This is a genomic window from Streptomyces sp. NPDC048671 (assembly GCF_055587045.1).
On sequence record NZ_JBVJHB010000015.1, the window covers coordinates 110,576 to 168,246 of the forward strand.

General features: G+C 73.9%; 12 protein-coding genes (2 of these 12 running past the window's edge). 7 read left to right on the forward strand and 5 right to left on the reverse strand.

All coding sequences use genetic code 11. The features are described 5' to 3' along the window. The 5 genes in view from ACZ6S6_RS28555 to ACZ6S6_RS28575 are tightly spaced (at most 56 nt apart) and all read right to left on the reverse strand, a layout consistent with a single transcriptional unit that may run on beyond the window. Positions 1-6,520, reverse strand: partial view of an SDR family NAD(P)-dependent oxidoreductase gene (locus ACZ6S6_RS28555; protein ID WP_469707451.1) — the 5' portion only. 590 nt of this gene lie to the left of the window's left edge; 6,520 of the gene's 7,110 nt are visible here — the first part of the coding sequence; it begins with the start codon at positions 6,518-6,520; its stop codon lies off the left edge, out of view. Then, positions 6,517-26,253, reverse strand: a complete 19,737-nt coding sequence (locus ACZ6S6_RS28560) for an L-histidine N(alpha)-methyltransferase (RefSeq protein ID WP_469707453.1) — start codon at positions 26,251-26,253, stop codon at positions 6,517-6,519. Before ACZ6S6_RS28560 ends, ACZ6S6_RS28555 begins: the two co-directional genes overlap by 4 nt. After that, complete coding sequence (locus tag ACZ6S6_RS28565) at positions 26,253-31,001, reverse strand: amino acid adenylation domain-containing protein (RefSeq protein ID WP_469707455.1); 4,749 nt, start codon at positions 30,999-31,001, stop codon at positions 26,253-26,255. Before ACZ6S6_RS28565 ends, ACZ6S6_RS28560 begins: the two co-directional genes overlap by 1 nt. Continuing rightward, on the reverse strand, positions 30,998-44,743 hold the full coding sequence (locus ACZ6S6_RS28570; protein WP_469707456.1) for an SDR family NAD(P)-dependent oxidoreductase: 13,746 nt from the start codon (positions 44,741-44,743) through the stop codon (positions 30,998-31,000). Before ACZ6S6_RS28570 ends, ACZ6S6_RS28565 begins: the two co-directional genes overlap by 4 nt. A gap of 56 nt (positions 44,744-44,799) precedes the next feature. Further along, positions 44,800-51,063, reverse strand: coding sequence for a beta-ketoacyl synthase N-terminal-like domain-containing protein (locus ACZ6S6_RS28575; protein ID WP_469707458.1), 6,264 nt, complete (start codon positions 51,061-51,063; stop codon positions 44,800-44,802). Between the two features lie 260 nt (positions 51,064-51,323). Here ACZ6S6_RS28575 and ACZ6S6_RS28580 point away from each other — a divergent pair, with 260 nt between their 5' ends. From ACZ6S6_RS28580 to ACZ6S6_RS28610, 7 genes are all read left to right on the forward strand, one after another. Continuing rightward, on the forward strand, positions 51,324-52,094 hold the full coding sequence (locus ACZ6S6_RS28580) for a 4'-phosphopantetheinyl transferase family protein (RefSeq protein ID WP_362961037.1): 771 nt from the start codon (positions 51,324-51,326) through the stop codon (positions 52,092-52,094). Positions 52,095-52,320: 226 nt separating this feature from the next. After that, positions 52,321-53,100 (forward strand): HipA family kinase, encoded by a 780-nt coding sequence (locus ACZ6S6_RS28585; protein WP_362961040.1) that lies wholly within the window; start codon positions 52,321-52,323, stop codon positions 53,098-53,100. Beyond that, entirely contained in the window at positions 53,097-53,519 is a 423-nt protein-coding gene (locus ACZ6S6_RS28590) for a DUF3037 domain-containing protein (RefSeq protein WP_469707462.1), read from the forward strand. Before ACZ6S6_RS28585 ends, ACZ6S6_RS28590 begins: the two co-directional genes overlap by 4 nt. Positions 53,520-53,584: 65 nt before the next feature. Next, entirely contained in the window at positions 53,585-54,937 is a 1,353-nt protein-coding gene (ccrA, locus tag ACZ6S6_RS28595; protein ID WP_469707464.1) for a crotonyl-CoA carboxylase/reductase, read from the forward strand. Positions 54,938-55,062: 125 nt separating this feature from the next. Beyond that, positions 55,063-55,866 (forward strand): TetR/AcrR family transcriptional regulator, encoded by an 804-nt coding sequence (locus ACZ6S6_RS28600; protein ID WP_469707466.1) that lies wholly within the window; start codon positions 55,063-55,065, stop codon positions 55,864-55,866. Beyond that, positions 55,863-57,539: an MFS transporter gene (locus ACZ6S6_RS28605; RefSeq protein ID WP_362961051.1), complete on the forward strand. Its 1,677-nt coding sequence runs from the start codon at positions 55,863-55,865 to the stop codon at positions 57,537-57,539. The genes ACZ6S6_RS28600 and ACZ6S6_RS28605 overlap by 4 nt, the downstream gene beginning before the upstream one ends. A 59-nt stretch (positions 57,540-57,598) precedes the next feature. Continuing rightward, positions 57,599-57,671: the beginning of a DUF6204 family protein gene (locus tag ACZ6S6_RS28610; protein WP_469707468.1), read on the forward strand. It continues 263 nt past the right edge of the window; 73 of the gene's 336 nt are visible here — the first part of the coding sequence; it begins with the start codon at positions 57,599-57,601; its stop codon lies beyond the right edge, outside the window.

Here is a 57,671-nt window from a genome sequence, read left to right on the forward strand (position 1 = left end):
CCGCCGTTCCCCGCGCGAGCCGCAGGGCGGTGACCGCCGGGTGCGGTCCGGCGAGCGCCGCGTCGAACAGGGCGAGGGCCGCGTCGGACGGGAGCGGCTCGATGCCGCCGCGCGCCAGGCGGTCGCGGTCGGCGGCCATGCCCTCGTCGGCCGACCACGGCCCCCAGGCCACGGAGACGGCCCGCCCGCCGGATGCGACGCGCTGGTGGGCGAGCGCGTCGAGGAAGGCGTTGGCGGCGGCGTAGTTGCCCTGGCCCGGACCACCCAGCACGCCGGCCACCGAGGAGAACAGCACCAACCGGGCCTCGGGCAACAGCTCGTGGAGGTTGGCCGCGCCCTCGGTCTTGGGCCGCAGCACCCGCTCCAGGCGCTCCGTGTCGAGGGCCGTGACGACCCCGTCGTCGAGTACGCCCGCCGCGTGCACCGCCATGGTCACCGGCCGGCCGGCCAGCAGGGCCGCCAGGGCGGCGCGGTCGGTCACGTCGCAGGCGGCCGTCTCGATGCGGGCGTCCAGCCCGTCCAGGCCGGCCGGGCCCCTGCCGCTGCGGCTGACCAGCAGCAGGTCGCGTACGCCGTGCCGTTCCACGAGGTGGCGGACCACCGGCCCCGCGAGGGCGCCGCTCGCGCCCGTGACCAGGACCGTACCGGGCCGTTGGGGCTCGGCGACGGGCGCCGCGGCCGGTATCCGGAGCAGCCGGGCGCCCAGCACCCGGCCGTCGCGCAGGAGCAGGTGCGGCTCGTCGGAGCCCAGCGCCCGGTGCAGCTGCGTGAGGTCCCCGGCGTCCACCAGGCCGAGGCGCCCGGGGTGTTCGGACTGTGCGGAGCGCACCAGCCCCCAGGCGGTGGCCGTGGCCAGGTCCGGGGCGGCGGCGACGAGCACCAGCCGCGCGGAGGCGAACCGCTGGTCGGCGAGCCACGTCTGGAGCCGGTCGAGCACCTCGGCGGTGAGCGACCGGACGTCCGAGGGCCGGCCGTCGGACGCGACGGGCAGCACGACCACCGGCGGCACGACCGTCAGCGCGTCCAGGTCGTCGGCCCGCACCAGCCGCGCCCCGGAAGCGGCGAGGGCGGCGCCGATCCCGTCCGGGTCGGGACCCACGACCGCGTAGCGGGCCGACGGGTCCGGCTCGGGAGTCTCGACGGGCTGCCACTCCACGTGCAGGAGCGGCTCGGCGGTGGCGCCCGCCCGGCGCAGGACCACCGAGTCGACGGACGCCACGGGCGCGCCCGCGTGGTCCGTGAGCCGGAGCTCGACCGCGTCGGCCCGGTGGTGGACGACCGTCACCCGGGCGGCGGTCGCGCCGGGGGCGTGCACCCGTACGCCGGACCAGGCGAACGGCAGGTAGGGGCTGTCGCCGTCGAGCGCCGAGGTGAGGGCCACCGTGTGCAGGGCGGCGTCGAGGAGCACCGGGTGCAGGGCGTGCGCACCGGGATCGCCGTCGGGTACGACGACCTCGGCGTGCACCGCGTCAGTGGTTCGCCAGGCGCGGCGCAGGCCCCGGAAGGCGGGCCCGTACCCGGTGAGGGTCTCGTAGAGCCGGGTGACGTCGAGTTCCTCGGCGTCCTCGGGCAGCGGCGGTGCGGTCGGGGCCTCCTCGGGAGCGGGGGCGAGGACCCCGGCGACGTGTTCCGTCCAGCCTTCGGCGTCCTGCGTACGGGCGTGGATCCGGAAGGCCCGCGTCCCGTCGGGTCCTGCGAGGTCCACGACGAGCCGCAGGTCGGCCTCGCCGGCGGCCAGCGGTGTGTGGGTGACGAGTTCGGCGATCCGGGGGCAGCCGGTCCCGGCTCCCGCCTGGAGGGCCAGGTCGACGAAGTACGTACCGGGGACGAGGACGGCGCCGTCGACGGTGTGGTCGGCCAGCCAGGGCCGCTCCGCCGTGGAGATCCGCGCGCTGAACACGTACCCGTCCGGCAGTTCGACAGCTTCGGCCGCGCTCGCGGACGGCGCCGGAGCGGTCTCGACCCAGTGGCGCTCGCGGGCGAAGGGGTAGCCGGGCAGCGAGAGCCGGCGTGGACGTCCGGGCACCGGCAGGGTGACCGCCGCGCCCTCGACCCAGGCCCGCGCGAGTTCGCGCAGGTCGTCACCTTCGGCGGGTGCGGCGGAGCGCCGCCTGCGGCCTCGGAAGCAGTCCGTGCCGGTACGCAGCGCCTGCGCGAACTCGGCCGTCGTCGTGGCGACGACAGCGAGCCGCTCGTCGAGGTGGTCGCGTCCTGACCAGAGGGTGAAGGCGAGCGCGGCGGGATCCACGGCGGTGACGGTGCCGGTTCCTGTCCCCGTTCCGGTTCCGGTTCCGGTTCCGGTTCCGGTTCCGGTTCCGGTTCCGGCGAGGCGGGCCGTCAGCTCGGCCGGGGTCGTTCCCCCGTCGATCCGGAGGCGGACGCCGAACTCCTCCTCGATGCGCAGGGCGAGCCCGGACAGGCGCGGGTAGTCGAGGCCGAGTTCCGCGAAGCGTTCGCCGGGGTCGACGGGGAAACCCACGACCTCGGTGAGGATCTGCTCCAGGGCGTCGGCGCTGTCGTCCCGGGCCGCCCCGTCCAGGTGGGAGAGCAGCGCCGTGACGGTCTCGTCGAGGCGGGCGGCGTCCTTCGCCGAGAGCACGAAGAGCCGGGGACCGTCCTCCTCTGGCGTGTGCGGGGCCTCCGGGGCCGGGTGTGCGGCCAGCACCACGTGGGCGTTGGCACCGCCCGCGCCGAAGGAGCTGATCGCCGCGGTCAGCGGGGCGCCCGTACGCGGTGTCCACGGTTCCAGGGCGCGCTGGACGCGGAACCGCGAACCGGCCCAGTCCACCGCGGGGTTGAGCGGCTCGGCGTGCAGGGACGGCACCAGTTCCCGGTGGCGCATCTGGAGGACGACCTTGGTGAGTGCGGCGATGCCCGCCGCCGACTCCAGGTGGCCGATGTTCGACTTGACGGAGCCGATGGGCCAGGGGCCGCGGCCGGCGCCGACGGCGTCGAAGGCCCGTTCCAGGGCGGTGACCTCGATCGGGTCGCCGAGGCTGGTACCGGTGCCGTGGGCCTCCAGGTAGCCGAGGTCGGCCGGGTCCACGTTCGCGCCGGTGAGCGAATCGCGGACGATGGCGGCCTGCGAGGCGGGGCCGGGCACGGAGAACCCGCCGGTGTGGCCGCCGTGGTTGAGTGCCGTACCGCGGATCACGGCGTGGATGTGGTCGCCGTCGCGCAGCGCGTCGCGCAGGGGCCGCAGCAGCACCACGCCGACGCCCTCGCCGGGCACGTAACCGTCACCGCCCTCGCCGAAGGCACGGCAGCGGCCGTCCGTGGAGAGGAACGACGACTGGCTGAGCAGCAGGTACTTGTTGGGGTGGACGTGCAGGTTGACGCCCCCCGCGAGCGCGGCCTCGCACTCGCCCCTCCGGATCGCCTCGACGGCCAGGTGCAGTGCCGTGAGCGAGGAGGAACACATGGTGTCGAGCGCGATGCTCGGCCCCTTGAGGTCGAGGAAGTACGAGACGCGGTTGGCGATCGACGCGCTGAACGAGGAGGGCACGAGGCCCGGTTCCGGGCGGACGCCGTGCAGTTGGTACTGGTTGTACATCACTCCCGCGAACACGCCGACGGGTCGTCCGCGCCAGGCGGAGGGGGCGTGTCCCGCCTCCTCGAAGGCGTGCCACGCCTCCTGGAGGAACAGCCGCTCCTGGGGGTCGAGCACGGCGGCCTCGTTGGGCGAGATGTGGAAGAACACGGCGTCGAACTCGTCGATGCCGTCGACGAATCCGCCCCAGCGGCCGTAGGAGCGTCCTGGGACGCCCTTGGTGTCGCTGTGGATCGCCCGGTGGTCCCAGCGGCCGGCGGGCACCTCGGTGATGCCGTCGCGGCCGGACCGAAGGTTCTCCCAGAACTCGTCGAGGGTACGGGCGCCCGGGTAGCGGCCGCTGATACCCACGATGGCGACGGCGTCGTCGTCGCCGAGCCCGGATGCCTCCTGCACGGAGAGCGCGAGGGTGTCCTTCGGGGCGGAAGCGAGGGGAGTTGCAGAAGTGACGGAAGTGACGGAAGTGCTGGGGGTGTTGGGGGTCTGGGGAGTGGTCGGGGTCTCCGGGGTGAACCGGGCCGTGATCTCGGCCGCCGAGCCCACGAGCGCCACCAGGTGCGGCCGTCCGCTGCCGATGGCCCGCAGCATGATGTCCACGGCGGTCGGAGTGTCCATGGGCCGCAGTCCCATCCGCCGCAGGGCGGAACCGTCGGGCCGCATACCGCCGTCCGCCCAGCCCGGCCAGCCGATCGAGACGACCCCCGGACGGCCCTCCGCGAAACCGTCGAGGAAGGCGTTGGCGCAGGCGTAGTCGGCCTGGCCCTGGTTCCCCCAGGCGGCGGCCGTGGACGAGCAGAGCACCAGGAAGTCCAGCCCGAGGTCCCGGGTGGCCCCGTACAGCAGGCGGGTTCCTGTGACCTTGGCCGCCAGTACGGCGCGTACGTCCGCCGCGCTCTTGCCGGCGATCAGCCCGTCGCGCAGCACACCGGCGGCATGGACCACCCCGTGCAGCGTGCCGAACCGGGACAGCGCGTGGTCGACCGCGGCGCGCACGTCCGCGGCATCGGTGACGTCCGCGCCGACGACGGCGACCTCGGCCCCGAGGGCGGTCAGTTCGGCGGTCAGTTCGGCGGCGGCCCGCGAGTCGGCGGCCGTGCGTCCGCAGAGCACGAGCCTGGCCCGTACGGTCCGCGCCAGGTGACGGGCCAGGGCCAGGCCCACGCCGCCGAGCCCGCCCGTGATCAGGTACACGCCCCGCTCGCGCAGTCGGGCCGGCCGGTCCGGGGCGGGCGTCGGCAGGATCTCGCGCACCAGGCGCCGCCCCGCTTCGTACCGCACGTCCACGTCGGGTACGCCCGCGGCGAGTTCGGCCAGGGCGTCGGCCCGGTCCGGTGAGTGGACCACGGCGGCGTGCACGCCGGGCTGCTCCCTGCGGAGCGTGCGCAGCAGTCCCGCGACGGCCGAGGCCGCGGCGCCGGGAGGCAGGTGACAGACGAGCCGAACGGGGCTGCGCCGGGTTCGCAGCAGGGCCGCGGCGAAGGCGGTCAGGGCGACCGCCTCGCCCTCGATGTCCTGCGGATCGGCGGGGATCCAGAGCACGTCCGAGGCGTCCCGCTCGGTGAGCAGGGCGTCCCAGTCGCGGTCGCGGGGGGTCTTCGCGTCGACGGTCAGGGCGGACTCGGGTGCCGGTGCTGGTGCTGATGCCGACGCCGGTGCCGGTGCCGGTGCCGGAGTCGACGGCAGCGGTGTGTCACGCCAGTGGGGCTCGAACCAGACGACTTCGGCGGGCATCTCCTCGCCCGCTGTCTCCCCGCCCGCCGTCTCCTCCCCCTGCGTCGCATCGGTCTGCGGTGCCTCGAAAGTCCCGCTGTTCGCGCCCTCGGGCAGTTCGTACGCGCCCAGGTGCTCGACCAGCGTGGTGAGGGAGCTGTGCTCGAACAGCAGGGTGGGCGAGAAGTCGGTTCCGTACGCCTTCTCCAGATCGGCGGCGATGCCCAGCAACGCCGTCGAGTCCAGGCCCAGTTCGTAGAAGCCCGCCTCGTCGTCGAACTCGGCCCGGCCGAGGCGTTCGGTGAGCAGGCCGCGCACCACCTGCTCGGCGGTCTCCTGCGCGGATGCCCCGGCCTCCGGCGCGGGTGTCCGGTCGTCCGGCGTGCTATCGGACGGGCCGGCCGTGCGCGGGGAGCCGTCCAGCCGGGTGATGGCGTCCTCCTGCCTGACCCGCTTCGAGGTGAGGCCACCGAGCCGGAGCAGCACGCCCCCCGCGGGGTCGAGGAAGCGGAGGTCGCAGGTGGTCAGATCGCCGGACGGCCCTGCGGCGCGGGGCGGGGTGGCGTGCACCAGGGTGCGCGCCCCGACCGGTCCCCGGGCCTGGAAGGAGTCGATGAGCATCGGGATGTAGGGCCGGACCGACCCGCCGGACCCGGCCGTGGCGAACTGCGTGGGCAGCAGTGTCGAGGAGTCCAGCGCGGCCGGGTGGAGGTGGAAGTAGTCCGCGTACGCCGCGGCGTCCGGGCTCAGCGAAAGGTCCGCGAGCAGTTCGTCGTCGCCGACGTACAGGGTGCCGCGGGCCCGCATGAACTCCCCGTGCTCGATGCCGGTACTGCGAACGAGCCGGTACAGGTCCGCCATGTCGGCCGTACGGGACGGGCCCGCGCGCAGGGCGGACAGGTCGACCGTCTCGGCCGGGAAGGGCACGTCCAGCTGGAGCCGGCAGGCGAGCACCGGTTCGGTCTCGCCCGTGGGGCGGCGGATTCCCGTGACGGACACCAGATAGCCGTCACCGTCGGCGGCGAATTCCACCCGCAGTTCGGTCTCGAAATCCGGTCCGGCGGCGACGGGGTTACGGAACAGCACACGGCGCAGCTCCACCCGGGAGGTGTCCACACCACGGGCCCGCAGGATCCGGTAGATCATGTCGAGGAACGACACTCCGGGCAGGATGCGCGTGCCGTGCACCCGGTGGTCACGCAGCACCGGGTCGGTCGCGCGCACCACCACGGTGCAGGCCAAGCCGTCCAACGCGTTCATTTCTTTCCTTCCGGCACGGTGGAGAACTCAAGCTCGAAGAACGGTGCGGGCCCCTGTTCGGAAGCCGGTACGGGTGCCGGTACGGGTGCCTGGGCCGGTGACTGGGCGGCCGGCGGGCCGAACCAGAACCGCCGCCGCCGGTAGCGCGGCGGGTCGAGCGGGGCGCGCGCGGGCACGGAGGCCTCAGGTGCCTGGCGCACCACCAGGTGCGCGTTGGTGCCGCCGAAGCCGAAGGAGCTGACTGCGGCCCGGCGCGTACCGTCGCGACCGGCGAAACCGCGCAACTCCCGTACGGGGAACAGCGGGGAGTCCTCGAACCGGAAACGGCGGTTGAGGGTCGCGCAGTGCAGCGTCGGCGGCAGCTGCGCGTGGTGGACGGAGAGCACGACCTTGATCAGCCCGGCCATGCCGGCCGCACTGAGGGTGTGCCCGATGTTGGTCTTCACGCTGCCGACCCCGCAGAAGCCGATCTCGTCGGTACGGGCGCGGAAGGCCTCGGTGAGCGCCTTCAGTTCCATCGGGTCACCGATCATGGTGCCGGTGCCGTGGGCCTCCACGTAGCCCAGCTGGGCCGGGGAGACGCCCGCGTCGGCCAGCGCCGTCTCGATCACCTCCCGCTGTGCGCGCGGGTTCGGCGTCGTGATGCCCATGGTGCGGCCGTCGTTGTTGACGGCGCTGCCCTCGATCACCGCGTAGACGCGGTCGCCGTCGCGCACGGCGTCGGACAGCCGCTTGAGCAGCAGCGTGCCGGCCCCCTCGCCGAGGACGATTCCGTCGGCCCGCTCGTCGAAGGTGTGGCAGCGGCCGGTGGGCGACAGCGCACCGGCCCCGCTCATCCCGACGAAGGGCACCTCGTCGAGGAGGATGTCGACGCCGGTCGCGAAGGCCAGATCGCACTCTCCGGACCGCAGGCTGCCGGCCGCCAGGTGCACGGCGACGAGCGCGCTGGAGCAGGCGCTGTCAACGACCACGGCCGGGCCGCGCAGGTCGAGGTGGTGGGAGAGCTGCGCGGCGATGAAGTTCTGCGCCATTCCGCTGATCGCGTGCGGGCCCGCGGCGGCGACGTGCGCGCCGAAGTTCGCCGTACGGGCGCCGGCGAAGACGCCCACCCGCAGGCCGGCGAGCTGCCCTGGGGTGAGACCTGCGTCGGCCAGGCACTCCACACCGGTCTCCAGGACCTGCCGGACCAGGGGGTCGACGTGCGCGGCCCCGGCCGGGTCGATCCGGAAGTACTCCGGGTCGAAGTCCTCGATGCCGTCGAGGAAGCCGCCCCACTTGCTGACGGTGGTGCCGGGCCGCGGGTCGGGCCGCCAGAAGCGGTCCGGGTCCCAGCGGGAGGACGGCACCTCCCTCACCGAGTCCGTTCCTGACACCAGGTTCCGCCAGAAGGTCCCGTGGTCGGGGGCGCCGGGGAAGTGCGCGGCGATGCCGATGACGGCGAGGTCCTCGCGGGGCGCGGGCGCTCCGGCGCGGGAAGCGCCGTTTCCGGCGGCAGCGGCCGGGGCGGTGGCCTCAGCAGGGGCCGACAGGACGGCGGCCGGGGCCGCCGACGGGACTGCCGGCGAGGCAGCGGCCGGGACCACGGGCGGGTCGGCCGGGGCCGCGTCGGCCTCCGAAGAGGCTTCGGCGTCCGGCACCTGCTCCCGCAGCGCCTCGGCGAGGAGCGCCACGGTCGGGTTCTCCAGGATGGTCGAGGGCTCCGCGACGACGCCGAGCTCCCGCTCCAGCGCGGCGAGGATCTGGGCGATCATGATCGAGTCCACCCCCAGGTCGGCGAAGTCCTCGTCCCCGCCGATCTGTTCGGGGTCCAGCCGGAGCGTCGAGGCGAGCACCCCGGTCACACGGCGGACGAGGCCGTCCGCGTCGGCCGGGACCTCGCGCGGGGCCACCGGGGGAACCCGTACGGGTACTGCCTCCGCCGGGCGGCCCGGTGCGGGCACCGCCAGCAGCCGGGCGGCGTCGAAGCGTCCGGCGTCCACCACGCAGGGCAGCACGACCGGGTCGGGGCCGCTCATGACACGGTCCAGCAGGTCGAGTCCCGCCTCCGGCTCCACGGTGCGCAGGCCAAGCTCCCGGTAGGCCGGGGTGTCGACCTCCGGCATACCGGCCGCACGCCAGCTGGGCCACTGCAGGGACCGGACGACAGGAGCCAAGGCGCCGCCGGTGGCGGTGCGGTACTCGGCGACGCGGTCCAGCACCGAGTTGGCCAGCGCGTAGTCGCTCATGCCCACGGCCAGCGCGGGCACCGCGCCCGCGACGGACGAGTACAGCACGACAAACCGCAGCGGGTCCCCGGCGCAGCCCTCCAGGACTGCTTGAAGCCCTGCCGTCTTCGGTTCCAGCACGCGCTGTACGTCCTCGATCCGCTTGCCGATGAAGGCCGGGTCGCGCATGACGCCGAGTCCGGCGCAGTGCACGATCCCGACGATCGGGCCCATCTCGCGCCGGGCGCGGTCGAGCACCTCGGCGATCCCCACGGCGGACGGGACGGCCTCGACGGCCACCCGGACCCCCGGGCGTCCGAGGGCCGCGATGTCGCGCAGCTTGGCCGCGAGGGCCGGATCGGTGCCGGGGTCCGCGAGGAGCGCGGGCCACTCGGACCTGGCGGGCAGCGGGGTGCGCCCGAGGAGCACGAGCCGGTCGGCGCCGCGCTCGACGAGCCGGGCGGCGAGCAGCCGGCCCAGCGCGCCGGTGCCTCCGGTGATGACCACGGTCCGGCCCGCCAGGTCCGCGGACCAGTCGGCGGTGACCGGCGCCGGGTCGGCGGGGCGCAGCACCGGACGGTGGCGTACGCCCGCCCGTACGCAGGCCTCGGTGACCGGGTCGGTCGCGGCGAGTTCGGCGGCGGCCGCCTCGCGAATCGCGGCCGGTTCCAGGGTGTCGAGGTCGAGGGTGCGGGCGGCCAGTCCGCGGTACTCGGCCGTGAGCATCCGTACGAGGCCCGCGTGGGCGGCGCCGCGCAGGGTCGGCTCCCCTGCCCGGAAGGTGGTGAGCCCCCGGGTCAGATGGAGGTAGGCGAAGCCGCCGGTGCGGTGGGCGCTGACCAGTTCGCGCAGCAGCACGATCCGGGACCAGTCCGGCTGCGGCGCGGTGGTGCGTACGGCGGACACGTCGGCCAGGTCGATGACCGCCGTGGCCCGGCCCGCCGCTTCCGCGATGCGCGCGACGGCGGCCTCGTCGGCTTCGGCGGCGTCGCCTTCGCCCACGCGGAGCACGGTGGCGGCGGGGCCGAAGGCCTGTACGGCGAGGGACTCGTTCTCCGCGCGGGCCAGCACCAGGAGTCGGGCGGGCAGCGCGGCGGAGGGCAGCGGCGCCGCCTCCCAGTCCTTGACCAGCAGCAGCGAGGGATCCTGCGCCGGGCCCTGCGGGGCGGGCCCGGCCGGCTGCTGCGGGGCGGGTGTTGTCGTGAGCCAGTGCCGTTCGCGGGCGAACGGGTAGGTCGGCATGGAGGTCAGCCGCGCCCTGTCGGTGCGCAGCGCGGCCCAGTCGATGTCAGCGCCGTCCTGCCAGAGCCGTGCGAGCCGGTCGAGCCGTCCCTCACGGACCAGGCGGGCCAGGTAGTCGACGCCCTCGGGCTCGGACAGCCACGAGTGATCGCCGTCCGTACCGCCACCGCCGGGTGTGTCCCCGGCCGCGAGGTGGCCGGCCAACTGCTCGCGCAGGTCACGGGTGGAGGAGGCGACCACCGCGAGCCGGGCGGCCATGGGGACGCGGGCCACCTGGGAGGTGTACGCGAGTGCGGCCAGTGTCGGGGCCGGTCCGCCGGCTCCGACGTCCGTGGCGTGGGCCGCGTCGAGGAAGTCCACCATCGCGGCGGCGTACCGGCGCAGCGCGGCCCGGTCCCTGCCCGACAGCAGGAACACCTCGCGGTCCTCGGCCCGCGGCGGAACCGGGGGCGTGGTGGCGGGCGCCTCCTCCAGAACCACGTGCGCGTTGACGCCGCCGAAGCCGAAGGAGCTGACGCCCGCGCGCAGCGGCAGGGGCGCCCCCTCGGCGTCCTCCGGTGCCCACGGCATGGTCTCCCGTACCGGCCGGAAGGGGGTGCCGGTGAGCTCGATCAGCGGGTTGAGGGTCTGCAGGTGCAGGGTCCTCGGCAGGGTCCGGTGCCGCATCGCCAGCACCACCTTGATGACTCCGGCGACCCCGGCGGCGGGCTCCAGGTGCCCGATGTTGCTCTTGACGGTGCCGATGCCGCAGGCGGTGGCGGGCCCGTCGGCCAGGATCCGGTGGGCCCGGACGAGACCGTCGGTCTCCACCGGGTCGCCCAGGGCCGTGCCGGTGCCGTGGAGTTCGGTGTAGGAGACCGTCCCGACGGGCACCCCCGCGTCCTGGTAGGCCTCGACGAGCAGGTCGGCCTGGGCGAGCGGATTGGGTGCGGTCAGCGAGGAGGCGTGCCCGCCGTGACCGACCGCGCTGCCGCGGATGACCGCGTGCACCCGGTCGCCGTCGGCGAGGGCGCGGGAGAGCGGCTTGAGGACCAGTACGCCGACGCCCTCCCCCTTCACGTATCCGTCGGCCCGCTCGTCCAAGGCCTTGCAGCGACCGTCCGGGGAGAGCACCCCGAGCTGGTTGCCGGCCACGACGGTCTGTGGCGAGAGCACCAGGCTCACGCCGCCCGCGACGGCCAGCTCGCTCTCTCCGGCACGCAGGGCGCGGACGGCGCGGTGCAGCGCGACCAGGGAGCTGGAGCAGGCGGTGTCGATGCTCTCGCTCTGGCCCCTGAGGTCCAGCAGGTAGGAGATGCGGTTGGCGAGGATGGTCCGCGCGAGCCCGGTGCCCGCGTGCGGGTTGATCTGCTCGCCGTTCAGGACCATCGACTCGTAGTCGTTGAACTGGACGCCGGCGAACACGCTGACGCGGCGTCCGGCGAGCCGGTCGGCCCGGCAGCCCGCGTCCTCCAGCGCCGACCAGGTGTGTTCGAGGAACAGCCGGTGCTGCGGGTCCATGACCTCCGCCTCGGCGGGCGAGATCTTGAAGAACCGCGCGTCGAAGCGGTCGACGTCGCTCAGGAATCCGCCCCAGCGGGCGGTGCCGCCGAAACGCCGCGACACCTCCTGCCAGTCCCAGCGGTCGGCGGGGGTCTCGGTGATCAGGTCCCGTCCGTCCTTGAGGTGCTGCCAGAACTCGTCGAGGTCCGCCGAGCCGGGGAAACGTCCGGAAAGGCCGACGATGGCGACGGCGTCCTCCCCGGTGGACACGGGCAGAGCGGCGACGGGTGCGGGTGCGGGTGCGGTGATGGTTACGGAGGGCACGAAGGCGGGCTCCGCACTCCCCGCGGCGGCGGTCGCCGGGGGCGGTTCCGCCAGTCCGGGGTGTTCCGTGAGGAGGTGCCGGGCGAGCTTCTCGACGGTGTTCTCGCCGAACAGGGTCGTCGTCGGCACCGAGACTCCGTACTGCTCCTCCAGCGCCGCGGAGAGGGACTGGAGCCCGAAGGAGTCCAGTCCGTACTCGCCGAAACCGGCCTCCGGGTCGAGTGCCTTCGGCGCCAGGCCCAGCAGCCCGGCGACGAGGTCACGCAACCGGTCGGTCAGTTCGCCCGCGTTCGCGGGGGCACTGGTGGTGGCGGCGGTGGAAACCGGAACGGTGACAGGAGCGGTGACGCCGGCGGTCGTGGCCGCTGGTGCCTGGGCGGCCGGACGGGCGCGGTGCCCGTGCTCCCGGATCCGCATCGACTCGACCCGCTCGCGCATCCGCGCGGGCTCTCCGGGCAGGACGGCGACCTGCGGGCGTCCCAGCCGCAGGGCGACGTCGAGCAGTCGCTCTCCCTCCTCGGCCTCCAGGTACCGGAATCCGGTGTCGGCGAGGTAGCGGCGCTCGTCCTCGGCGTCCACGTGCATGCCTCCGGCACGCCACATGGGCCAGTCGATCGAGACCGTGTGCCCGCTGCGGCGGCCCGCCGCACGCAGTGTCCCGCGCTCCTCGGCGAACCCGTCGAGGAAGCGGGCTCCGACCGCGTAGTCGACCAGGCCGTAGTCGCCGAGCTGGCCGGCCAGGGAGGAGTACAGGACGAACAGGTCCAGCGGCTCGTCCCGGGTCACCTCGTCGAGGACACGGGCGCCCTCGATCCTGGCCCGCAGGTGGGAGCGGAACTCCGCGAGGCCCTTGCCGGGCAGCGGCGTGCGCGAAGCGGTCGCGGCCAGGTGGAAGACCCCGTTCAGCGCACCCCACTTCTCCTTGACCTCCGCCACGACCCGGGCCATGGCGGCCGGATCGTCCACGGACGCCTGGAAGTACGCGACGTCGCCGAGGGCGCGCAGCGCGGCGAGATCCCGGTCCCGGTCCGCCGCGGGGGAACGGCCGGTGAGGGCCACCCGGCCGCCGCGGGACAGGAGGGTACGGGCGAGCAGCAGCCCGAGGCCGCCTGCGCCGCCGGTGACCAGGTGGACGCCGTTCGGGCGCAGCGGGGACTCCGTGACGGGGCTCGCGTCCGTCTCCGTGAGCACGCGCACGGTGCGGCCGGTGGCGGTGAGGCGGACCGAGGCCGACGAGAGCCGTCCGCCGGCCACCTCGGCGAGCAGGGCGGCCGGTTCGGCCCGGCCCACGACACGTACGACACCGAAGGCCGTGCCGGGCAGCGCGGCGCGCAGCGAGGTGTCGAACCCGCTCCACGCCTCCGCCATGGCGTCGTCGGGCACCAGTACCTGGATCCGCGCGGGGGCGCGGGTGGCGCTCATGGCGCGGACGAGCAGGAAGACGGACTCGATGCCCAGTTCGGGGTGTTCGGGGCTGAGCAGCGGCCACTGGTGCACGATCCGGTCGGCTCCGGTGGCGAGGAGACGTACGTAGTCCTCGGCCTCGGCGGGACGGATGGTGATGCTGGATCCCTCGTCGGCGTACGCGGTTCCCGCCCGTACGGTGACGGCGCCCGGAACCGGCAGGTCGCCGAAGACCAGCACCCGGCCCGGGTGCGGTGCGGCGGGCGGCACGGGCTCGGCCACCCAGGCGGCCGTGAACAGACTGACGGGTGCCGGGGCGTCGGAGGCGTCCTCCTTCGCGGTCACGGTGTCCGCTGTGTGCGTCGCGGAATTCGTCGCAGTCGCAGTCGCCTGCCCTGCGGCCGCAGGGGCCCCGTCGGTGAACCAGTGGCGTTCCGCCGCGAAGGGGTACGGCGGCAGCGAGCGCAGCCGCGGCTTGCGGTGCCATCGGGCGGACCAGTCGACCACCGCGCCGCGCACCCACGCGGCGGCGGTCTCCTCGTCGCCGCGTCCGTCGAACGGCGTCCGGCCGGCGTGCCGTTCGACGCGTCCCAGATGGATGCCTGCGCGGTCCCCGGCGAGGAAGCGGCGGAGCGTGTCCACCGCGTGTTCGCCCGAGTGCGCGACGAACGCCAGGCGTTCGGCGTGTTCGGCGCGGCCCGCCTGGAGGGTGTGGGCGGTTCCCGCGAGGTCGTGCGCCCAGGTGGCCCGGGTGTCGACGAGGGACCGGGCGGTGGCGTCCAGCCGCTCCGGATCGCGGGCCGAGAGGACGAACACGGCCGCCTCCGGGGAGACCGGCGGCTCGTCGGCCGGGTACTCCTCCAGTACGACGTGGGCGTTGACCCCGCCGTAGCCGAAGGAGCTGACCCCGGCGCGGAGCGGGATGCCGGGCGCGGCCGGCTTCCAGTCACGGGCCTCGGTCGCGATCTCGCAGGCCGTACCCTCCAGCCCCAGGTGGGCGTTGAGTTCCGGCCCGTGCGGGTCGCCGGTGATCCGCCCGTGGCGCATCGACAGCAGTACCCGCAGCACGGCGGCGATGCCCGCGGCCGGTTCGAGGTGGCCGATGGTGTTCTTCAGGGCTCCCAGCGCGCAGTGCGGGGCGACCGGGTCCGGGTGGCCCCAGTCGCGGTAGAGCTCGGCGAAGGCCTGGCGCAGACCATTGGTCTCGGCGGGGTCACCGATGACGGTGCCGGTTCCGTGGGTCTCGACGTACCCGATGGTCGCCGGGTCGACGCCCGCCTCGCGGTGGGCGCGCACGATGACTTCGGCCTGGCCGCGCGGGTTCGGCGCGGTCAGCGAGTTGGAGCGGCCGCCGTGGTTCACGGCAGTGCCGCGCAGGACGGCGAGCACCGGGTTGCCGTCGGCGCGGGCGCGGCCGAGCCGCTTGAGCACGACGGCCCCGACGCCCTCGCCGCGTACGTACCCGGCGGCGTCCTTGTCGAAGGCCCGGCCCACTCCGTCGGGGCTGAGCATTCCGGCCCGTTCGAGGGAGGCGAAGGTGACCGGCGACAGCATGAGGCTGACGCCGCCCGCGATGACGGTGTCGCAGTGCCCGAGCCGCAGGGCCTCCGCCGCGCGGTGCAGGGCCACCAGGGAGCTGGAGCAGGCCGTGTCGACGGGTTCGCTGGGGCCGCGCAGATCGAGGTGGTAGGAGATGCGGTTGGCCAGCATGGAGGGGGTCAGGCCGGTCGACGAGTACGGGTCGGCGGCCGTGTCCGAGCGCTGTACGAGTTCGGCGTACTCGGACGATCCGACGCCGACGAACAGTCCGGTGTCGGTGCCGGCGAGCCGGACCGGGTCGATGCCCGCGTCCTCCAGCGCCGACCAGACCGTGGTGAGCAGCAGCCGCTGGCGGGGGTCCATCCAGCGGGCCTCGCGGGGCGAGATGCCGAAGAACAGCGGGTCGAAGCGGTCGATGTCCGGCATGAAGCCGCCCCGGGTGACCCTGGTCCGGTCGGAGTGCAGGGCCGGGTCCCCGTAGTGGGCACGGCTGTCCCAGCGGTCGGCGGGGACCTCGGAGAAGTGATCGCCGCCCTTCTGCAGTGCCTCCCAGAACTCGTCCAGGTCACGTGCGCCGGGCAGGATGCCGGCCATGCCGACGATCACGACGGGGTCGTCGTCCTCGGCCGGCCGGCCCACCGTGGCGCCCGCCGGATTCGGCGGCGCGGTGTCGGGGCGCCCGCTCCCGGTCCCCTGAGCATCCAGGTGTTCGTTCTCCGGCCCCTGCGCCCACTGGGCATCCGGGCGCTCCTTCTCCAGCCACTCCACGAGTGCGAGAGGGGTGGGGGTGGCGAGCAGCTGGTCGGGGCCGACGTGCACGCCGAACGCGTTGGACACCTCGTCCGCGAACCGGATCAGGCCGAGGGAGTCCAGCCCGTGCTCGTGGAAGGAGCCCGCCGGGTCGAGGTCCGCCGGGGGGTAGCCGCTGGCCGTGCCCAGCAGGGCCAGGACGCCCTCCCGGATGCGGGCCCCTCGGGCCCGCTCCGCGGGGGCGGCCGCCGTCGCGGCCGCGGCGGCGTGCGGGGCCACGGGAGCGGCCGGGGTGACGGCGTCGATCCAGCAGCGGGTCCGTGCGAAGGGGTAGCCGGGCAGGGACAGGGGCGGTACCGGTACGAGCCGGCCGGCCTCCCAGTCGAAGACCTCTCCCCCGGCCCAGCGGCGGGCCGTGTCGTGCGGGTCCACCGGGGACGGCGCGACGGCCGGCCCGGGCTCGGCGGTCACGACGCCGCTGTGGCCACCGGACCTGCCCGCCAGGAACTCGTCGAGCGCGTCGGTGAGTTCACGGGCCGATCGCGCCACGACGGCGAACCGGTGGGCCATGGCCTCGCGCCCCGTCTGCAGGGTGTGGGCGAGCCTGCCGAGGTCGACGTCGGGTGCGCCGCCCATGCGTCCCGCGAGCCCGCGCAGGGTCGTCCCCCCGTGTACGGAGCCCGCCCCCGCGAGGTCGCCGAGACCGACCAGCCGCACCATCGTGGCGGGGTCCAGGCCCAGTTCGTCGAGTGGCTCGTCCACCGCGGCGACGGGGACCCCGGCCGCGGCGGCGAGCGCCCCGGGGTCGCCGCCCGTACCGGCGGAGCCCAGCCAGGTCCGCATTCCGGCGACGACGCGGCGCAGGCCGTCCTCGTCGCGCGCGGAGAAGGGGAAGACGGCCGGTCCGGCCGCCGCCTCGGGCGGCGGGGCGGGGGCCCGGTGCTCCTCGACCACGAGGTGGGCGTTGGAGCCGCCGGCGCCGAAGGCGCTGATGCCCGCCCGCAGGAGCCCGGTACTCGTCCAGGGGGCGAGTTCGCGCTGTACCCGGAAGGGGACCGCGTTCCAGTCGACGGCCGGGTTGAGGGTGTCCGCGTGCAGGGAGGGCGCCAGTTCACGGGCCTTCATCTGGAGCAGGACCTTGGTGAGGGCCGCGATGCCCGCGGCCGACTCCAGGTGACCGACGGAGGACTTGACCGAGCCCAGTGCGATCGAGCCGGCCGGCAGGTCGCCGAAGGCCCTGACGAGTCCGGCCACTTCGGCCGGGTCACCCAGGGAGGTGCCGGTTCCGTGCGCCTCTACGTACGAGACGCTGTCCGCGGGTACGCCGGCCGTGCGCAGAGCCTGGGCGATGGCCTCGCCCTGGGCGCCGGGGCTGGGCACGGCGAATCCGCCGGTCTTGCCGCCGTGGTTGACGGAGCTGCCGAGGATCACGCCGAGGATCCGGTCCCCGTCGCGCTCGGCCGCCGCCAGCGGCTTGAGCAGTACGGTGCCGACGCCCTCGCCGGGCACCATGCCGTCGCCGTCCGCCGCGAAGCTGCGGCACCGGCCGCTGTCGCCGGTGAAGCCGCCGGCTGCCAGCTGGCGGTACTTGCGCGGGTGCGGGGCGAGGTTGACTCCGCCGGCCAGCGCGTAGTCCGTGGTCCCCGCCACCAGGGCCTCGCAGGCGAGGTGGATGGCGGTGAGGGAGGAGGAGCACATGGTGTCCATAGCCATGCTCGGCCCGCGGAAATCGAAGAAGTACGAGACCCGGTTGGCGATGGAGGCGTAGCCCATGCCTCCGGCGAGGCCCCGCTCGTCCTCGAACAGCTGGTAGTGCCCGTACATGACGCCCACGTACACACCGACGCGGCTGCCCCGCAGCCGTGACCGCGTGTACCCCGCGTCCTCCAGCGCGTGCCAGGAGGACTGGAGGAACAGACGTTCCTGAGGATCCGTCAGTTCTGCTTCGCGCATGGACATCTGAAAGAAGCGGGGGTCGAACTCGTCGATGCCGTCGAGGAATCCGCCCCACCGGCTGACCGGCCGGCCGTCGGCGGCGCCGGAGGCCCGGTGGTCCCAGCGGTCGGCCGGGACCTCGGTCACGCAGTCGCGGCCCGAGCGCAGGTTCTCCCAGAAGGTGTCCAGATCCCCGGCGCGGGGGTAGCGGCCGGCGACGCCGACGATCGCGATCCGGTGGTCGGTGCCCGCCACGGACTCGGCCGGGCGTCCGGCCGGACGTACCTCCGTCGCGGTGACCGGCGGGGCGGCCGGTGCGGCGGACGCGGCTTCCGGTGCGGCTTCCGGGACGGGAAGGAGTGCGCGCACCTGGTCCGTGTGCCTCTCGACCAGGTAGTCGGCGACCTCACGGACCGTCGGGTACTCGAACAGCAGCGACACGGGCAGGTCGCCCATGCTCTCGGCCAGGACGTCCACGATGAGCGGGACGGTCAGGGAGTCGACACCGAAGTTCTCGTACGTCTCGTCCAGCCAGAGCCGGTCGCGCGGGACCTGGAGGATCTCCGCGAAGGCGCCCTTCACGTACTCGCGCGCGGCCTCCAGCAGTGCGTCGCCGTCCCCGCTCGACGGTACTGGAGGCACCGACTGCCGTGCTTCGACCGGGCGTTGCGCCGAGGACGCCGCCACGGCGGGGGCGCCTGCCGCTCCGCCCGGTGCCGTTTCCGCGACCACCACGTGCTGGCTCAGCCCCTCGTCCGCGGGCAGGGCCCTGCTGCGGGCGAAGCCGGCCAGCGCGAGAGCCTTGCGCCACCCGGACGCGGAGAGCAACGGCGATCCGGGCAGGCGGAGTTCGGCGTCCTCGTGCAGCCACCAGCCGTCGAGCAGACCGAAGGTGAGGGTGGCGGTGAGGACGTTGCTGCTGGCCTCGTTGAGCACGAGCCGTCCGCCGGGCCTGAGCAGCCGGGTCACGGCCCGCAGGGTGGCGAGCAGGTCGGCGGTCGCGTGCAGGACGTTGGCCGCCACGACCAGGTCGGCGCTTCCCGGAGTGAAGCCCTGGGTCTCGGGGTCGGCGGAGATGTCGAGCCGCTGGAAGCGGACGTAGGGGTGTTCCTCGGCGAACCGCTGCTCCCCGTGCCGCAGGAAGGCCCGGGAGATGTCGGTGTAGACGTAGTGAACCTCCTTGCCCGAGGCGGCGAGGGCAGGAAGGACACTGGCGGTGGTGCCGCCGGTGCCCGCGCCGATCTCGATGACGGTGACGGGGCCCTCGTGCCGGGGCAGCAGGTCCTGGACGGCTCCCACGACGAGTTCGTTGGCCCGGTCGACGACCGGGCTGCCCCGGTAGGCGCCCTCGACGAGGGCACTGGAGCCGCCGGGGAACATCACGTCAGTAGCGCGGACGCTGCCGCGGAGCACTCCGAAGAGGCTCCGCATGCACGGGCGCAGCAGCCGGTCGAAGCGGTTCAGCGCGGGCTTGCGGTCGCACAGGGCGACCAGGTCGCCCTCGGGGTCATCGGCGGCCCGGCGCCCGGCGACGGCGAACGCTCCGTCCCTGTCGTGCAGGAAACCGCCCTCGGTCAGCTGGCGCAGCAGCTCGGTGAAGAGCCTGCGCTGCGCGGGGACGATGCGCAGCCGCTCCTCGAGTGCGACGGGGCTCCAGCGCTCGGCGTCGCCGAGGAAGACCCCTTCGCCCTGGAAGAGCGTCCACAGCCAGTCGCACATGACCTCGGTCAGGCGGGCGTCGTCGGCCTCGGTGAGCAGCCGGGCGACCGGAGGGAGCTGGGCCTGGGCGGGCACCAGGGTGACGTCGTCGTCGGGCGCGACGCCCTCCGAGGACGTACGCGCGTCGTGAGACCCTCCCGCGCCGGTGGACCTTGCTGTGCCGGAAGACGCACCGCTGTCGACGCCCGCGCTCCCGCGCGGCTGGGCGCCGATGGCGGCGAGTGCGGTCGCGTCGGCCTTGACCACGACGACCTGCCGGTCCTCGCGTCCGAGCACGGCGTGCACGGCGGCCATGCCCTCGGCCGGGGTGATCGAGTGGATGCCCGCGGCGGCGAGCCGGTCGCGGTTGCGCTCGTCGGCGACGATGCCGACGGTTCCCCAGTAGCCCCAGTTGATGACGGCCACCCTGGCGCCGAGCACCCCGTCGAGGTGGTGGGCGAAGGCGTCCTCGAAGGTGGACCCGGCCGCGTAGTTGCTCTGGCCCGCGCTGCCGGACAGGGCCACCGCCGAGGAGAAGAAGAGGACGAAGTCCAGGCCGGCCGCGCCGCGCAGGGCGGCGTGGAGGGCGACCGAGGTGTGGGCCTTGGCGTCGAGGACCGAGCGGAAGGTCTCCTCCGTCATCGTGGCGACGGTCTGGTCGCGCAGGACGATGGTGGCGTGGAAGACCCCGTGCAGCGCACCGTGGGTGGTCCTGGTCCACTCGACGGCCTCGCGCAGCGCGGCGGGGTCGGTCGCGTCGGCCCTGCGGTAGGAGACGAGGGTCCCGTCGGGGTCGATGGCCCGCAGCCGCGCGCGGCGCTCGGCGTCCAGTTCGCTGCGGCCGAGGAGGACGACCTTGGCCCGGTGCTCCCGTACCAGCCATTCGGTGAGTTCGAGGCCGATGCCTCCGGCCCCGCCGAGTATCAGATAGGTGCCGCCCCTGCGGATCCGTTCCCGCGGGGGCGTGGCGGCGACCGGGACGAGCCGGCGGTGGTGGAGCACCCCGCCGCGCAGGGCGTAGGGGCCTCCGGCGGGGGCGTCGAGGACGTCCGCGGCGGGGGCGTCGGCGCGGGACCGGTCGACGACGGTCACCTGCCAGCGGGGGTGTTCCTGGGCGAGCGACAGGGCGAGGCCGTGCAGCCCGGCCGCGTACGGGTTGCCGACGGGCTCGCCGGCCGTGCTGAGGGCGTCCTCGGTGATCACGGTGAGGCGGACCGCCGAGCGGGTCCCCTGGAGAACCTTGGCGAGCCGGAACAGAGCGAGGACGCCGCGTTCCTGCGCCGCTTCGAGCGCGTCGGTGTCGTCGGTTTTGGCCCCGGCGCCCGGAGCGAGCAGGATCACGTGGTCCGGCCGGCCGGTCGCGGTGGCCACGCGGTCGTGGTCGAGGGTGACGACGGCGCCGCCGAGGCGGGCGCGCAGGGCGGCCGCCAGCGGTGCGGAGTCAGGTCCGTGTACGAGCCAGGTGTCCGCCCCCGCGGGGAGCGGCTGCGGGGTCCTCGCGGGCAGTTCGGTCCAGTGCGGTACGAACATCAGGTCGTCGGCCGCGGCCGTCGCGGCGGCGGCGGGCCCGCCCGTCGCGGGGCGGGCGGCACCGGGCGCGGGCCGCAGCGACAGGTCGCGCAGCCGCACCCGGACGTGCCCGTCGGAGTCGGTCAGGGTCAGGTCGTAGCGGTCGGCGCCGACGGTGCGTACGTGGGCGTACCCGAGATCGGTCACCGGGGCGTGGACCTCGGCGGCGGTGAGGGCGTACGGGACCATCGCGGGACCGCTGTCCCGGTCCCTGAGCACGGCGAAGGCGTGCAGGGCGCCGTCGATCACCGAGGGGTGGAGGGCGCAGCCGGCGAACGGGGCGGCCTCGGCGGGAATCCGCAGGCGTACGAGTGCCTCGCCGTCGTCCGCGGCGGCCCATTCGACGGTCCGCAGGGCGGGCCCGTAGACCAGTCCGGCGTCCTTGAGGTCGGCGTACAGGCCGGCGCCCTCGTGGCGCCGGCCGAGGCCGGCCCGCAGCGCCTCGATGTCGATCGTCTGCTCGGCCTGCGCGGGCAGGGGCTCCACCCGGCCTTCGGCCAGCGTTTCGCCGGTGTCGTCGCGCAGGTCGAACCTGGTGCCGGTGTCGCCCAGGCGCAGCCGGGTCCTGACCGTGCGCGCGGTGCCGGCAACCACGAAGGGCCGCAGCCAGCGGACGTGGGACAGCCGTAGCCGCTCCCCCGCCCCGGCGGCCTCGGCGGCGGCGCGGGCCATCTCCAGGACGGCGGCGGCAGGCAGCAGCCGGGTGTCGCCCAGCCGGTGCCCGTCGATGTAGGGGTGTTCGGGGCCGAAGACGGTCCGGTAGGTGAGACCGTCCAGGCTCTCGGCCGGGTCGATCCTGTCGAGCAGCGGGTGCGCAGGACCCGCCGTGCTCCGCCCGGCGGGCGGTGACCAGATGGTGTCGGTGAGCCAGCAGCGGAGTTCCTCGAAGGGGTAGCCGGGCAGCGGCACCCGGCTGCCGGTCCTGGCCGGCCAGGAGACCGGGGCTCCGGCCGCCCAGGCCGCGGCGATCGCCGCCGGGTCGGTGCTCGTGGGCGCGGCGGCCCGGGAGGCCACGGGGCCGCGCGCGGTGCCGGTCCAGACCCCGGCCGGATCGTCGCCGCGCAGCCTGGCGATCAGTTCGGGGACGGCGGAGGCCTGGACGACCATGCGGTCCACCCATTCCTCGCGGCCCTGCTGGAGGGTGAACGCGACGTCGGCGGGGTGGGGCGCCGAGCCGTCCGCCAGGCCCCGCTGCAGGGCGTCCGCCAGCTCGGCGGCCAGTACCGGGAGCTGCTCGGGCACCCGGGTGGAGAGCGGGAACAGGTAGGGGCCCGGTTCCTGTGCAGCGGCGGGCGGTGTGACGTACTCCTCCAGGACGAGGTGGGCGTTGGCCCCGCCCGCGCCGAAGGAGCTGAGGCCGGCGCGCCGGGGAGTCCCCTCGGGCCGGGGCCAGGGAGCGAGGCCGCCCTGTACGCGCAGCGGTGTGGAGTCGAAGTCGATGTTCGGGTTCGGCGGGTCCGCGTGCAGGGACGGCACGAGGCTGCCGTGCCGCATCTGGAGCAGCACCTTGCACAGTCCGGCCATGCCGGAGGCCGATTCGAGGTGGCCGACGTTGGACTTGACCGAACCGATCGGCAGACTGCCCGCGGGCAGTCCTGCCTCGGCCAGCGCACGGGCCAGGCCCCGGATCTCGACGGGGTCGCCGAGGGCCGTGCCGGTGCCGTGCGCCTCCAGGTAGCCGAGGGAGGCCGGGTCGACGCCCGCCTCGGCGAGCGCCCGGGTGACCAGGTCGCCCTGGGCGACGGGGCTGGGCACGGTGAAGCCGTTGGTCTTGCCGCCGTGGTTGACGCTGGTCCCGAGGATGACGCCGTGGATGTGGTCGCCGTCCCTGACGGCGTCCGCCAGCGGCCTGAGCACGACCGCGCCGACGCCCTCGCCGGGGACGTAGCCGTCGCCGTCGGCGCCGAAGCTGCGGCACCGGCCGTCGCTGGAGGTGAAGCCGCCCTGGCCCAGGAAGCGGTACTTGTACGGGTGGACGTGCAGGTTGACCCCGCCCGCGACGGCCAGGTCGGTGTCCCCGGCGCGCAGGTCGCGGACGGCCAGGTGGATGGCCGTCAGCGAGGAGGAGCACATCGTGTCCACGCCCAGGCTGGGGCCGGTGAGGCCGAGGGTGTACGAGACGCGGTTGGCGATGGAGGCGTGCGAGGAGGCACCGATCCGGCCGTCCTCGGCCTCGTGCAGCTGGTAGAGCCCGTACATCGCGCCCGCGTACACGCCGACCCGGCGGGAGCGCAGGTCCGCCCGGGTGTGTCCGGAGTCCTCCATGGCGTGCCAGACGGTCTGGAGGAAGAGCCGTTCCTGGGGATCGACGATCTCCGCCTCGCGCGGCGAGATGCCGAAGAAGAGCGGGTCGAACATGTCGATTCCGTGCAGGAAGCTGCCCCAGCGGCTGTATTCGGCCGCGCGGTCCGCGGCGGTGGCCTCGTCGTAGTCCCGCCAGTTCCAGCGGTCCGCCGGGATCTCGGTGATCAGGTCGCGGCCCGCCCTGAGGTGGTCCCAGAACTGGTCGAGGGTGTCCGACTCTGCGAAGCGGGCGGCGACGCCGACGATGGCGATGGGCATCGGCCCGGCGGGAGCGGGGGTTGCGGTGGTTGCGGAGAACGCCGTGCGGGCAGGGGCAGCGGCAGCGGTGGATACGGAGGAGGTCGCGGGAAGCACCGTCGGTGCGACGGGGACGGCAACGGGCTCCGGCTCGGCGGCGGGCGCGGGCGCCAGTTCCACGAGGCGGGGTCCGTGGTGCTCGATGAACCAGCCCGCGAGGGAACGCAGGTCCTGGTACTCGAAGAACAGCGTCTTCGGAAGCGATCCGAAGTGCTCCTCCAGACGCCGGGTCAGGTCCATGATCAGCAGCGAGTCGATGCCGAACCGCTCGAACGGCGCGTCGGCCTCCATCTCCTGCGCCGGAATCTCGAAGACTTCGGCCATCAGCACGCGCAGGAAGTCCTCCGCCACCTCGGCGACGGAGACCGCCGGCTCCGTGGACGAGGCGGCCGGGACGACAGGGGCGGCAGGCACCGCGGGCGTGGCGGAAGGGCCGGCCGGAGCCGACGGCGCCGACGCGTTCAGCATCTCGCGCAGCCGCGCCAACGAGCCGTACGCCACCAGGACATGGTCGCCGTCGTGGCCCAGAGCCCGGTCGAAGGCGGCCAGTCCGACGTCCGTCGGCATCGCCACCAGCCCGATCCGACGGGCCGTCCTGGCGGCCGTGGCCTCGTCGGCCTCGACGCGTATGCCCCCGTCCGCCCACAGCGACCAGAGCACCGAGAGGCTCTGGCCGGGGCGTGCGCTGCTCCGCCGCCAGGCCGTGAACGCGTCCAGGAACCGGTTGGCGTAGGCGTAGTCGCTCTGGCCGGGGCTTCCCGCGGCACCGGACATCGACGAGAAGGAGACGAAGAAGCCGAGGGGGTCGCCCGCGGTGGCCCGGTCCAGCTCGACGGTGCCGCGCACCTTGGGGCCCAGCACGGCCGCGCTCCGCAGGTCGCTCTTGCCGACCAGCAGTGCGTCGTCGGTGGTCCCGGCGAGGTGCAGCACCCCGTGGAGCGGGCCGAAGTCGGCGTGGATCCGCTCGACGAGGGCGGCGGCTGCACCGGGGACGCCCAGGTCGGCCGCCAGGTAGTGGACGTCGAGTCCGGCCGCGCGCAGCTCCGTGAGGTCGGCCCGCGCCGAACGTCCCGTCAGGACGTAGCGGGCGTCGCCGCCCAGATGTGCGACGAGCTTGCGGCCCAGCGCGCCCACGCCTCCGGTGATCAGCACGGTGCCGTGCGGTGCGAGCGGTGCCGGGGCGGGGGTGACGGGCTCCCAGCGGGGCACCTGCCGGCCGCCGGCCGTGTACCTGACCCGGAACTCGTGGGGAGCGCGGGCCTCGGACCCGACGGTGGCGGCGAGGCCGGCCGTGCCCGCGTCGACCGCCGCGACGAGGAACTGCGGGTCCTCGTTGGCGAGGGCCCGCGCGAATCCGTCCACGGCCTGGGCGCGCGCGTCCTCGACCCCGCCGGACGTACGGAACACATGGAGCACGCGCACCGGGCTGCGGCTCGGCTGCGCCGCCCAGGAACGGTAGAGACCGGTGAGGGCGGGCAGCGGGTCGCCCTCGGCGGTGTGCACGACGAGGAGTTCCTCGTCGCGGGGGAAGAGAGAGTCCAAGGTGCCCGCTTCGGCTCCCGGGAAGCTCTCCTGACCGATCACCACGGTGCGTACGGCCGGACTTCCGGCCGGCGCCGGGGCGTCCTGCCAGCGCTGGACGAGCAGGTGCGCCGCGACGGTGTCGTCCAGCCGGGCCGCTCCCTCGACCGGCCGGGTGACCACGGCGCGCAGCCGCAGGCAGACCCGGCCCAGGTCGTCGGCGAGGGCGATGTCGTGGCCGGCCTCGGTCCTGACGGCGTGCACGTGGCCCTGCTCGGGGAGCGGTCCGAAGATCTCGACGGCGTCCAGGGCGAAGGGCAGTTCCCGTGCGCGCGGGGCCGAGGGGTCCTCGTCGGTCCACAGGCAGGCCTGGAGCATCGCGTCGAGCAGCGACGGGTGCAGGGCGAAGTCGGAGAACGGGAGGTCGGCCGCCGCGGGTACGGCGACGCGCGCGAGGACCTCGCCGGGCGCGGACCGTACGGAACGCAGCCCCTGGAGGCTGGGTCCGTAGCCGCCGCCGAGCGCGCCGAAGACCTCGTAGCACTCCTCGGCGGTGGCCGTACGGGGCAGCCCGGCGCGGATCGTGTCCAGGTCGAGGCGTGGCGCGGCGGAGCCGTTCTCCGGGCCGGGGGGCCCGAAGCGCAGGGTGCCCGCGGAGCAGAGCGTGCCGTCGGCGGTCCCGTCGTTCCGGCGGACCTCGTAGGACACTCCGTCGGCCGTGGGCACGAGGTGCAGGCGTACGCGTACCGCCTCGTCCTCGACGAGCACGGGGCGGGCCCACAGCACGTTGACGATGCCGGTGGCACGGCCGTGGCCCTGCTGCTCGGCGGCGGCCACCGCGAATTCGAGGGCCGCCACGGCGGGCAGGATCCGGATGCTGCCCAGGGCGTGGTCGCGCAGGTAGAACTCCTCACCGGTCAGCAGCCGTTCGGAGCGTCCGGCGGCCGGGACGGCGGGGGACGAGGCGGCGGCGGGCACCGAAGCGACAGGTGACGCGGCCGCGGATGCGGGACCGGCGGTTGTCAGGGCGGCCGGGGGCTTGATCCAGTAGCGCCGGGTCGGGCGCGGCGGGCGGGGCAGTGAGAGCCGTGCGGGCCGGCCGCCGGGCGGCTCGGTCAGCGCGACGTCCCGGCCGGCGACCCACAGGCGGGCGGCCTCTGCCAGGTCCTCCGTGGAGACGGGACCGGCGTCGCCGGAGCCGGCGCCCGGCGCGGTGCCGGTGACGAGGCCGGCCCCGTCGCGCAGCCGCGCGGCCAGTTCGGCGGTGCTCGTCACGACCAGGGCGAGCCGGCTGCTCAGCGGTTCCCGGCCGACGCGCAGGGTGTGGGCGACGCTGTCCAGGGAGGCCGACGGGTGCTCCTCCAGCCAGGTGCACAGCTCGGCCCGGTACCCGTCGAGCTGTTCGGGGCCGTCGGCGGACAGTACGACCAGCCGGGCGTTCCTGTCCTCAGTGGTGCCGTTCATCAACGCTGTCCCGCCTCTTCGACTACCACGTGCACGTTGCTGCCTCCCATGCCGAACGAGCTGACGCCGACCCGTGCCGGCCTCCCCCCGGGTGTTTCCCATGTCTGTGCGGCTGTCTGGATCCGGAACGGACTGCTGGCGAGGTCGAGCATCGGATTCGGCGTCCGCAGGTCCACCAGGCCGGGGAGCGTGCGGTGACGCATCGCCAGCAGGACCTTCACGACGCCGGCGACACCCGCCGCGGCCTCCAGGTGGCCGATGTTCGTCTTGACCGATCCGAGGCCGGTGCGCCCCGGAACGACCGGGATCCCCCAGTCGGTGTACAGGCGGTCGAACGCCTCCTTCAGGGCGTCGATCTCGATCGGGTCGCCGAGCGGGGTCCCGGTGCCGTGCGCCTCGATGTAGTCGATCGTGTCGGGCGCCACCGCGGCCGCCCGGTGTGCCGCGAGCACCACGTCGCGCTGTGCCTGCGGGTTGGGCACCGTGAGCGAGTGCGTGTGACCGCCGTGGTTCTCCGCCGAGCCGATCAGGACGCCGTGCACCGGATCGCCGTCGGCGAGGGCCCGGTCCAGCAGTTTGAGGGCCAGGAGCACCACGCCCTCGCCCCTGCCGTAGCCGTCCGCGCGTTCGTCGAAGGTCTTGCAGCGGCCGTCGGGGCTGAGCATCCCGGCGCGGCGCAGACCGGTGAACCCGTGCGGCGACAGCAGGAGGTTCGCCCCGCCGGCCAGGGCCAGTTCGCAGTCGCCCTGCTGGAGGGCGCGGGCCGCCCGGTGGACGGCGACGAGCGAGCTGGAGCAGGCCGTGTCGAAGACGGAGCTGGGCCCGTGCAGGTCGAACACGTAGGAGATGCGGTTCGCCGCGATCGAGGGGACGTTGCCGATCAGGAAGTGGTCGCCCATCTCCGGCGAGCCGGGACCGACCAGGCTCAGGTAGTCCGTACCGCTGAGTCCGACGAAGACCCCGGTCCGACTGCCGGCGAGCGCCGCGGGGACCTGGCCCGAGTCGAGTACGGCCTCGTGCGCGGCGTGCAGCAGCAGGCGCTGCTGGGGGTCCATCTGCGCCGCCTCGCGGGGCGAGATGCGGAAGAGCCCGGCGTCGAAGGCGTCCACGTCCTCCACGAAGGAGCCGCGCAGTCCCTGCGGGAACACCAGGGAGGAGAAACCCCGCTCCATCGGGTACGGGCGGGTGAGGTCGCGGCCGGCGGCGAGGTGCTGCCAGAACTGTTCCAGGTCGGCGGAGGAGGGCAGCCGTCCGCCGATGCCCACGATGGCCACCGGCGGGTATCCGGACGGCGCGGCCGCCGCGCGGACCGGGGCGGGCGCGGCCTGGGCTGCGGGCTGCCGCTCGGTCGTGGCGAAGGCCTCGGGGTGGGTGGTGCTCAGGTGGGCGGCGAGCGAGGTGAGGTCGGGCCTGGCGTAGAAGACGGTTGGGCGCACGGTGACGCCGAACCGTTCGCGCAGCGCCACCGCGAGGCGGGTGAAGCCGATGGAGTCGAACCCCGCCTCGCCCAGCGGCCGGTCGAGGGGGATCTCCTCCACCGGCAGCCCGGCGATGTCCGCCGCGCTCTGCCGCAGCCGGGCGGCCAACTCGCCGTGTCCGGTGGTCCGTGGCAGCCGATCCTCTTCCGTTGCCCCTTCTGCCGCTGTCCGGTCGGCCGCATGCGCGTCAGCCGGCGCGGGAAGGTCCTCGTGGCCGAAGCGGCGTACGAGTTCCTGGATCGGGAGCGCCGTGAGCGGGCCGGTGTCCACCTTGGCGTTGGGTGTCAGCGGGAAGCGCGCCAGCGCGACCGTGCGGGAGGGGAGCATGTACTCGGGCAGCCAGGCCCTCACCCGCTCGGCCACGGCCTCCGCGACCTCAGGGGTGGCCGTCACGAACGCCACCAGGCGCGGCAGGCCGGGCAGGTCCTCGCGCAGGGCCACGCGGGCGTCGCCGATGCCTCCGGCGCCGCCCGCCTCGCCCGCACGCCGGAGCGCGGCCTCGATCTCGCCCAGCTCGATGCGGTGGCCGCGCAGCTTCACCTGCCGGTCGGCGCGGCCGAGGAGCGTCATGTCGCCGTCGGCCGACCAGCGCGCCAGATCGCCCGTACGGTACAGCCGGCCGCCGGTCGCCGGGTCGCGGACGAAGCGCTCCTCGGTGAGCTCCGGCTTGCCCCGGTAGCCGCGGGCGACGCCGTCGCCGCCGATGAACAGTTCGCCGACCGCGCCGAAGGGCACCGGGGTCCCGTCGGGGCCCGCGGTGCGGAAGGTGGTGTTGGCGAGCGGGGTGCCCACGGTGACGGGCCCGCCCCGCCGGATCCGCTGCGCGGAGGACCAGATGGTCGTCTCGGTCGGCCCGTACATGTTCCACAGCTCGTCGCACCGGTCCAGCAGCCGGTCCGCGAGTTCGGCGTTGAGCGCCTCACCGCCGCACAGCAGCCTGCGCACCCGGCCGGTCCAGCCCGCCTGGAGCAGCATCTCCCAGGTGGCCGGGGTGGCCTGGACGACCGTCGCGCCCGCGTCGCCGATCAGCTCGGCCAGCGCGAATCCGTCCCGGACGACGTTCTCGGGCGCGATGTGGACGGTGGCGCCACGGGTCAGCGGGAGCAGCAGTTCCAGGCCCGAGATGTCGAACCCGGCGGTGGTGACGGCCAGCAGGGTGTCGTCCTCGGAGCAACCGGGCCGCTCGGCCGTCGCGGCCAGCAGGTTGACCAGGTTGCCGTGGCAGACCTCGACTCCCTTGGGCAGGCCCGTGGACCCGGAGGTGTAGAGCACGTACGCGAGGTCGCCGTCGCGGCGGGCGACCGGGGCCACGGTCTGTTCCTCGGGTGCCAGGCCGGTCAGCGGGATGCGCACGCCGGGCGCCTCCGCCGGCAGCCGGCCGGCCAGGCGCGGGTCGACGATCACGGCCGCCGGCGCCGCGTCCGCGGTGATGTGGACGAGCCGGGCCGCCGGGAAGTCCGGGTCGAGGGGTACGTACGCGGCCCCCGCGGCGTGGACCGCGAGCAGGGCCACGACAAGTGCGGCCCTGCGGCCGACGAGGACGCCAACGGCGTCGCCCCGGCGCACGCCCTGCTCGCCGAGGATCCGGGTGAGGGCGTGGACCTGTCCGGCGAGTTCCGCGTAGGTGAGTGTGCCCTCCGCGTCGACGACGGCGGTGCGCCCGGGGGAACGCCGGGCGCGGGCCAGTACCAGGTCGGCAGCCGTGACATCGTGCGGCCGTTCGGTACGGGTGGCGTTGGCCCGCTCGACCGTACGCCGTTCGGCCGGGGTGACCGGGTCGAGGTCCCCGACACGGACGGAGGGGTCGGCTGTCACCGCGTTTAGCAGCAGCCGGTAGTGCTCGGCCAGCCGCTCGACGGTGGAGCGGTCGAACAGTTCCGGGTCGTACTTCAGGTAGAGGAGCACACCGGTGTCGCGCACGACGACCTCGACGACGAGATCGTTCTCGCCCTCCTGGGTCAGGTCGAGGGCGTCGCGGAAGACGCTCTGCCCGGCGGCCATGTCCTGGTCGCCGCCCACGCCCTGCTGCAGGTAGAAGCCGATGTCGAAACCGGCCTCGGCGCCGGTCGTCCTGCGCAGGTCGTCGACGACCGACGCGAACGGGTAGGCGCCGTGCTCCTCGGCCTCCGCCATTCGGGTGCCGACGGTGGCCATGAGCCCGGCGAAGCTGTCGTCGGGGTCGCAGTCCACGCGCAGGACCACCGGATTGATCAGATAGCCGACGGTGCGGTCGAAGCGCTGGGACGGCCGGCCGTCGGTGGGCACCATCACGCTGAGGTCCCGGTGCCCCGAGTGGCGGTGCAGCAACGCGAGGAACGCGCCGAGCACGACGCTGAACGGGGTCAGTCCGCCCCGGCGGGCGGTGTCCTGGACGGCGGTCCAGGTGGAGTGCGGGAGCCGCAACTGCACCATCTCGCCACTGGCGTGCGAGGCCGGACCGCCGCGCCGGCGGTCGGCAAGGGCCTCCAGCACCGGCGCCGTGGAAGCGCCGGTCAGCCGGTCGAGCCACCAGATCCGGTGCTCCTCGGTCTCCGGGGCGGCCAGCATGGTCCGCTGCCAGTCCACGAACTCGGCGTAGGAAGCGGCCTGTTCGAGGGGCGGCAGCTCGCGGCCCGCGGCGAGCGCGTCATGGCAGGTGACGATGTCGCGCAGCAGGAGATGGCTGGAGACCCCGTCGGTGATCAGGTGGTGGAACACCAGGAGCAGCAGGGTGGCGCCGCCGGGCGCGGCGACGAGCCACATCCGGTAAAGGGGATCCTGCTCCAGGTCGAACGGGCGGCGCACCAGGTTGCGTACGCGCGCCGCGAATTCCCCTTCGGTCACATGGCTGAGGTCCAGCCTGGGCACCTCGGGGGTGCGGCCGGTGGCCTGCTGCACCGGTCCGGTGGCGGCCAGCCGTACGGAGACGCTCAGTTCGGGGTGGCGGCGCACGGTGGCGGCCAGCGCCTCGACGAGCCGGTCCGGCTCGACGCCCTCGCCGAGCCACAGGCCCAGCGGAAGGTTGTAGGAGACGGCCTGCGGATCGTCGGCGTGCAGGGCCCACAGCGCGGCCTGACCACGGCTGAGCGGGTATGACTCGGAGGACGGCCGGGGGACGGCGTCCACCGGGGCGGCGGAGGCGGCCTCCGGGTCGGCAGCCGTCGCCGGGGCGGCCGGAGCCTGCTCCGGGGCGGTGGGATCGACGAGGCCCCGTACCAGTACTTCGGCCACCTCATCGGAGACCTGGCCGGCCGCGATCGCCGTCAGCAGTTCACGCAGGTCGGTGCTCATCGGCCCGCCCTTCCTTCGAGTACGGCCAGCGCGTCGTCCACGCGGACGGTTCCGTCCCGCAGCCCGGCCAGCAGGACGGCCACACCGTCCTCGGCCGGAGCAATGGCGTGCACCGGGTCCGGCGCCCGCTCCTGGGACTCGGGCAGTGGCCCGTACTTCTCGAACACGGCACGGGCCACCGCCCGTACCGTCTGGGCCACCCCGAACATCCGGGCCGGCACGTCCACCTGGTAGTCCGCGCCGAGGCGGCGGCCGAGCCTGCGCAGGCCCAGCGAGTCCACCCCGGCGTCCGACAGCGCCCGGTCCAGGGGCAGGCGGTCGGGCCGCATCCCCAGGTGGGCCGCCAGCAACGCGCGTACGTGCGTACGGACCGCGCCCTCCGCGCCCTCCGCGCCTTCCGCGCCTCCATCGGCGGGAGACTCGGCCCTGACGGGAGCCTCACCGCCGGCGGGAGACCCGGCAGTCACCGGCCGCGCCGGGACGGCCCCGCCGGCCGGGGCAACGGCCTCGGCGGGGTGAGCGGTCCCGACAGGGGCGGCGGTCTCCGCCGCGACGGATGCGGGCGCGGCTCCGGCGCCGGTCTCCGGCTCGGTGACGGCTCCGGCGGCCAGGCCCGCCTCAGCGGCCTGGACGGTGTCGAAGCGTGCTCCGGGCGTCAGCCAGTAACTCTCCCGCGCGAACGGATAGGTCGGTGCGGGCACCCTCCGGGGCGCCGTCCCCGGCCACAGTTCCGCCCAGACGGTCGAGGCTCCCCCGGCCCAGAGCCGGGCGACCTTGTCCAGCCGGCCGCCGTCCACGACGGCCCGCAGGTACTGCTTGCCCTCGGGCCCTTCCAGCAGCAGGGCGGTGGTGGCGTCCCTGCCGTCCCCGGCGAACACGCCGGGGGCGAAGCCGCCGGACTGCCAGGCATCCAGGGCCGCCACGAGCGCGCGCGGCGAGTCGGCGACGACCGCGAGCCGCTCGGCGAAGGCGTCCCTGCCGGTGCGCAGCGTGTGGGCGAGGGCGGCCGGGTCGACGTCGTCCTCGTGTGCCGCGACCCAGCGGGCCAGGCGCTCGGCGTAGGCGCGCAGCCGCTCCGGGGTCTTCGCCGACAGGACGAACAGCTGGTCCCCGGGCGTCCGGAGAGCCGGCTCCTGCCGGTACTCCTCCACCACCAGGTGCGCGTTGACCCCGCCGAGGCCGAAGGAGCTCACTCCCGCCCGCAGCGGCGCCTCGGCCCCGTCGGGCGTACGGACCCTGCTCCAGGGCTCGTTCACGGCCGGCAGACGCAGCGGGCTGCCGTCGAGCCGCAGGTGCGGGTTGAGCGTCTCCAGGTGGACGTTGCCGGGTATCGAGCCGTGGCGCATCGCCAGCAGTGCCTTGATCAGGCCGGTGACGCCCGCGGCCGCCTCCAGGTGGCCGGTGTTGGTCTTCACCGCGCCCAGCACCACGTGCGCCTGCCCGGGGGCGGCGCCGTGATCGGCGTACAGCTCGGCGAAGGCGGTCTTCAGGCCCTCGACCTCGACGGGGTCCCCGAGTTCGGTACCGGTGCCGTGGGTCTCGACGTAGGTGACGGTCCGCGGGTCCACCCCGGCGCGGCGGTGCGCCTTGACGATGCAAGCGGCCTGCGCGTCCGGGTTCGGGGCGGTCAGCGAGTTGGTGCGGCCCCCGTGGTTGACGGCGCTGCCCCGCAGGACGGCGTGGATGACGTCGCCGTCGGCGATCGCCGCGTCGAGGCGCTTGAGCACCACCACGCCCACGCCCTCGGCACGCACGATGCCGTTGGCACCCGCGTCGAAGGTGCGGCAGCGGCCGTCCGGGCTGAGCATCTCCGCCTGGCTCATGTCCACGAACAGCGTCGGCGAGGCCATGACGTTCACGCCGCCCGCGAGCGCGACCTCGCAGTCGCCGCCGCGGATCGCCTCGGCCGCCCGGTGGACGGCGACGAGCGAGGAGGAACAGGCCGTGTCGATGGTCTCGCTGGGGCCGTGCAGGTCCAGCAGGTACGAGACCCGGTTGGACATGATCGCGTGGGCCCTGCCCACCGTGCTGTAGCCGTCGAGAGGGACGCCCAGGGCGTGCTGGAGTTCGAAGTAGTCGTAGGTGCTGCTGCCGATGTAGACGCCCGTGTCGGTGCCCGCGAGGGAGGACGGCCGGATGCCGGCGTCCTCGATCGCGGTCCAGGCCGCCTCCAGCACGAGGCGGTGCTGCGGGTCCATCGCGACGGCCTCGTGGGGCGAGATGCCGAAGAACTGCGGGTCGAACAGGTCGACCCGGCGCATGAACCCTCCCCACTTCGCCGTCGTGCGGAACTCACCGGGCCGCGGCTCCCCGTACAGGCGGCGCCAGTCCCAGCGGTCGGCGGGTATCTCACCGACGAGGTCGTCGCCCGCCGTCAGGTGCTCCCAGAACTCCTCGACGTCGTCGGAGCCGGGCAGCAGCCCCGCCATGCCCACGATGGCGACGGCTACGGGCTCGCCGGCGGCGGCCGGGGAGACCGCGGCCGCGGTGGGGACGGCCGGGACGACGCCCGGGAGAACGGCTGCCGCGGCCCCAGGGTGTACGGACCCGGGTACGGCGGCTGGTCCGGCGGCCGATGCGGTCGGCGCGGCTGCCGCGACGGCGGGTCCGGTCGCCGCGACTGCCGGTGCGGCCGGCTCCGCCCCGGGCAGTTCCTTCGCGCTCCAGTACCCCGCCAGCGCGTCCGCGTGGTGCAGGAGGATCTTGTGGATGAGGTCGTCCGCCGTGGCCACCCCGAAGAAGGTCGCCGGGGTCAGGTCGAGCTCCCAGCGCGCGTTCATGCGGTGGCTCAGCCTCGTGTAGGTGATCGAGTCGAAACCGAAGCTGCTGAGCAGGTCGTCCGAGGCGAGTTCGCCGGGCCGGATGCCGGCTACTTCGCGCAGGAGGGCCAGCATCTCGTCCGCCGCCGCCACCCGCCACGAAGCCACGGGCCCGGCCCCTGGCGCCGGCTGGGCCGCCGCGGGTGCCGGCGGCGCCCCTGCCGCCACCTCCGCGCCGGCCGCCGGAACCCCGATCCCGCCGAGGAACTCGTCCGTGCCCGAGACCACAGCCACCTGTACCTCCTGCCGGCCGAGCACCTGGCTCAGCGCTTCGAATCCCGCCTCCGGTGGGAGCGGGTGGACCCCTGCCGCGGCCAGCCGGCCGAGGTGGCGCTCGGTGAGCGCGGATCCGGCCCAGGCACCCCAGTTCACAACCCGTACGGGGTACGGCAGCCGGGCCGCGAGCGCGCGCCCGATGGCGTCCTGGGCGGTGCACCCGGCGGCGTAGGCGGCCTGGCCGGGGTTGCCGAGGAAGGACTGGACCGAGGAGAACAGCGCCAGGAAGTCCAACTGCCGCTCGCCCAGCGCCTCGGCGAGCGCCCCGGTGGTGCGGCTCTTCGCCGCCATGCCCCGCAGGAACCACTCCTCGTCCATGGCCGCCAGTGACCGGTCGCTCGGCACGGTCACCGAGTGCAGGACCCCGTGGACAACGCCCACGCGGTCGAGGACCGCGCGTAGTTGGTCCGGGGCCGAGGCGTCTGCCCGGTGGAACTCCACCCGGGTTCCCGAGGGGTCGAAGGCCCTGATCCTGGCCGACCTGGCGGCGTCCGGCTCGGAGCGCCCGACGAGGACGACCCTGGCCCGGTGGCGCCGTACGAGCTGCTCGGCCACGTCGAGACCGACGTCGCCGGCCCCGCCGACGATCACGTACGTACCGCCTTCACGCAGTACGGACGGGGCCGGGGCCCCCGTGTCGAGGGGCTGGAGCACCTCCCCGTACCAGCGGCCGTCACGCAGTGAGTAGTCGCCCGGGACGGCGACGCGTACCGCTGTCGGGTCGCCGGGGCGGATGTCGACGGTGGCGACCTGCCAGCGCTCGCACTCGCGGCGCAGCGACCGGGCGAGGCCGAGCGCGGCGGCCGACGCCGGGTCGGTCGCGGCGCGGGTCACAACGGTCAGCGCGAGCTCCCCGGCCGCGCCGGGGCGCGCCTGGAGGTGGTGGACGGCCCGGAACAGGTCGAGCACCCCGCGCTCGCCCTCGATCACGGCGTGGACCGCCACGGGCGTCGGCAGGGACTCCAGGGGCGCGTCGCCGATCCGGTGGACCTCGCTCCCCGGCAGCTCGACGGGGCCGATCACCCAGACGGGGCCTGGGACGTGCCCGCGCAGGGCCATGTCCGCGACGGGCAGCAGGCGCGGCGCGTAAGCACCCACGGGGGCGCCGATGGAGGCAGTGGTGGAGGCAGCGATGGAGGCACCGGTGGGGGCCGTCGTGCCGGCGCCGGCGGCCGGCACCTGACCGGAGGCGCCGTCGGAGCCGACCCAGCAACGGCGGCGTTCGAACGGGTAGGTGGGCAGCGGGACCAGGATCCCGCCCGCCTGCCAGCGGACCGTCTCACCGGCCACCCAGCGGTCGGCGTCCGCGAGGCCGCCGGGCCCGGCCAGCGCGGGGTGGCCGGCGCCTTCGGCGGCGGCCCTCAGCGCGGCGATGAGCGTGGCCCGGTCGGCTGCGGTGACCGCGAGCCGTTCGGCCATGGCGTCGCGGCCGTGCTGGAGGGTGTGCGCCACGTCGGCGAGTTCCGGTGTCCGGTCCACCCGTTCCACGGCCGCGAGCAGCGCGGCCGCGGAACGGCGCAGGGCCTGCGGGGTACGGGCGGACAGCGGGAACACCCACGGGCCGTGCGCCCGCCGCACATCGGGCCCGGTGCCGCTCTCCTCCAGGACCACGTGGGCGTTGACGCCCCCGTAGCCGAAGGAACTGACGCCCGCGCGGCGCGGCCCGGTGGCCGGCAGCGGCCAGGCCCGTGCCGACCGGAGCAGCTTGAAGGGACTGCCGTCGAGACGCAGATGCGGGTTCTGCTCCTGGAGACCGGCCGTGGGGGGCTGCACGCCGTGCTCCATCGCCAGGAGCACCTTGATCACTCCGGCGGCGCCGGCGGCGGACTCCAGGTGGCCGATGTTCGCCTTGACCGCGCCGAGGGCGCAGTGCGGCTCGGTCTGCGGGGGTGTGCCGCGACGGCTGCGCAGCTCGTCGAAGGCCAGCCCCAGGCCGTTGATCTCCACCGGGTCGCCGAGTTCGGTGCCGGTGCCGTGGGTCTCCAGGTAGCCGACGGTGGCAGGGTCGGTTCCGGCGCGTTCGTGGGCCCGTACGATCATCGCCGCCTGGGCGGCCGGGTTGGGCGCGGTCAGGGACCGGGCCCGGCCCCCGTGGTTGACGGCGGTGCCGCGCAGCCAGGCCCTGACCCGGTGCTCCCTGGCCCGCTCCGCACCGACCAGGACCACGAGGCCGTAACCCTCGCCCCGTACGAAGCCGTCCGCCCGTGCGTCGAAGGTGTGGCAGCGTCCGGTCGGGCTCAGCATTCCCGTGGCGCCGAGGAGGACGTGGTTGTGCGGTGACAGGACCAGGTTGATCCCGCCGGCCACGGCGATGTCGCACTCGCCCGAGCGGATGGACTCGGCGGCCCGGTGGATGGCCACGAGGGAGCTGGAGCAGCCGGTGTTGACCGGTTCGCTCGGTCCGTGCAGGTCGAGCTGGTAGGAGACCCGGTTGACCAGGATGGAGTGCGTGGTGGCGGTGGCGGCGTGTGCGTCGACCGGCAGGCCGGCGGCTTCGCGGACCTTTTCGTAGTCGCTCGATCCCGCCCCGATGAACAGTCCGACGTCAGATCCGGCGAGGCCGCCCGGTGCGATCCCGGCGTCCTCGAGCGCCGTCCAGACTCCTTCCAGCACCAGCCGCTGCTGGGGGTCCATGCCTGCGGCCTCGTGCGGGGAGATGCCGAAGAAGAGGGGGTCGAAGCGGTCGACGTCGTGGACGAAGCCGCCGCGGCCGGCCTGGACGCCGTCCGGGACCGCGTGCCGGTCCCACCGGTCGGCGGGCACGTCGGTGACCAGGTCGTCGCCCGCCACCAGGTGGTCCCAGAACTCGTACAGGTCGGCGCTGCCCGGCATCCGTCCGCTCATGCCGACGACGGCGATCGCCTCGGCGTCGCCGGGGCGGGTGGCAGGCAGGTCCGCCGCCGGGGCAGCCGGGGCCGGGGCGGCGGCAGCGGTACGGGCGATGGGCACGGCAGGCGCTTCGGGAGCGGTGTCGGCGGCGGTCACCGGCGTGCGGTAGTCGCGTTCGAGCACGTCGGCGAGGGCCCGCAGCGTGGGGGTCTCGTAGAACAGCGCCGCCGTCACGTCCAGGCCGAAAGCCTCGTTCAGCCGGCCGGCGAGCAGGTTGTAGCTGACCGAGTCGAAGCCGTAGTCGCCGATCTGCCGGTCGAGGTCGAGCTCGTCGACCGGGATGCCCGAGGCGTCCGAGGTCAGGTCCAGCAGCAGGTCGCGGAAGGCGGCCCCGGAGGCCCCGGCGGTCTGCGTGTCCGTCGCGCCGGCCGCTGCCCTGGCGACCAGGACGTGCTGGAGGTTACGGGTGGTCAGGGTGGAGTCCGGCGCGGCGGACACGGCGTCGTACCCGGCGCCGCCGAGCACCCCGGTCCAGCCGGGCACGTCCAGCAGCGGGGAGCCGGGCAGCCGCAGAGCGGTGTCGCCGTGGGCCCACCAGCCGTCGAACAGCCCGTAGGTGAGCGTGCCGGAGAGAGTGACCGTCGTCAGTTCGTTGAGCACCAGCTCGCCCCCGGGACGCAGAGTGCGCCTCAGGTGGCGCAGGGCGCGGCCGATGTCCGAGGTGGCGTGCAGGACGTTGGCGCCGACCGCGAGGTCGAAGCCGCCCTCGTCGAAGCCCTGGCCGACGGGGTCGGTGTCCAGGTCGAGGCGCTTGAAGCGCAGGAAGGGGTGTTGTCCGCCGAATTCCTTGCGGCCGTGGGCGAGGAAGGTGACCGACAGGTCGGTGTACCAGTACTCGATCCGCTCCCCGTACGGGTCCAGCGCGCGCAGGAGTCCGGCGGACGTCCCTCCGGTGCCGGAGCCGACCTCCAGGATCCGGACGGTGGCGGTGTCCGGCAGCTCGGCGAGCCGTTGCTCGACGTGGCTGACGACCCGTCGGGTGAGGAGGTCGTTGTAGAGGTCGCTGATGGGGTTGGCGCGGTAGACGCGTTCCATCAGTGAGGTGCCGGAGGAGGGGAAGAGCAGGTCGGTGGCGAGGAGTTCGCCCCTGAGCAGCTCCGGGTAGCGCTCCAGGCACAGCGCGAGGAGCTGTACGAACACGGCGGACTCGGGGTGCGCTTCGGCGAGGGCGGCGAGCCGCCCGAGGTGTCCGCCCGCACGGGCCGCGGCCAGGGCGTCCGGGGCGGGACACAGGCGTCCGTCGTGGGTCGTGAGCAGACCCTGGTCCACAAGCGCGTCGAGCAGGGTGTGCAGCAGCCGCTCGTACCGGGGGACGACACCCACCCTGCGCAGTATTTCGCCGGCGTCGGGGTCGGGGCCGTGCCAGGTGCCCAGCTCCTCCAGGAGGGCGAGCAGCGCTCCGCCCGCGATGCGGGTCATCTGCCGGTCGAGCTCACGGAAGTCCTCCACCACGCGCAGGTCGGCGGCGGTGGGCCGGTCGCCGACGGGCGTCACACCGGCCGGCCGGCCGCCGGCGGGCGTCGCATGGTGCGGCTGGTCTCCGGCGGGCGTCACATGGTCCGGCCGGTCGCTGGTGGGCGTCACGTCGGTGCTCTCCGTTCTCCTGTCGGCTCCCATGCGCTCGCGCAGGGCCTCGGTGCCGGGTACGACGACGCTCTGGGGTGTCGGCCGCCGCAATGCCTCGACGAGTGCGGCGAAGCCCGCCCGGGGGGTGATGGACCGGAAACCCGCCGCGGTGAGGCGGTCCCGGTGGCTGTCGTCGGCCACCGCCCCGACGGTGCCCCAGAAGCCCCAGTCGACGGCGCGCACCGGATGGGGCAGCTCGGTGTCGAGGGCGTGGGCGTAGGCGTCGAGGAAGGTCGAGCCTGCCGCGTAGTTGGCCAGGCCCGGATCGCCGAGGAAGGACTGCGCGGAGGAGAAGAACACCAGGAAGTCCGGGTTCCGTCCGCGCAGCGCGTCCACCAGGGCGGCGGCGATGCCGGACTTGGCGGCGAGGCTCTGTGCGAGGTCCGCGTCGGTGAGGTCGCGGACCAGCCGGTCGCGGCGCACCAGCGCCGCGTGGACGACGCCGTGCACCGGGCCCGCCTCGTCGAGGACCGCTGCCAGCCGGCGCGGGTCGGTGGCGTCCGCGCGGGCGTAACGGATCCGGTCCCCGAGGTCGGGGTCGGACAGCTCGCGGCGGCCGACGAGCACCACCCGCGCGTCCCAGTCCGCGACGAGCCGGCGGGCGATGGCCCGTCCGATGCCGTCGGCTCCTCCGACGATCACGTAGGTGCCGCCCCTGCGGAGGGGGACGGGGCCGTCGGCGGCCGGGGCGGGCCGCAGGGCCTGGGTGTGGCGGACGGTTCCGGTGTAGGCGGCGCGGGCGCCGCGGGGCGCCGGCGCCAGGAGGCCGGCGGACACGTGGGCGGGGTCGAGGTCGACGCAGGCGACCGACCAGCCCTTGTGCTCGTTCTCCATGACCCGGGCGAAGCCCGTGATCCCGGCGGTGTAGGGGTCGCTGATCCGGCGGCCGGGCGGGGCGGCGGCGCCGGTGGTGGCGATCACCCAGTCGAGGGTGGGGACTCGGGACCAGGCACGGGCGTACGGGGCGAGGGCCTTGACACCCGTCTCCTCGGCACGCGCCACCCGCTCCGCCTCGTTCCCCGCGATGCCGGTGGGGCCGGTCAGGACGTAGACCAGACGCGGTGTCACCTGGACGGGCGTGCCCAGTTCGACGAGGAGGGCGCCCGGGTGACGGGCGGCCAGTTCACGGGCCAGGTCGGCGCGGGCGGGGGCGTGCAGCACCACGACGGGGCCGTCCGGAGCCTGTGCGGGGACGGGCTCCGGGGTGGCCTCCCAGGTGGGGATGTCCGCGGGGAGCGCCTCTGCCGGGGCCTCTGCCACAGCTTCCACCAGGGTGCGCGCCGGCTGCGCGGAAGCCTCTGCGGGGGCTTGCGCACCGGTCTCCGCCTCCGGTACGAGGGCCTCTGCCGGGGTCCGCACGGGCGCCGCCGTGGCGGCGGCGTGCGGGGCCCGCCCGGGGGGCTCCACGTCGATCCAGCAGCGCACGCGGGCGAACGGGTACTGCGGCAGCTCCACCTTGCGCGGCTGCCGGTCCTTGTGCAGCGCACGCCAGTCGGGCGCACCGCCCGCCGCCCAGCTACGGGCCCAGGCGTGCGGGTCGGCGGGGAGCGGGACGGCAGCAGGGCGGGCCTGCCCGGTGACGGTGCCCCGGTGGAGAGCGGCGGCCTCCGAGCCGGCCAGGAAGGCGCGCAGTGCGCCGCGGAGTTCGGCCACGTCGGAGGCGACCACGGCGAGCCGCTCCTCCAGCGGCTCCCGGCCGATCTGCGTCGTGTACGCGATGTCGGCCAGCGCGGCGCCCGGAGCGATGCCTGATGCGACGTCCGGCGTGATGCCCGGAGCGGCGCCCTGCGCGACGCCCGATGCGGTGCCTGATGCGGTGCCCGATGCGGTGCCCGACACGATGCCTGATGCGGTGCCGGCCGACAACGCCTCGGCGAGACCCGCGAGGGTCGAGCGGGCGTCGACGTGCGGGGCCGGGCCGGGGAAGCGCTCGGCGAGGACGCGGGTGAGCCTGCGCAGATCGGTCGCGTCCAGGCCGAGTTCGTCGAACTCGGCCTGCGGATCGGCGCCGGCGAGACCGGCCGCCTCGGCCACGTCCGCCACGCCGACCAGGTCGGCCCCGGCAGCCGCTTCGGCCCCGGCGGCCACTTCGAGGAGCCCGCCCGCTGTCGCCGGCTCCGCGTACCTCCCCGCCAGTTCGCGCAGCGCCTGCGGAGTGCGGGCGGACAGCAGCACCACCTGCGGTCCTGCGGCGGGCGCGCCCCCGGTTGCCGGGGGCTGCTGCTGGAACTCCTCCACGATGACGTGGGCGTTGGCCCCGCCCGCGCCGAAGGCACTGATCCCGGCGCGGCGCGGCACACCGTCGGCGGGGGCGGGCCACGGCGCGCTCTCGCGCTGCACCCGTAGGCCCGTGGCGTCCCAGTCGATGCTCGGGCTGGCCGGGTCGGCGTGCAGGGAGGGAACGAGGGTGCGGTGGCGCAGCTGGAGGAAGACCTTCGTCAGCCCGGCGATGCCGGCGGCCGACTCCAGGTGACCGATGCCCGACTTCACCGATCCGAGCCGGCCGCTCGCGGCGCCGTAGGCCTGGGAGAGCGCGGCGATCTCGATGGGGTCGCCGAGGGAGGTGCCCGTGCCGTGTGCCTCGATGTAGCCGACGGAGGCCGGGTCCACATCCGCCCTGTGCAGGGCCCGGCGGACCACGTCGGCCTGCGCGGTGGGGTTCGGGACGAAGAAGCCCCCCGCGCGCCCGCCGTGGTTGACGGCGCTGCCCTTGATCACCGCGACGACCCGGTCGCCGTCCTCCAGCGCTCGGGCGAGAGGCTTGAGCACGACGACGCCGACGCCCTCGCCCGGCACGTAGCCGTCCCCGTCCGTGCCGAACGCGCGGCAGCGGCCGTCGGAGGAGACGAAGCCGACCTGGCTCAGGTGCAGGTACTTGTACGGGTGGACGATGAGGTTCACTCCGCCGGCGAGCGCCAGTTCGCTGTCGCCCGACCGCAGGCTCTCGCAGGCGAGGTGCAGCGCGGTCAGGGACGAGGAGCACATCGTGTCCAGGGCCAGGCTGGGGCCGCGCAGGTCGAGGAAGTAGGAGACGCGGTTGGCCACCGCGGAGGAGAAGGACGTGGGCAGTACGGGCAGCCGGTCCTCGGCTCCCAGGCCCAGCATCTGGTACTGGTTGAACATCACTCCGGCGAATACGCCCACCGCACGCCCGGCCACGTCGGCGCGGGTCAGGCCGGCGGCTTCCAGCGCGTGCCAGGAGGACTGGAGGAACAGCCGCTCCTGCGGGTCCATCCCGGCGGCCTCACGAGGGGTGATCCGGAAGAAGCCGGGGTCGAACTCGTCGATGCCCTCAAGGAATCCGCCCCACTTGCTGTACGAGTGGCCGGGCGTGCGGCCGGGCCGGTAGAAGCCGTCCGAGACCCAGCGGTCCGCCGGGATCTCGGTGACGCAGTCCCGGCCGTCCCTGAGGTTGGCCCAGAAGCGGTCGAGGTCCTCGGCCATGGGGTAGCGGCCGGCGACGCCGATCACCGCGATGTCCCCGTCGCGCGTCTCCGGCGCGCCGGGCGCCTGGGCAGGACGGGGCTCGGTGACGCCGGCGCTGGGCTGGGCGCCGGAGGCGGAGGGCTCGGCGGGGGAACCAGGCGGCTCCGTGGCGGAGCTGTCCTCACCGGCGCTGTCGGACGCGGCCAGACCCAGGGCTTCACGGGCCCGCTCCGGGTCGCCGTGGAGCACGACGAGCTCGGTGCCGGACAGACCGAGAGCCTGCTCGAACACGTCCAGGCCCGCCTCGGTCGGCAGGGGGACCTGGCCCTGCCTGCTGAACAGGGCTTCGGCGGCGGCGTCCATGCGCATTCCGCCGTCGGCCCACAACGGCCAGGCGAAAGAGGTGAGTCCGCGTTCGCGGGCGTAGGCGTCCAGGAAGGCGTTGGCGGCGGCGTAGTCGCTCTGCCCCGCGTTGCCCGCGACACCGGTCACCGAGGAGAACACGGCGAAGAAGTCGAGTTCCAGATGGCGGGTCGCCTCGTCGAGCAGCACGGCCCCGCGCACCTTGGGCGCGAGGACCGCCGCGAGGTCCGTTGCGGGCTTGGTGGTGAACAGGCCGTCCCGCAGCACACCGGCCGCGTGGACGACGCCGTCCAGCCGGCCGTGCCGTTCCAGGATGCCGGTGACGAGCGCGTCCACCTCGGAGGGGACCGTCACGTCGGCGCGTATGTACGGGCTGTCCGTACGCTCCTGGGCCTGAGGGCGCGGGGTGCGCCCGACGAGGACCGCCGTGGCACCGCGCCCCGTCAGCCGGGCGGCGAGTTCCCTGCCGATGCCGCCCGCCCCGCCGGTGATCAGGTAGACACCGCCGGGCCGGACGGGGGTGGTGGCAGCGAGGTCGGCGTCGCGGTAGCGGCGGACGTGACGGCCGCCGGTGGCGTGCCGCACCCAGGGCTCCGTCCGGTCCTCGAACTCGGCGAGCAGGGCGTCCGGATCGGCGGGGCCCTCGCACTCGACGGCGGTGATCGTGAGGCGGGGCTGTTCCAGGCGGACGGCGCGGGCCAGTCCGGCCACGGCGGCGGCGACCGGGGCCGGGCCCGCGTACACCACGGGGGCCGGCCGGTCGGTCAGGGCCTGGGCCAGGGCGAGAACCTCGCAGCAGGCGGACCGTACGGCCTCGGGGAGGTCGCCGTCCTGCTCCGCGGCGTGCAGGACCACCCGCGGGGGTGTGCCGAGGGCCGCCGTGTCGGCGAGGAGGAGCCTCAGGTCCTCGGTCTCGTCCGGCCGGAGTTCGTAGGTGCGGTGATCGATCCGGCGGAAGGCGGGGCCGCGCCGGACGGTGATCTGGTCGGGCCGTCCGCGCGGGCCGCCGATGACTATCAGGGGAGCGGGTACGGAAGCGGGAACGGCCGGCGCGAGAGGGCGGGGGGCCGGCTGCCACAGTCCGGTCAGGCAGTGGGTACGGGCGGGGGCCGCAGGGGTGTCCGCCGGCGCGGCCGGGGCAGACCGGGCGGGGCGGTCTGCCGGCAGCAGCCCGGCCAGATGGGCCGCGACGGCGTCCACGGTCGGGTACTCGAACAGCAGGGTCGGATAGAGCGAGATGTTCCAGTGCTCCTCGAACAGCCGTACTAGGGTGAGGAGTTGGGAGGATTCCAGCCCGAGTTCGTAGAAGCCCCGGTCGCCTTCCACCACCAGTGCGGGGTCGGCAGTCGCCCGGCGCACGAGCTCAGCCACCTCCGCCCGGATGCCCTCCGGCCCCTCGGCCGCGACGCCCGGATCCGCTGCGACCCTCGGTTGCGTCGGAACAGCCTGGACGGAGGTGTGCACAGCGTCGCCGACCCGCCCGCCGGTCCGGTCGTCGGTGAGGCGGGTGATCGCCGCCGCGGAGCGGACACGTTTGAAGGTCAGGTCCGTGAAGGTGGCGGCCAGCGCCCCGGAGGTGTCGCGGAGTTCTACGTCGGCCCTCACGATGTCGCCCCCCGCCCCGGCCCCTGCCGGGTGCAGACGCAGGTCGACGGTGCAGGCGTCCCCGAGGGTGCGGGCCGCGCGGAAGGATCCGATGTGCAGGGGGATGAGGGGGCGGCCGTCCGCGCCGTCCCCGTCGAAGGCGAGTGCGTACGCCTGCATGGTCGAGCCGTCGAGCAGCGCGGGATGCAGCAGGAAGTCGCCCACCGTGGCGCGCGCCTCGTCGCCGAGCGTGATCTCGGCGTGCACCCGGTCCGCGGTCGCCCGCAGGGTGCCCTCGCAGCGCATGAACGCCCGGTGCTCGATGCCGGCCGACCGGCCAGTGGCATAGACCTCGCCGACGTCGCGCGAGGTGCCCGGCGCCGGCACCGCGGCAGCCGCGGCGAGCGGGGGCAGACCGGTGCGCAGCGTGGCCCGGAGATGGGTCGTCACGACGTCGTCGCCAGGAGCGCCGTCCTGGATCCGGCGGCTGGTCGCCGTCACCTGGAAGACGTCACCGTCAGGTGTGATGTCGACGGCGATCTCCCGGTCGCAGGAGTGCGTGGTCACCACCGGCTCGACGAACAGGACGTCGCTCAACTCGGTGCGTGCCAGCTCCACTCCGCACGAGGCGAGCAACCGGTAGACGATGTCGAGGAAGGTGACACCCGGCAGGGTGCGCACCCCGTGCACCCGGTGGTCGTCGACGATCGGGTTGTCCCGCTTCAGGTGCAGGGCACAGCGAACGGGCCTTCGGTCCACGTGATCTCTCCTGGTGGTCGGCGATGCGGGGGCCCGACGGGCCCGGCCGCGCCGGGTTACGGGAAGGTCAGTTCGAGCCTGGCGGAGCGGGCCGACCGAGCTGCCGGCCCCGGCCCGGCGGGCTCGCGCCAGAATCTGCTGCGCCGGTAGGCGGGCGATGGCAGCGGCGGCCGTCCCGGCTCCCCGGGCGTGCCTGGGCCCAGCAGGACGTGGGCGTTGGTGCCCCCGAAGCCGAAGGCGCTGACCGCCACCCGGCTGCCCGGTGGCAGCTCCGAGACCCGGGTGACGGGGAAGAACGGCGACTGGGCGAAGGCGAAGCGCGGGTTCGGCCGCTCGCAGTGCAGCGTGGGTACGACCAGACCGTGCCGCAGGATCTGTACCGCTTTGATGAAACCGGCGACGCCCGCGGCACTGAGGAGGTGCCCCATCGTGCTCTTGATGCTGCCGATGCCGCAGTAGCCGACGTCCTCGGTGTGCGTCCGGTGGACGGCGGTCAGGGCCTGGAGCTCGATCGGGTCGCCGATCATCGTGCCCGTGCCGTGCGCCTCCACGTAGCCGACCGTGCGCGCGTCGATCCCCGCACGGTTCAACACGTCCGAGATCAGGTTGCGTTGGGCGCGGCCGCTGGGCGTGGTGTACCCCATGGTCCGGCCGTCGTTGTTGACGCCCGACGACTCCAGCACCGCGAGCACCCGGTCCCCGTCCCGGCGGGCGTCGTCGAGACGTTTGAGCAGCACCATCCCGGCGCCCTCCCCCGGAACGAGACCGTCGGCGGACTCGTCGAAGGTGCGGCAGCGCCCGCTGGGCGACAGCGCCTTGCCCGCGCTGAGCATGAGGTACGGCTCCTCGTCGAAGAGCAGATCCACGCCTCCGGCCAGGGCCATCGACGACTCCCCCGAGGCCAGGCTCTGGGCCGCCAGGTGGATGCTCACCAGGGACGAGGAACACGCGCTGTCGATCACGAGGTTGGGCCCTGTGAGGTCCAGGAAGTGCGAGATGTGGGCGGCGACGAAGTTCTGGTTGACACCGGCGATGTACGGCCGCTCCGGGGGTTGCAGGTGCGTGCGGTGGTTTCCGGTACGGGTGCCGACGAAGACGCCGATGGCCCCTCCCCGCACCTCGTCCTCGCGGTAGCCGGCATCCCGCAGGCATTCCACGGACACCTCCAGCGCCTTGCGTGCCAGCGGGTCCAGATGGCGGGCCGCCTCGGCGTCGAATCCGAAGAACTCCGGGTCGAACAGGGCGGCGTCGTCCAGGAATCCGCCCCATTTGCTCTGGCTGCGCCCGGTCCCGCCGGCGGGGCTGTAGAAGGAGGACAGGTCCCAGCGGTCGGACGGCACCTCTGTGACCAGGTCGCGTCCCGCCAGCAGGGCCTCCCAGAGCTGCCCGGTGTCGGCGGCGCCCGGCAGCCGGCAGCCCATTCCGATCACCGCGATGGGCGTCGGCCGCCTGTCCGGGGCCGGGTTGGCGGGGTACGGGGCCACGGACGGTGCCCGCGTCCCGGCCGGTTCCCGCGCCGAGGCCTGCTCGGCCGGTGCGGGGGCCGGATCAGCGGGGCCCTGGTCGGCGGGAGGCGCGCCGAGCGCGGCGGCGAGTCCGCCGAGCGTCGGGTGCTCCTGGAGAAGGCTCGGGTCCACCGGGTGGCCGAGCCTCTCTTCGAAGTCGCGTACCAGTTCGGCCATCAGGAGCGAATCCACACCGATGTCGCCGAGCAGGGTGTCGGGGCCCAGCAGACCGCCGTCGACCTTGGTGGTGCGGGCCACGAGGTCGTACAGCCAGTCCGGGGCCACCGTGGCGGCGGACTCGCCCCGCGTCTGCGGTACGGACGTATTCGGGGCGACGGGGCCCCGCGCCGGGCCGGCGTAGGCGTCGGCGTCGGCGTCGGCGTCGGCGTGAGGCCGTCCGGCGTGGGACGCGGCAGGGCGCTCCGGCGCCAGGAACAGTTCCTCGACGGCCACCCCCGCGCGCTCCGTACGGCAGGGCAGGAGCACTGGATGACCAGGCACCCGCAGGGCGAGGTCGAGCAGTTCCAGTGCGTCGGCCGCCGCGAGGTCGGGAATGCCGAGTGCGCCGCTCGCGCTCTTGCGGTCCGTGCCCATGCCCACGCCTTGCCACAGCGGCCAGCGCAGCGCGCGCACCTCGCAGCCGGAGGCGCCGGCGTCGTGGGCGGCGGCGAAGTCGTCGAGGACGCCGTTGGCCGCCGCGTAGTCCAGATGGCCCGCGGCGAGGCGCGGCAGTGCTCCGGCCACGGACGAGAACAGCACCATGAGCCTGGGCGGGGTCGCCCCGAAGGCCGACCACAGCACCTCCAGGCCCTTGGTCTTGGGCCGCAGCACGCGGGAGATGTCCTCGGACGTGCGAGACAGGAAGGAGGTGGGCGGGTCCATCACTCCCGCGCAGTGGAAGACGGCGTCGATCCCGCCCGCCTGCTTCCTGACCCGTCCGATCAGTCTGCGCAGGGAGGCCACATCGTCCAGCGCGTCGGTCCGTACGGTCAGCGTCACCCCGCGCTCGACGAGAGCGAGCAGCGCGGTGAGGCGGCCGCGCAGGACCGGGTCCGTGGCAGGCGCGGCGACGAGGGCGGCCCACTGGTTGCGGACCGGTATCCGGGACCGGCCGACGAGCACGATGTGCCGTGCGCCGCGGGCGGCCAGGTGGGCGGCGAGGCGCAGGCCGATGCCGCCGAGGCCGCCCGTGATGAGCACCGCGCCCTGGCCGATGCCGTCGAGGACGTCCTCGACGGCCCGCTCGGGGGCGAAGGCCGCCACCGGCCGCCGGCGGCGCGTGCCCTCGTAACGGATCTCGGTCTCCCGGCCGGTGGCCGCCGTCTCCGCCCTGACGGCGGCGGCGAGTTCGGCCGGGCTTCCGTCGACGCGGACGGTCCGCCCGTGGAGCATCGGGAACTCTCCGGACAGGGAGCGGTAGAAGCCCGCGAGTACGGAGCGTTCGGCGCCGCTGACGTGCACGCAGCGCAGCCCCGCACGGGGGTTGGAGGTGAGCATCAGCTGGAGCAGGGCGATGCGTTCGGTGACCAGGGTGCCGGGGGCGGTCAGGTCGACCAGGTCGACGATCCCGCCCAGGCCGCCCACCTCGGGCAGCGGATCTCCGGGGACGTGCACGACGGCGCGTTCCGCGCCTGCCGTACGGGCCAGCTGCGGGTCGGTGGTGACCACCAGCAGCCGCCCGGTGCGAGCGGCGTCGCCGGTGTCGGGTTCGGGGGCGTCCACCCATGTGGTGGTGAGGAGTCCGGCCTCGGCGACGGGTGCCACCCAGTGCTGGTCGCGGCTGAAGGGGTAGGTCGGCAGCGACACGGGCGGGGCGGCCGGGGGCGGGGCCCAGTCCGTTTCCGGCCCTCCGGACAGCGTGGCGGGCAGTCCGCCCGCGGGTGCGTCCGCCAGGGTGCCGAGTACCGAGGCGAGCCGCGCGCCGAGTTCGCCGAGGTCGGCCGCCTCGACGGCCACCCGGCAGGCCAGCGCCGCCCGCCCGGTCCGCAGGGTCCGCGCGATCGATTCGAGCGGCGGGGCCTGCGGCGAGCGTACGGCCTCCAGCAGGGCTGTCACGGCGGCCCGCAGGGCCTGCGGGGTCCGGGCCGAGACCGGCACGAGGACCGGACCCGCCTTCGCGGGACCGGCGATCGCGCGGCCGGCGGTCCGCGGTGCTTCCTCCAGGACCACGTGTGCGTTGGTGCCGCCCATCCCGAAGGAGCTGACGCCGGCCCGGCGAGGGCCGCCGCCCGCAGGCGACTCCCATGCGGTGCGCCGCAGTTGGAGCCGCAGCGGGGTGCCGTCGATCTTGATCATCCGGTTCGGCCGGTCGAGGTTTCGTACGGCGGGCAGCACCCGGTGCCGCATGGCCAGGATCACCTTGACCATGCCGGCGATTCCGGCGGCGGCCTCCAGGTGGCCGATGCTGCTCTTGACCGAGCCGACCGCGCAGTGCGGCTCGGCGGGCCGCGCGTGACCCCACTGCTCGTAGAGCCGCTCGAACGCCGCGACCATGCCGGAGATCTCGATCGGGTCGCCCAGGCGCGTTCCGGTGCCGTGCGCCTCGATGTAGCCGACGGTGCGCGGATCCACCCCCGCCTCGTTGTAGGCGGAGACGAGAAGGTCGGCCTGGGCGTCCGGGTTGGGGGCGGTGAAGGACTGGGCCTGCCCGCCGTGGTTGACAGCCACCCCGCGGATCACCGCGTGCACTTGGTCGCCGTCGGCCAGCGCCCGGTCCAGTGGCTTGAGCAGCAGGGCGGCGACGCCTTCGCCGCGGACGTACCCGTCCGCACCGTCGTCGAAGGTGTGGCAGCGGCCACGCGGACTCAGCACCCCGGTGCGCTGGTAGGCGTGGTGCCGGGCGGGGTCGCACAGAACGTTGACGCCGCCCGCGAACGCCTGCTCGCACTCGCCGGTCCGCAGCGCGGCAACGGCCTGCGCGACGGCGACCAGGGACGAGGAGCAGAGGGTGTCCACGGCGACGCTGGGCCCGCGCAGGCCCAGGGCGTAGGAGACCCGGTTCGCCACCAGGGAGGGGGAGACCGCGACGCTCAGGTGCGGTTCGTCCTGCCCGGCGTGCCGGGCGATCAGCGCGGCGTAGTCGCAGTGGCAGACGCCCGCGTAGACGCCGGTGCGGCTCCCGGACAGCGAGGTCGGATCGCATCCGGCATCCTCGGCCGTCGCCCACACGGTCTCCAGCAGCAGCCGCTGCTGGGGGTCCATCAAGGCGGCCTCGCGGGGGCTGATCGCGAAGAACTCGTGGTCGAAGCCGCGGATGTCGTCGAGCAGGGCGGCCCTGCCGATAAGCCCTGGGTGATCGGCCGCGGACCAGCGGTCCGCGGGGATGTCCCGGACGGCGTCTTCGTCACGGCCCAACAGGTCCCACAGTTCGGGCACGTTCCGTGCGCCGGGGAAGCGGCCTGCCATGCCGATCACGGCGATCGGCGCGGGTCCGCCGGACGTGGGGGCCGCGCCGCGGGGTGCCGGTATCGCACCGCCGGACGCGGGTACGGGGATGGGCCCGCCGGACGCCGGTATCGCGCCGCCGGGCGCGGGTATGACGCCGCCGGGCGCAGGTATCGCGCCTTCGGAGGCCGGTACGGCGGCGCCGGGGGCCGGCAGCTGTACGGCCGTGCCCGGATCCGGGCGCTCGCCCCGCAGTACCCGGGCGATGGCCCCGGCCGTGAAGGCCTGGAACAGGGTGCTGGGGTCTATCTCGCAGCCGATCTCCTCCTCGGCCCGTGCGGCGGCCTCCGTCAGGGCCAGGCTGTCCAGTCCACGCCGGCGCAGGTCGTCGTCGGCGGTGAGTGAGCCGGCCGGTTCGTCGAGCACCTTCTCCAGCAGGGCCAGCAGGCGGCGTTCGAAGTCGTCGGGCAGGGCGGCCCGCACCGATGCCTCGGAGGCCCCGGAAGAAGAAGCCGCAGAGACCGAGGAGGCCGGAGGGTCCGATGGGCCGGCGGACGAGGAGGCGATCGCGACCGGGGTCGCCCCGTCGCCCCGCAGGGACGTGTACGCCTCGGGCCGGACGAGCCGTTTGACGGTCTCCAGACGCGCGAGCGGCCGGCCGTCGCGTTCCCGCAGCAGGGAGGAGGTGAGGACCACCCGGTCGTCCGTCTCCCAACGGCAGTCGTCCAGGCGGTAGCGCACGGCGTCGCCGAGGTCGCAGTTGCCGAGGTAGACGATGTCGCGGCTGGCGGTGGTGGCGTCGACGGCCCATTCGCCGTCCGGCACCAGCGTCTGTATGTACTTGCGCTCGCCGCGGTCGTTGATGTGCGGGTACGAGGCGAAGTAGAGCAGTCCCGCCGCGTTCACGTCGGCGAAGGGGTTCAACTCGTAGATGTCGGTGTACAGCCCGGTGGCGCCGACGGGCTCCGGCTGGGCCAGAGCGCGGAACTCACCCTGGAAGTCCCGGTGTTCCGTGCTCGCCTCGGCCACGGCGGTACGGCCGTCGCGCAGCGGAGTACCGGGAACGAGCCAGTTGCCGGCGCCCCGGCGGACGAAGGAGGTGAGCAGCCGGACCGCCACGGAGGTCGTCGCCGTCGCGAATCGGATGTCACTCACGAAGGTGTGCTCATCGAGCCTGGCCAGCGTGCCCGTCAGTTCGCCTTCGTCGTGCTCGGTGAAGAACCGGAGGGAGTCGGCCGCCATGAGCCGGGCACGGGTGAAGGCCGGCAGCAGCCGTACTCCGTCGGCGTCGGTAAGCGCCGCGATCGGGAGGTCGAAGTGCTCTCCGAGCAGTGCCCAGTGGAGGTCACCGGCCTCACGCAGCAGCCAGTTCTCGGAGAGGCCGCCCACGGAGAGTGAGGGAAGGCCGAGGACGACCGCACGGGTCAGCATATGGGCATCCACCCGGAACCGGCGAAGTTTCCGGCGGATACATGCATCCCCCTACCCGGATGCGGCCATGCCTGACGACAGTGACGATTCACTATTCCCCCGTTGCATTGCCGGAAATCCCTGTCTAGCACAGTGCCCGTCAAAGTAGTTGACCGCTAAAACTACTTTGGGCACGACCCCTTTCCCCTTGACCGGAATCGGGTCGACAAGAAAGCATCGTGGACGATCATTACCGCTTTACGCAAGGGGATAGGTCACTCGTGCCAGGAATCCAGGAGCCGGAGCTCGGCCACCGTCACCCGATGCTCGAACCCCATCCGACCTGGGCGGACGGCGATTTCGTCGAGCCCGGTCTGCTCGCCGGAGTGCTGCCGGATGTGATGATCGTCGAGCTGTTCGCCGACCCGCCCGGAATCCACCTCTACCCGGAGGAAGCCGACATCGTGGAACACGCGGTGGACAAGCGCCGGCGCGAGTTCGCCACGGTCCGGCTGTGCGCCCGCACTGCACTCTCCAGGATCGGAATCCAGCCCGGACCGATCCTGCACGACTCCTCACGGGCCCCCGTCTGGCCCGATGGCGTCGCGGGCAGCATGACGCACTGCCCCGGCTACCGGGCGGCGGCGGTCGCCAGGACCACGGCGGTGGCCTCGGTCGGGATCGACGCCGAGCCGAACTCCGCACTGCCCAGGGGCGTGGAGAAGATGGTGGCCTCGGCCGACGAGCGCCGCGTGCTGGACCGGCTCACGCTGTCCCATCCGGCCGTCGCCTGGGACATGCTGCTGTTCAGCGCGAAGGAGAGCACGTACAAGACCTGGTTCCCGCTCATGGGCCGATGGCTGGATTTCAGCGACTGCACCATCACCCCGGCCCCGGAGCGGGGCACTTTCCGCAGCTCGCTGCACGTGCCGGGACCCGTGGTGGGCGGGCGCCGGGTCGACACCTTCACCGGGCACTGGCGAACCGTCGTCCGGGAGGGCGTCGAGTACGTGGCGACCGGGATCGTCGTACCGGCCGGCCCGCGCCCGTAAGACACCCGACGGACACCTGGCGGACACCTCACGGACACCCGGAAGACACCTGACGGACACCTCACCGCCGGTAACAGCCATTTCAAGTCACAGACCCGCCCTGACCGAAATCCATAAGGGTGCGACATTCCACCCGGACTCCCTACCCACTCGATCCGGCCACCGAATGGCCAGAACTCTATATCCCCCTTGGAGGGGCCCATCCGAGGCCACTAGGGTGATCGACATGCTGAAAGAAGTAAAAGGAACGCAGTATTTGACGGCTCTGCGGGAAGGCGGGTCTCTGCCCGGTATCATCGAGGCAGATAACGACGGAACGTACGTCGTGAAATTCCGCGGAGCCGGACAGGGGAGCGCGGCACTCGTCGCCGAGATCGTGGTCGGTGAGCTCGGCCGCCACCTCGGTATCCGGGTACCTGACCTGGTCATCCTCGACGTGGACACCGAACTGGCCCGCCGCGAGCCGGACCAGGAAGTGCAGCAACTCCTCCAGGCCAGCACCGGTCCCAATCTGGCCATGGACTTCCTGCCGGGTTCGGTGGGTTACGACGGCATCGCCTGGCGGGCACCGGCCGAGGAAGCCGCCCGCATCTACTGGCTCGACGCCCTGACCGCCAATGTGGACCGCACCTGGTCCAACCCCAACCTCCTCATCTGGCACCGCAAGTTGTGGGCGATCGACCACGGCGCGGCGCTGATCTTCCAGCACTCGTGGCCCGCGGTGGACGGCTGGGCCGGCCGGGACTACGGGATGGGCTCGCACGTCCTGTCCGAGCGGGTGTCCTCGCTCGCACCCCCGGCCCTCGACGCCCTCGACGCCGAACTGGCCGCCCTCGTCACGGCCGAGGCGCTGGAGCGGATCCTCGGCCTGGTGCCCGACAGCTTCCTGGCGAGCATGAACTCGGCCAACGGCGCGGACCCGCAGACCCTTCGGGGACGCTACGTCGAATACCTGCTGGCCCGTCTCGCGGGTGGGCGCGCCTGGTGGCCGGAGGCGTCGGCATGAGCACCACTTCCGCACCCTCCCTGGACAGTATCGTTTCCTCTCCCTCCCTGGGCTTCGACTACGCGTTGCTGCAAGCCGTTCCCCGCGTCGACCGCGGCGAGCGCATCAACATCGGCGCACTGCTCTACTGCAAGGAGGCCGACTTCCTCGCGGCCGAGGTGCACATCGACCCCGCCCGCCTGCGCGCGCTGGACGCCGAGGTCGACCTGACCGGCGTCACCGACGCCCTGGAGGCGATCCGCGCCATCTGCGCGGGCGACGGGTCGGCCGGCCGGGCCGGCGCGGGCACGCTCCGCTCGAGGTTCGGCTGGCTCACGGCCCCGCGCAGCGCGGTCGTCCAGACCAGCGCGGTGCACTGCGGTCTCACCGCCGACCCGGCGGCCGAGCTGGACCGGCTGATGAACCGCCTCGTGCGCTGACCCGACGTCCCCCGCACCGCCCTCCGCCCCCTTCCTGAGGCCACCACGAGCAGGACGGACACCACATGCAGGACATCGTCAACGCCGTCATGAGCGGTGAAGCGGTGCGGGAGGACTTCGCCGCACTCACCGTCCCCGAGGCCTATCGGGCCATCACCTTGCACAAGAGCGAAACCGGCCTGTTCTCCGGACTCGCCGCCCGGGACAAGGACCCGCGCAAATCGGTGCACCTGGACGAGGTCCCGGTGCCCGAACTCGGCCCGGGAGAGGCCCTGGTGGCCGTCATGGCCTCCTCGGTCAACTACAACACCGTCTGGTCGGCCCTCTTCGAACCGCTGCCGACCTTCGGATTCCTGGAGCGGTACGCGGCCCGGTCGCCGCTCACCCGACGGCACGACCTCCCGTACCACGTCATAGGCTCCGACCTCGCGGGCGTCGTCCTGCGCACCGGACCTGGCGTCCACGCCTGGCAGCCGGGGGACGAGGTCGTCGCGCACTGCCTTTCGGTGGAACTGGAGGCGCCGGACGGCCACAACGACGCGATGCTCGACCCCGAGCAGCGCATCTGGGGCTACGAGACGAACTTCGGCGGCCTGGCGGAACTCGCGCTGGTGAAGTCGACCCAGCTGATGCCCAAACCTCGGCACCTGTCCTGGGAGGAGGCCGCCTCCCCCGGGCTGGTCGCCTCCACCGCGTACCGCCAGCTCGTCTCGCGCAACGGCGCCGGCATGAAGCAGGGCGACAACGTCCTGATCTGGGGCGCAGGCGGCGGACTCGGTTCGTACGCGACCCAGTTCGCCCTCGCCGGCGGCGCCAACCCGATCTGTGTGGTCTCCAGCGCGCAGAAGGCCGACATCTGCCGGGCCATGGGCGCGGAGGCGGTCATCGACCGCGACGCCGAGGGCTATGCGTTCTGGGCGGACGAACACACCCAGGACCCGAAGGAGTGGAAGCGCTTCGGCAAGCGCATCCGTGAGCTGACCGGTGGCGAGGACGTCGACATCGTCTTCGAGCACCCGGGCCGCGAGACCTTCGGCGCGAGCGTGTACGTGGCCCGCAAGGGCGGCACGATCGTCACCTGCGCGTCCACCACGGGGTACACGCACGAGTACGACAACCGCTACCTGTGGATGTCCCTGAAGAAGATCGTCGGCTCGCACTTCGCGAACTACCGCGAGGCCTGGGAGTCGAACCGGCTGATATCCAAGGGCAGGATCCACCCCACCCTGTCGAAGGTGTACGCCCTGGAGGACACCGGGCAGGCCCTGCACGAGGTGCACCACAACCGCCACCACGGCAAGGTGGGCATCCTCGCGCTGGCACCCAAGGAAGGCCTGGGCGTGCGCGACCACGAGTTGCGGGCCCGGCACATCGACGCCATCAACCGGTTCAGGACCCCCGAGTTCACGGGTTCCTGACGCACCGGAACCTCCTGTCAGGACGGCACCAACGGGCCGCCACCACGCCTTCGGGCACGGTGGCGGCCCGTTGTCGTGCCCCGGGCACCGCTGCCGGGTGAATCCATTTCAGATACACAACCGAATTGGGATACGGTTCTGTATCTGAGCGGCGCGCCAAGGAGGCGATCACCATCACCAAACGACTCACCAGACAGCAGAGCAAGCAGGTCACCCGCGAGCAGCTCCTCCAGTCCGCGGCCTCCCTCTTCGCCGACCAGGGGGTCAGCGGCACCTCGGTGGAGCACATCGTCGAGGCCGCCGGCTACACCCGGGGCGCCTTCTACGGCAACTTCGAGGGCAAGCACGAGCTCGTCCTCGCCCTCCTGGAACAGCGGACCCAGCACGAGCTGGAAGAGATCCAGGAGATGACCCGCGAGGCGGCCACCTTCGAGGTGATGCTCGAACACCTGCGCTCCTGGCACCGCCGACGGGACCAGAACCTCGCCAGCTGGCTCGCGCTGCGCACCGAACTCTGGCTCTACGGCCTGCGCGACCCCGAGCTGCTGCCGGTACTGGCGGCCCGCGAGCGCCGGTCCCGGGAGGCGCTCGCCCAGGCGCTGGGGCAGGGGTTCGCCGAACGCGGCGTGAGCACCCCGGCTCCGGTGGAAATGCTGGCGCTGATCGTGCACGCACTGGACGACGGGCTGTCCATCCAGCGCGTGCTCTGCCCCGACGAGAGCGGTACCGACTCCGTCGTGGACGTGGTGGAACTCCTGATGAAGTCCTGGACCGCCCTCGCCCGCAGCTCCACGGCCGAACCGGCCACCGAAACCACTGCCGGACCGGCTGACGGGATCACCGCCGGGCCGGCCGACGAGACCACTGCCGAACCGGCCGCCGAATCCGCGGCCGCACCGACCACCGAAAACCTGGAGAAGAACCCATGAGCGAGGCAGGGCAGACAGTAAAGCCGGCGGTCGCCGGTCCAGCTGCCACCCCAGACGCACCCGAGCTCGACCCGAAGCGGTGGCTCGCACTGACCGTCCTGCTGGTCGCCACCTTCATGGACCTGCTCGACGCCAACATCATCACCGTGGCCATCCCGAGCATCCAGCGCGACCTCGGCGCCTCGTCCGTCGCCATCCAGGCGATGACGGCCGGCTACACCCTGAGCTTCGCGGTCCTGCTGATCACCGGCGGCCGGCTCGGTGACATCTTCGGCCGCAAGCGGATGTTCCTCGTCGGCGTCAGCGGATTCGTCCTCGCGTCCGCCCTGTGCGCCGCGGCTCCCAGCACCGAACTCCTCGTCATCGCGCGGGCCATGCAGGGACTCACCGCCGCGATCATGGTGCCGCAGGTGCTCGCGCTCATCCACGTCTCCTTCGCGCCCCAGGAGATCGGCCGCGTCGTCAGCCTCTACGCGGGCATGGTCGGCCTGGCCATCGTGTCCGGCCCCCTCATCGGCGGCATCCTGATCAGCTGGAGCCCGCTGGACCTCGGCTGGCGCAGCATCTTCGTGGTGAACCTGCCGGTCGGCGTGGCGGCCCTGATCGGCGCCTCGAAGTGGATGCGGGAGTCGAGTTCACCCCATGCGAAACGGCTGGACATCATCGGCATGCTGCTGGTGATCGCCGGACTGCTGCTGCTCATGATGCCCCTGACCCTGGGCCGTCAACTCGACTGGCCGCTGTGGAGCATCGTCTCGCTCGTCGCCGCGGCCCCCGTGCTCGTACTGTTCGTCTTCTACGAACGCCACAAGACCCGCAAGGACGGCTCGCCCCTGGTGACCCTGTCCCTGTTCAAGGTCCGCGCGTTCGGTGCCGGTACCGGTGTGCAGCTCCTCTTCAGCGCCGTCCCGGCCGGCTTCTTCCTCAGCTGGACCCTCTACCTCCAGGCAGGTCTCGGCTGGTCGGCCCTGCACACGGGTCTGACCGCGATCCCGTTCTCCTTGTGCGTACCGATCGTCGGCGGTCTCGCCGTACGCAAGTTCTCCCCGCTCTACGGCCGTTACTGCCTGCTCGCGGGGGCGGTCCTGATGTTCCTGGGCATCATCTCCTTCGCCTGGGTCGCCGACCGTTTCGCCACGGACATCACCTCCTGGCACACGATCCCCTCCATGGTCCTGATCGGCTCCGGGATGGGGCTGCTCATGCCTCCGCTGACGGCGCTGGTCCTCAGGGAGGTCAAGCCGCACGAGGCAGGAGCCGCGTCCGGCATCATCAACGCGACCGGTCAGCTCGGCGCCGCGCTCGGCGTGGCGGTCATCGGCAGCCTCTTCTTCGCGTCGCTCGCGGGCAACGCGAGCCGGGAGGCCGAACAGGTCGCGCCCACCGTCCAGTCGGTCTCCTCCCAGCAGGCCGCCGGCCTCCAGGTGTGCGCGACCGAGGCACTGGGCCAGGACGATCTCGCCAAGGTTCCGGCCAGCTGTTCCACGCTCGTTCAGGGCGCCGACCCCGGTGCCCGCGATACGATCAATGGCGCGCTCGGTGAGATCCGTGCCAACACGTTCGTGTCCACCTACAGCGAGACGCTGTACTGGGCGGCCGGTGGCCTGATCCCGGTCACCGTCCTGGTGCTGCTCCTGCCGCATCACCGGGTCCGGCGGGAGGAAATGGCGTAGGCGCGCCGCCCCGCTGACGGCCCGTCGCCCCCGAGAACCACGTCTGGAGACCCACGACCATGAGCAGCGATACGACCTACCAGGTCCTGACCCGGGGCAAGTTCGCGCCCCTCGACGAAGAGCAGCGCGCGT

Excerpts from the sequence above, each read along its gene's own strand:
- ACZ6S6_RS28560 (WP_469707453.1), bottom strand. The coding sequence starts at position 26,253 with ATGAACGGCACCACTGAGGACAGGAACGCCCGGCTGGTCGTACTGTCC.
- ACZ6S6_RS28565 (WP_469707455.1), bottom strand. The coding sequence starts at position 31,001 with ATGAGCACCGACCTGCGTGAACTGCTGACGGCGATCGCGGCCGGCCAG.
- ACZ6S6_RS28575 (WP_469707458.1), bottom strand. The coding sequence starts at position 51,063 with ATGCTGACCCGTGCGGTCGTCCTCGGCCTTCCCTCACTCTCCGTGGGC.
- ACZ6S6_RS28585 (WP_362961040.1), top strand. The coding sequence starts at position 52,321 with ATGCTGAAAGAAGTAAAAGGAACGCAGTATTTGACGGCTCTGCGGGAA.
- ACZ6S6_RS28590 (WP_469707462.1), top strand. The coding sequence starts at position 53,097 with ATGAGCACCACTTCCGCACCCTCCCTGGACAGTATCGTTTCCTCTCCC.
- ccrA (WP_469707464.1), top strand. The coding sequence starts at position 53,585 with ATGCAGGACATCGTCAACGCCGTCATGAGCGGTGAAGCGGTGCGGGAG.
- ACZ6S6_RS28605 (WP_362961051.1), top strand. The coding sequence starts at position 55,863 with ATGAGCGAGGCAGGGCAGACAGTAAAGCCGGCGGTCGCCGGTCCAGCT.